The 56,945-nt window shown below is 58.2% G+C and carries 52 protein-coding genes and 4 tRNA genes (1 of these 56 cut by a window edge); 42 read left to right on the top strand and 14 right to left on the bottom strand.

Annotation, left to right across the window (positions count from 1 at the left end):
* The 6 genes from glmU to BN1936_RS02160 all read left to right on the top strand — a co-directional run.
* Positions 1–38 carry the 3' portion of a bifunctional UDP-N-acetylglucosamine diphosphorylase/glucosamine-1-phosphate N-acetyltransferase GlmU gene (gene glmU / locus BN1936_RS02185; RefSeq protein ID WP_049686545.1) on the top strand. It extends 1,318 nt beyond the left edge of the window, so 38 of the gene's 1,356 nt are visible here — the last part of the coding sequence; its start codon lies beyond the left edge, outside the window; its stop codon occupies positions 36–38.
* Positions 39–49: 11 nt separating this feature from the next.
* Entirely contained in the window at positions 50–1,882 is a 1,833-nt protein-coding gene (gene glmS, locus BN1936_RS02180) for a glutamine--fructose-6-phosphate transaminase (isomerizing) (RefSeq protein WP_022444209.1), read from the top strand.
* A 275-nt stretch (positions 1,883–2,157) separates the two neighbouring features.
* Positions 2,158–3,399, top strand: a complete 1,242-nt coding sequence (locus BN1936_RS02175; protein WP_049686544.1) for an efflux RND transporter periplasmic adaptor subunit — start codon at positions 2,158–2,160, stop codon at positions 3,397–3,399.
* An 18-nt stretch (positions 3,400–3,417) separates the two neighbouring features.
* Entirely contained in the window at positions 3,418–6,567 is a 3,150-nt protein-coding gene (locus BN1936_RS02170; RefSeq protein WP_022444211.1) for an efflux RND transporter permease subunit, read from the top strand.
* Positions 6,568–6,570: 3 nt separating this feature from the next.
* Positions 6,571–8,049: an efflux transporter outer membrane subunit gene (locus BN1936_RS02165; protein WP_022444212.1), complete on the top strand. Its 1,479-nt coding sequence runs from the start codon at positions 6,571–6,573 to the stop codon at positions 8,047–8,049.
* Positions 8,046–8,708, top strand: coding sequence for a TetR/AcrR family transcriptional regulator (locus BN1936_RS02160; protein ID WP_049686543.1), 663 nt, complete (start codon positions 8,046–8,048; stop codon positions 8,706–8,708). Before BN1936_RS02165 ends, BN1936_RS02160 begins: the two co-directional genes overlap by 4 nt.
* Before the next feature lie 50 nt (positions 8,709–8,758).
* On the opposite strand, the gene BN1936_RS02155 is transcribed toward BN1936_RS02160, so the two are convergent.
* The 4 genes from BN1936_RS02155 to BN1936_RS02140 form a co-directional block, all read right to left on the bottom strand.
* Positions 8,759–10,237, bottom strand: coding sequence for a Do family serine endopeptidase (locus BN1936_RS02155; protein WP_022444214.1), 1,479 nt, complete (start codon positions 10,235–10,237; stop codon positions 8,759–8,761).
* 150 nt (positions 10,238–10,387) lie between these two features.
* On the bottom strand, positions 10,388–11,695 hold the full coding sequence (locus BN1936_RS02150) for an ATP-binding protein (RefSeq protein ID WP_049686542.1): 1,308 nt from the start codon (positions 11,693–11,695) through the stop codon (positions 10,388–10,390).
* 5 nt (positions 11,696–11,700) lie between these two features.
* Positions 11,701–12,357 carry a response regulator gene (locus tag BN1936_RS02145; protein ID WP_022444216.1) on the bottom strand — a complete coding sequence of 219 codons (657 nt, stop codon included), beginning with the start codon at positions 12,355–12,357 and terminating at the stop codon, positions 11,701–11,703.
* Entirely contained in the window at positions 12,354–12,974 is a 621-nt protein-coding gene (locus tag BN1936_RS02140; RefSeq protein WP_022444217.1) for a hypothetical protein, read from the bottom strand. Before BN1936_RS02140 ends, BN1936_RS02145 begins: the two co-directional genes overlap by 4 nt.
* An 88-nt stretch (positions 12,975–13,062) precedes the next feature.
* Here BN1936_RS02140 and BN1936_RS02135 point away from each other — a divergent pair, with 88 nt between their 5' ends.
* Positions 13,063–13,614 carry a YaeQ family protein gene (locus BN1936_RS02135; protein ID WP_049686540.1) on the top strand — a complete coding sequence of 184 codons (552 nt, stop codon included), beginning with the start codon at positions 13,063–13,065 and terminating at the stop codon, positions 13,612–13,614.
* 230 nt (positions 13,615–13,844) lie between these two features.
* Here BN1936_RS02135 and cydB read toward each other — a convergent pair whose 3' ends face one another.
* From cydB to BN1936_RS02115, 4 genes are all read right to left on the bottom strand, one after another.
* Entirely contained in the window at positions 13,845–14,978 is a 1,134-nt protein-coding gene (gene cydB / locus BN1936_RS02130) for a cytochrome d ubiquinol oxidase subunit II (RefSeq protein WP_049686539.1), read from the bottom strand.
* Positions 14,979–14,990: 12 nt separating this feature from the next.
* Entirely contained in the window at positions 14,991–16,544 is a 1,554-nt protein-coding gene (locus BN1936_RS02125) for a cytochrome ubiquinol oxidase subunit I (protein ID WP_049686538.1), read from the bottom strand.
* On the bottom strand, positions 16,541–16,768 hold the full coding sequence (gene cydP, locus BN1936_RS11875) for a cytochrome oxidase putative small subunit CydP (RefSeq protein WP_049686537.1): 228 nt from the start codon (positions 16,766–16,768) through the stop codon (positions 16,541–16,543). Before cydP ends, BN1936_RS02125 begins: the two co-directional genes overlap by 4 nt.
* Before the next feature lie 200 nt (positions 16,769–16,968).
* Complete coding sequence (locus BN1936_RS02115) at positions 16,969–17,394, bottom strand: DUF1801 domain-containing protein (RefSeq protein ID WP_232422052.1); 426 nt, start codon at positions 17,392–17,394, stop codon at positions 16,969–16,971.
* A gap of 365 nt (positions 17,395–17,759) precedes the next feature.
* On the opposite strand from BN1936_RS02115, the gene BN1936_RS02110 reads away from it, so the two are divergent.
* The 4 genes from BN1936_RS02110 to BN1936_RS02095 are packed head-to-tail and all read left to right on the top strand — an operon-like array spanning position 17,760 to position 22,311.
* Complete coding sequence (locus BN1936_RS02110; protein WP_022444223.1) at positions 17,760–18,329, top strand: 2-oxoacid:acceptor oxidoreductase family protein; 570 nt, start codon at positions 17,760–17,762, stop codon at positions 18,327–18,329.
* A complete protein-coding gene (locus BN1936_RS02105; RefSeq protein WP_022444224.1) occupies positions 18,329–19,591 on the top strand; it encodes a transketolase C-terminal domain-containing protein in 1,263 nt (420 codons plus the stop codon). Before BN1936_RS02110 ends, BN1936_RS02105 begins: the two co-directional genes overlap by 1 nt.
* 16 nt (positions 19,592–19,607) lie before the next feature.
* Positions 19,608–20,678: a thiamine pyrophosphate-dependent enzyme gene (locus BN1936_RS02100; RefSeq protein ID WP_022444225.1), complete on the top strand. Its 1,071-nt coding sequence runs from the start codon at positions 19,608–19,610 to the stop codon at positions 20,676–20,678.
* Positions 20,671–22,311 carry an NAD(P)-binding protein gene (locus BN1936_RS02095; protein ID WP_232422051.1) on the top strand — a complete coding sequence of 547 codons (1,641 nt, stop codon included), beginning with the start codon at positions 20,671–20,673 and terminating at the stop codon, positions 22,309–22,311. Before BN1936_RS02100 ends, BN1936_RS02095 begins: the two co-directional genes overlap by 8 nt.
* 85 nt (positions 22,312–22,396) lie before the next feature.
* Here the strand turns inward: BN1936_RS02095 and BN1936_RS02090 are convergent, their stop codons facing one another.
* A complete protein-coding gene (locus BN1936_RS02090) occupies positions 22,397–23,602 on the bottom strand; it encodes a tetracycline resistance MFS efflux pump (RefSeq protein WP_022444227.1) in 1,206 nt (401 codons plus the stop codon).
* A gap of 174 nt (positions 23,603–23,776) precedes the next feature.
* On the opposite strand from BN1936_RS02090, the gene sstT reads away from it, so the two are divergent.
* Both sstT and recQ read left to right on the top strand, forming a co-directional pair.
* Entirely contained in the window at positions 23,777–25,006 is a 1,230-nt protein-coding gene (gene sstT, locus BN1936_RS02085; RefSeq protein WP_049686536.1) for a serine/threonine transporter SstT, read from the top strand.
* A 119-nt stretch (positions 25,007–25,125) separates the two neighbouring features.
* Entirely contained in the window at positions 25,126–26,967 is a 1,842-nt protein-coding gene (recQ, locus tag BN1936_RS02080; RefSeq protein WP_022444229.1) for a DNA helicase RecQ, read from the top strand.
* 39 nt (positions 26,968–27,006) lie between these two features.
* On the opposite strand, the gene BN1936_RS02075 is transcribed toward recQ, so the two are convergent.
* The 5 genes from BN1936_RS02075 to folE2 all read right to left on the bottom strand — a co-directional run bounded on the left by BN1936_RS02075 (position 27,007) and on the right by folE2 (position 31,751).
* Positions 27,007–27,783, bottom strand: a complete 777-nt coding sequence (locus tag BN1936_RS02075) for an SDR family oxidoreductase (protein WP_022444230.1) — start codon at positions 27,781–27,783, stop codon at positions 27,007–27,009.
* An 18-nt stretch (positions 27,784–27,801) separates the two neighbouring features.
* Positions 27,802–28,446 carry a thiol:disulfide interchange protein DsbA/DsbL gene (locus tag BN1936_RS02070; protein WP_049686535.1) on the bottom strand — a complete coding sequence of 215 codons (645 nt, stop codon included), beginning with the start codon at positions 28,444–28,446 and terminating at the stop codon, positions 27,802–27,804.
* Between the two features lie 20 nt (positions 28,447–28,466).
* Positions 28,467–29,027: an SPOR domain-containing protein gene (locus BN1936_RS02065; RefSeq protein WP_022444232.1), complete on the bottom strand. Its 561-nt coding sequence runs from the start codon at positions 29,025–29,027 to the stop codon at positions 28,467–28,469.
* A 39-nt stretch (positions 29,028–29,066) separates the two neighbouring features.
* A complete protein-coding gene (argS, locus tag BN1936_RS02060) occupies positions 29,067–30,797 on the bottom strand; it encodes an arginine--tRNA ligase (protein ID WP_049686534.1) in 1,731 nt (576 codons plus the stop codon).
* A gap of 141 nt (positions 30,798–30,938) precedes the next feature.
* Complete coding sequence (gene folE2 / locus BN1936_RS02055; RefSeq protein WP_049686533.1) at positions 30,939–31,751, bottom strand: GTP cyclohydrolase FolE2; 813 nt, start codon at positions 31,749–31,751, stop codon at positions 30,939–30,941.
* 282 nt (positions 31,752–32,033) lie between these two features.
* Between folE2 and BN1936_RS02050 the strand changes: the two genes are divergently transcribed.
* The 29 genes from BN1936_RS02050 to rpsQ all read left to right on the top strand — a co-directional run bounded on the left by BN1936_RS02050 (position 32,034) and on the right by rpsQ (position 56,502).
* Entirely contained in the window at positions 32,034–32,423 is a 390-nt protein-coding gene (locus BN1936_RS02050) for a hypothetical protein (RefSeq protein WP_022444235.1), read from the top strand.
* A gap of 94 nt (positions 32,424–32,517) precedes the next feature.
* Positions 32,518–32,603 (top strand) — tRNA-Tyr (locus tag BN1936_RS02045).
* Between the two features lie 61 nt (positions 32,604–32,664).
* Positions 32,665–32,738, top strand: a tRNA-Gly gene (locus tag BN1936_RS02040).
* A gap of 8 nt (positions 32,739–32,746) precedes the next feature.
* A tRNA-Thr gene (locus tag BN1936_RS02035) sits at positions 32,747–32,821 on the top strand.
* Between the two features lie 57 nt (positions 32,822–32,878).
* Positions 32,879–34,072, top strand: coding sequence for an elongation factor Tu (gene tuf / locus BN1936_RS02030; RefSeq protein WP_049686531.1), 1,194 nt, complete (start codon positions 32,879–32,881; stop codon positions 34,070–34,072).
* Between the two features lie 42 nt (positions 34,073–34,114).
* Positions 34,115–34,190 (top strand) — tRNA-Trp (locus BN1936_RS02025).
* 90 nt (positions 34,191–34,280) lie between these two features.
* The gene (gene secE / locus BN1936_RS02020) at positions 34,281–34,667 is read left to right on the top strand and encodes a preprotein translocase subunit SecE (RefSeq protein ID WP_022442729.1); all 387 of its coding nucleotides are present in this window, start codon (positions 34,281–34,283) and stop codon (positions 34,665–34,667) included.
* Between the two features lie 26 nt (positions 34,668–34,693).
* Complete coding sequence (nusG, locus tag BN1936_RS02015) at positions 34,694–35,281, top strand: transcription termination/antitermination protein NusG (RefSeq protein WP_022442728.1); 588 nt, start codon at positions 34,694–34,696, stop codon at positions 35,279–35,281.
* 124 nt (positions 35,282–35,405) lie between these two features.
* Positions 35,406–35,837 (top strand): 50S ribosomal protein L11, encoded by a 432-nt coding sequence (rplK, locus tag BN1936_RS02010; protein WP_022442727.1) that lies wholly within the window; start codon positions 35,406–35,408, stop codon positions 35,835–35,837.
* Positions 35,837–36,535: a 50S ribosomal protein L1 gene (gene rplA, locus BN1936_RS02005; RefSeq protein WP_022442726.1), complete on the top strand. Its 699-nt coding sequence runs from the start codon at positions 35,837–35,839 to the stop codon at positions 36,533–36,535. Before rplK ends, rplA begins: the two co-directional genes overlap by 1 nt.
* Positions 36,536–36,849: 314 nt before the next feature.
* Entirely contained in the window at positions 36,850–37,380 is a 531-nt protein-coding gene (gene rplJ, locus BN1936_RS02000; protein ID WP_049686532.1) for a 50S ribosomal protein L10, read from the top strand.
* 52 nt (positions 37,381–37,432) lie between these two features.
* Positions 37,433–37,807 carry a 50S ribosomal protein L7/L12 gene (gene rplL, locus BN1936_RS01995; protein WP_022442686.1) on the top strand — a complete coding sequence of 125 codons (375 nt, stop codon included), beginning with the start codon at positions 37,433–37,435 and terminating at the stop codon, positions 37,805–37,807.
* 258 nt (positions 37,808–38,065) lie between these two features.
* Positions 38,066–42,223 (top strand): DNA-directed RNA polymerase subunit beta, encoded by a 4,158-nt coding sequence (rpoB, locus tag BN1936_RS01990; RefSeq protein ID WP_022442687.1) that lies wholly within the window; start codon positions 38,066–38,068, stop codon positions 42,221–42,223.
* 14 nt (positions 42,224–42,237) lie between these two features.
* Positions 42,238–46,518, top strand: a complete 4,281-nt coding sequence (rpoC, locus tag BN1936_RS01985; RefSeq protein WP_022442688.1) for a DNA-directed RNA polymerase subunit beta' — start codon at positions 42,238–42,240, stop codon at positions 46,516–46,518.
* Positions 46,519–46,806: 288 nt separating this feature from the next.
* A complete protein-coding gene (gene rpsL / locus BN1936_RS01980; RefSeq protein ID WP_022442689.1) occupies positions 46,807–47,184 on the top strand; it encodes a 30S ribosomal protein S12 in 378 nt (125 codons plus the stop codon).
* A 139-nt stretch (positions 47,185–47,323) separates the two neighbouring features.
* Entirely contained in the window at positions 47,324–47,794 is a 471-nt protein-coding gene (gene rpsG / locus BN1936_RS01975) for a 30S ribosomal protein S7 (RefSeq protein WP_022442690.1), read from the top strand.
* Positions 47,795–47,860: 66 nt separating this feature from the next.
* A complete protein-coding gene (gene fusA, locus BN1936_RS01970) occupies positions 47,861–49,963 on the top strand; it encodes an elongation factor G (RefSeq protein ID WP_022442691.1) in 2,103 nt (700 codons plus the stop codon).
* Positions 49,964–50,019: 56 nt separating this feature from the next.
* Positions 50,020–51,213: an elongation factor Tu gene (gene tuf / locus BN1936_RS01965; protein ID WP_049686531.1), complete on the top strand. Its 1,194-nt coding sequence runs from the start codon at positions 50,020–50,022 to the stop codon at positions 51,211–51,213.
* 118 nt (positions 51,214–51,331) lie between these two features.
* Positions 51,332–51,643, top strand: coding sequence for a 30S ribosomal protein S10 (gene rpsJ / locus BN1936_RS01960; RefSeq protein WP_022442716.1), 312 nt, complete (start codon positions 51,332–51,334; stop codon positions 51,641–51,643).
* A 134-nt stretch (positions 51,644–51,777) separates the two neighbouring features.
* The gene (gene rplC, locus BN1936_RS01955) at positions 51,778–52,422 is read left to right on the top strand and encodes a 50S ribosomal protein L3 (RefSeq protein ID WP_022442717.1); all 645 of its coding nucleotides are present in this window, start codon (positions 51,778–51,780) and stop codon (positions 52,420–52,422) included.
* Positions 52,423–52,433: 11 nt separating this feature from the next.
* Complete coding sequence (gene rplD / locus BN1936_RS01950) at positions 52,434–53,057, top strand: 50S ribosomal protein L4 (protein WP_022442718.1); 624 nt, start codon at positions 52,434–52,436, stop codon at positions 53,055–53,057.
* Positions 53,054–53,353 (top strand): 50S ribosomal protein L23, encoded by a 300-nt coding sequence (gene rplW, locus BN1936_RS01945; RefSeq protein WP_022442719.1) that lies wholly within the window; start codon positions 53,054–53,056, stop codon positions 53,351–53,353. The genes rplD and rplW overlap by 4 nt, the downstream gene beginning before the upstream one ends.
* Positions 53,353–54,180 (top strand): 50S ribosomal protein L2, encoded by an 828-nt coding sequence (rplB, locus tag BN1936_RS01940; RefSeq protein ID WP_022442720.1) that lies wholly within the window; start codon positions 53,353–53,355, stop codon positions 54,178–54,180. The genes rplW and rplB overlap by 1 nt, the downstream gene beginning before the upstream one ends.
* Positions 54,181–54,190: 10 nt before the next feature.
* Positions 54,191–54,463 carry a 30S ribosomal protein S19 gene (rpsS, locus tag BN1936_RS01935; protein ID WP_022442721.1) on the top strand — a complete coding sequence of 91 codons (273 nt, stop codon included), beginning with the start codon at positions 54,191–54,193 and terminating at the stop codon, positions 54,461–54,463.
* Between the two features lie 6 nt (positions 54,464–54,469).
* Entirely contained in the window at positions 54,470–54,814 is a 345-nt protein-coding gene (gene rplV / locus BN1936_RS01930; protein WP_174703611.1) for a 50S ribosomal protein L22, read from the top strand.
* A 9-nt stretch (positions 54,815–54,823) separates the two neighbouring features.
* The gene (gene rpsC, locus BN1936_RS01925) at positions 54,824–55,603 is read left to right on the top strand and encodes a 30S ribosomal protein S3 (protein WP_022442723.1); all 780 of its coding nucleotides are present in this window, start codon (positions 54,824–54,826) and stop codon (positions 55,601–55,603) included.
* 3 nt (positions 55,604–55,606) lie between these two features.
* Entirely contained in the window at positions 55,607–56,023 is a 417-nt protein-coding gene (gene rplP / locus BN1936_RS01920) for a 50S ribosomal protein L16 (RefSeq protein WP_022442724.1), read from the top strand.
* 12 nt (positions 56,024–56,035) lie between these two features.
* Entirely contained in the window at positions 56,036–56,227 is a 192-nt protein-coding gene (gene rpmC / locus BN1936_RS01915; protein WP_022442725.1) for a 50S ribosomal protein L29, read from the top strand.
* Positions 56,227–56,502 carry a 30S ribosomal protein S17 gene (gene rpsQ / locus BN1936_RS01910; protein WP_049686530.1) on the top strand — a complete coding sequence of 92 codons (276 nt, stop codon included), beginning with the start codon at positions 56,227–56,229 and terminating at the stop codon, positions 56,500–56,502. Before rpmC ends, rpsQ begins: the two co-directional genes overlap by 1 nt.
* The last annotated feature ends 443 nt before the right edge of the window (positions 56,503–56,945 follow it).

Here is a 56,945-nt window from a genome sequence, read left to right as displayed (position 1 = left end):
TCACGATTGACGGCTGGCATCGTCCCGTAAAGAAATAAGGAACAAAGATATGTGCGGTATTGTTGCGGCTTCCAGCCGCCGGAATATCACTCCGATCCTGCTTGAAGGTCTGCGGCGGCTTGAGTATCGCGGCTATGACTCCTGCGGCATCGCGGTGATTGAGTCCGACGGCGCGATTCACCGGGCCCGTACGGTTCAGCGCGTCGCGAGCCTGATCCGTCAGGCTGATGAGGAAAAGCTTTCAGGCGGTGTCGGTATTGCCCACACCCGGTGGGCGACGCATGGAGCGCCTGAGGTCCGGAACGCCCATCCGATGATTTCGCACGACACGATCGCGCTTGTTCATAACGGCATTATTGAAAACTATGCCGAACTGAAGGCGGAGCTTGTGTCTGAGGGCTACGAGTTCACGAGCCAGACGGATACCGAGGTGATCGCGCATCTCGTCTATCGCTACTTTGAAGGCAATCTGCTCGACGCCGTGGCGAAGGCTGTGTCGCGTCTCCGCGGCAGTTTCGGTCTGGCGGTCTGCTGCACGAAGCAGCCTGACGTGGTGGTCGGTGCCCGACGCGGTTCTCCGCTCGTCATGGGGCTTGGAGATAAGGAAAACTTCCTCGCGTCTGACGTGCTCGCGCTCGCAGGCGTGACGGAACGGTTTATTTTCCTTGAGGAAGGCGATATTGCCGAAATCACGCCTGACTCCTCCCGGATTTTCCGCGCGACGGAAGACGGCCGCGCGGTTCCGGTTGACCGTGAGGTGAAGATCGTCTCGGCTCACGATAACGACGTGGCGCTTGGACCGTACCGTCACTATATGCAGAAGGAAATCTTCGAGCAGCCGCGCGCGATCGCTGACACCCTGGAAGGGGTGGCAGGCATCACGCCTTCGATTTTCGGAGCCAACGCGGAGTCGGTGTTCCGGAAGGTGCAGAGGATTCTGATTCTGGGCTGCGGCACAAGTTTCTACGCGGGACTCACCGCGAAATACTGGCTTGAAGCGATTGCCGGTATTCCGTGCGAAGTGGAGATCGCGAGCGAATACCGCTACCGTGTGTCAGTCCCCCATGAGGATCAGCTGGTGGTCTGTATTTCCCAGTCGGGGGAAACGTCAGATACGCTTTCCGCGCTGGAACACGCGAAGTCGCTCGGCATGCATATGACGCTCGCGATCTGCAACGTCGCGACGTCCGCTCTGGTCCATAACACCGAGCTCCACTACATCACGCGCGCCGGCGCTGAGATCGGCGTGGCTTCCACGAAGGCCTTCACGACGCAGCTTGCCGCGCTTTACCTGATGACGCTCGTCTTCGCGAAGATGCGCGGCCGCCTGACCCCGGAGGACGAGGTGACGCGCCTCGCGAGCCTCCGCCATGTGCCGGCAGCCATTCAGTCAGTGCTCGCGCTTGAGCCACAGATCATGGGGTTCGCTGATATCTTTGCTTCCAAGCAGAACGCGCTTTTCCTGGGCCGCGGGATTCACTACCCGGTGGCGCTTGAGGGCGCACTGAAGCTGAAGGAGATCAGCTATATCCATGCTGAGGCCTATCCGGCCGGAGAACTGAAGCACGGTCCCCTCGCGCTCGTGGACTCCTCAATGCCGGTTGTCACGGTGGCGCCGAATGACCGACTGCTTGAAAAGCTGAAGGCCAATATGGCCGAAGTGAGCGCCCGCGGGGGAGAGCTCTACGTCTTTGCGGATGCGGGCTCCTCGATCGATCCGAGCGACCGCATGCATGTGATCCGTCTCCCTGAGAATTACGGTGATCTCTCGCCGCTTCTCTACGTGGTCGCGCTCCAGCTCCTTGCCTACCACACTGCAATTGTGAGAGGCACAGACGTTGATAAGCCGAGAAACCTTGCGAAATCAGTGACTGTGGAATAACCCCGGCTGGATTTCAGACTGAATTGCCGTGTCCCGAAAAAAGGGGACACGGCTTTTTTGTTTTTAAGGGTTATTACTTACGCTTACAGTCTCAGTCAGAATTTAAACCTGCTTACAATGCTCAAAGTTATAACTGAGCGTTCGTTCAGTTTTTCTCGGCGCGCGGGGGCACTGTACCCTCTGAGATGCTCCCGGTAAGAAAACTGAGTTATTAAACGCTTGAATTCATTTAATAAACACTACTATAAAGAGTCAAAGTCGTGGGGATCATGCAAATGAAGGTACGACAGATATCCAAATTTACAGCCCTTGCCCTTTCCGTCATCGCCGCAGTGTCGATGACCGCTGGCTGCAGCAAGCAGTCCGCAGGGCCGGGAGCTGGGGCCGCCGCCGCGGCCGCGCACGCGGTGCCGGTTAATGTCGTGACAGTTGAACCGCATCCGGTGCAGGTTCAGGAACAGATTTCAGGCCGTACGGTGTCCTACCGGATCGCCGAGGTCCGTCCTCAGGTAAACGGCGTGCTGCAGAAGCGGCTGTTTACCGAAGGGCAGATGGTGAAGGCCGGTCAGCCGCTTTATCAGATTGACGCGTCGACCTATAACGCGAATGTGCAGAGCGCCAAGGCGTCTCTCGCCCAGGCTGAGGCTGCGCTTGCGCTCGCCCGCGCCAACGCGGCCCGTTCCGCAACCCTGGTGAAGGAAAACGCGGTGTCGAAGCAGGCGGACGATACGGCTCAGGCTCAGGTCCGCACCGATGAAGCTGCCGTGAAGGCTGCCCGCGCGGTCCTCACCAACGCCCAGATCAATGTTCAGTACACGTACGTCCGGGCTCCGATTTCCGGCCGCGTGTCGATTTCCGAAGTGACACCTGGCGCCCTGATGACGGCGTATCAGGCGCAGCGCATGACGGTGATTCATCAGCTCGACCCGATCTACGTGGATGTTCAGAGGACGAGCGCCGAGCTCCTGAAGCTGCGTGAGGAACTCGCTTCCGGCCGTCTGAAGAAGCTGTCTGACGGTTCCACGCCGGTGAAGATCATGCTTGAAGACGGCACGGTGTACCCGATCACGGGCAAGCTGACGTTCCAGGGCGTGTCGGTCGGCACGGATACCGGTACGGTTACGCTCCGCGCTGAATTCCCGAATCCGAAGGGCACGCTCCTTCCGGGCATGTATGTCCGCGCGGTCCTCCCGAGCGGCGATATTCCCCAGGCCATCACGCTGAACCAGCACGCGGTGATGCGCGATATGCGCGGCGATCCGTATGTCTTCGTCGTGAATAAGGACAACAAGGTTGAGCAGCGCGCGATCAAGACGAGCGCCGCAATCGGCGATCAGTGGCTCGTGAATTCCGGCCTCAATCCGGGCGACCGCGTGATCGTTGAAGGTATCGGCAAGGTCCGCCCCGGCGCGCTCGTCGCTCCGTCTGAAGGCTCTGCCGCTGCTTCCGCTCCCGCCGCCTCAGCTCCGGCTTCAGCTCCTGCCTCTTCCGCAGCCGCTCAGACCGCCTCGCATTAATCGACGGGGGAAATAGAAATGTCTCGTTTCTTTATTGACCGGCCGATTTTTGCATGGGTCATCGCGCTCGTGCTGATGCTGGCCGGCGCGCTGTCTATCTTCACCATGCCGGTGTCGCAGTATCCGCAGATCGCGCCGCCTCAGGTGACGGTGGTCGCGAACTACCCGGGCGCTTCGGCTGAAACGCTGCAGAACACCGTTACTCAGGTGATTGAGCAGCAGATGGTCGGCCTCGACGGTCTGATCTACATGAGCAATGAGTCGAACGGCACCGGCCGTATGTCGATGACGCTCACGTTTGCTCCGGGCACGAACGCTGATATCGCTCAGGTTCAGGTGAATAACAAGCTCTCCATGGCTGAAGCCATGCTGCCGGAAGCGGTGACCCGCCTCGGCATCCAGGTGCAGAAGTCCACGGCGAGCTTCCTCATGGTGGTGGGCTTCACCTCCGATGACGGCAGCCTGAATGAAGGCGACCTCGGTGACTATCTGGTGAATACCATTCAGGATCCGATCTCCCGTATTACGGGTGTCGGTCAGACGACGGTGTTCGGCGCCTCTTACGCCATGCGTGTCTGGCTTGATCCGCATAAGCTCTACGCCTACGGCCTCACGGCAACTGACGTGGTGTCCGCGATTCAGGCTCAGAACGCGCAGGTGACAGCCGGCCAGCTGGGCGGCCTGCCGCAGCCGAAGGATAAGCCCGTGGAGCTGAACGCGACCATTACGGCGCAGTCTCTCCTGAAGACCGTTCCTGAGTTTGAACGTGTCATCGTGAAGACGGCTTCTGACGGTACCGTTATTCGTCTGAGCGACGTGGCCCGCATTGAACTGGGCCGCCAGTCTTACGACGTGGTGGGTTCCTTCAACGGCGTGCCGTCCTCCGGTATCGCAATCTATCTGTCGGCCGGCGCGAACGCTATTCAGACGGCTGACGCTGTGAAGGCGAAGATCGCTGAACTGAGCCACTACTTCCCGCCGCACATGAAGGTGATCTATCCGTATGAGACGACGCCGTTCGTGAAGGCCGCCATGAAGGAAGTGGTGAAGACGCTGATCGAGGCAATCATCCTCGTGATCGTCGTGATGTTCCTCTTCCTGCAGAACTGGCGCGCGACGCTCATTCCGACGGTGGCCGTGCCGGTGGTGCTGCTCGGTACATTTGCCATTCTGAAGGCGACAGGCTTTACGCTCAACATGCTGACGATGTTCGGCCTCGTGCTGGCAATCGGCCTGTTGGTGGACGACGCCATCGTGGTGGTGGAGAACGTCGAGCGTGTGATGCGTGAAGACGGGACCGATGCCAGAACGGCAACGATCAAGTCAATGTCTCAGATTACCGGTGCGCTGGTCGGTGTGGCCATGGTGCTGTCCGCCGTGTTCATCCCGATGGCGTTCTTCGGCGGTTCGACGGGCGTGATTTACCGTCAGTTCTCAATCACGATTGTGTCAGCCATGCTGCTCTCAGTGATGGTGGCATTGAGTCTGACGCCAGCGCTCTGCGCTTCGATTCTGAAACCGATCGATAACAATCACCTGCATAAGGGCGGCTTCTTCGGCGCCTTTAACCGCGGGTTCGAGCGCGTGTCGACTTGGGTTCGTGATCTGGTGCTCTGGACGCATCACCACATCGCTCTGACGTTTGTCGGCTACGCCGTCATCTGGGCCTGCGTGATCTTCGGCTTCATGAAGTTGCCGGGATCCTTCGTTCCGGATGAGGACCAGGGATCTCTGATGTTCACGGTGCAGACGCCCGCGAGCAGCACGCAGGCGCATGTGAGAAAGGCTGAGGAGGCGATCCGCAATTACTTCCTCCAGAAGCGTAAGGATGTGACGGTATCTGTCTTCAACGTGGCAGGCTTCTCGCTTGCCGGCGGCGGCCAGAACATGGGCTTTGGCTTCGTCAAGCTGAAGGACTGGGCTGACCGTACGGCTCCGGGTACCGATCCTCAGACTGTCGCGCTGAAGGCGAATATCGCGCTCTCGCAGTACAAGGATGCGCAGATCATCTTCTTCGCCCCGCCGGCTATTCCGGAACTCGGTATCGCTGACGGCTTTGATATGTATCTCGAAGACCGCGGCGGTCAGGGCCATCAGAAGCTGATGCAGGTCCGTAACCAGTTCCTCGGCATGGCGAACCAGGATCCGAGACTGCGTCTCGTCCGTCCGAACGGCATGGAAGATACGCCTCAGTACAAGCTGGATATGGACCGGGAGAAGCTTCAGTCCTACGGTATTTCGCTGGATGCGGCGAACTCGGTGCTGAGCACTGTCTGGGGCGGTTCCTACGTGAACCTCTTCATTGACCGTGAGCGTGTGAAGCGCGTTTACGTGCAGGGCGATCCGGACTACCGCATGGCGGCCGCTGATCTGTCGCAGTGGTACGTGAGAAACAGCTCCGGAAGCCTCGTGCCGTTCTCGGCGTTCTCGATCGGCAGCTGGACCTCGGGTTCCCCGCGTCTGGAGCGCTTCAACGCGAATCCGGCTGTGAATATTCAGGGTAACGCGGCTGTAGGCGTTTCCTCCGGTACGGCCATGAAGGCGGTTGAAGAAATCGCGAGCAAACTTCCGAGCGGGTTCTCGATCGAATGGAACGGTGTTTCCTATCAGGAAAAAATGGCGAGCCAGGCGGCTGCTCCGCTTTACGCACTGTCTCTGCTCGTCGTGTTCCTCTGCCTTGCCGCACTGTATGAATCCTGGACGATTCCGATCTCCATCATTCTCGTGGTGCCGACAGGCGTACTGGGCGCACTCGCGATGACGGCGCTCCTTGGAGGTCACAACGACGTGTACTTCCAGGTGGGCATGCTGACAACAATCGGCCTGGTGTCTAAGAACGCCATTCTGATTGTGGAATTCGCGAAGATGCTTTACGACGCGGGTGAAGACCTGATAACAGCGTCGCTCGACGCCGTGAAGCTGCGCTTCCGCCCGATTGTGATGACGTCACTCGCCTTCGGCCTCGGCGTTGTGCCGCTCGTGCTCGCGCACGGTGCCGGCGCCGGTGCTCAGAACGCAATCGGTATGGCTGTGCTCGGCGGCATTATTACGGGCACGATCCTCTGCGTGGGCTTCGTTCCGATGTTCTACGTGGTGGTGAATCGTCTCTTCCGCACCCGCCGCCGTCAGCTGCCGGAAGATGTTAAAGCGAATGTTCAGGAGAAGTAATTCATGTCTGAAAAAGTTTTTGCTCCGCGCCTCGCGCGCCGGACGTTTTTAGCGGCCAGCGCGGCCTCTGCCGCGCTCATGCTGACAGGCTGCCTGAACCTTGCTCCGCGCTACGAGAAGCCGGCCGCCCCGACTGAAACCAGTCAGGACTGGGCGGTCTCACCCCGGGATGCCGGGGTGAAGGAAGGGGAGCTCGTCACCTGGGATAAGTTCTTCCTCGATGAACGGCTCCGCAAGGTGATTGAACTCGCGCTCGCGAATAATCGCGATCTGCGTCAGTCGATGCTCGAAGTGGAACGCCTGAGGGCGCTCTACCGGGTGTCGCGCGCTGAGCTCTTCCCGACGGTTGGCGCTCAGGCGGATGCGACGCACTCGCGTTCTTCGATCGATGCGCTCCAGCCCGGCTACCCGCGGCACTCGCACGTCTACGCGGCGAACCTCGCGATGTCTTCCTATGAGATTGATTTTTTCGGGAAGATCCGCAATATGAATGAGCAGGCTCTGCAGGCGTTCTTCGCTGGCGAAGACGCCCGCCGCAGTGCTCAGAACACGCTGATCGCCGAAGTGGCGACCGAGTGGCTCTCGATCGGCGCGGACCAGGCCAATCTTGACCTTGCCCGCCGCACGCTTGAAAGCCAGACGGCCTCTTACAGCCTCGTGGAAAAGAGCTACAACGCCGGTGCCTCAAACCGCCTCGAACTGAACCAGGCGAAGGAAACGGTCGCAACGGCGAAGATCGCCGTTCAGACGGCGATCGCGAGCCTCGAACAGGATCAGAACGCGCTGCGTCTCCTCGTGGGAGCCGAAGTGCCTGCCGATCTCCTCCCGAAGAAGATCGAGCTCGGCGCGACGCTGCCCGCCACAATGCCGGCCGGACTCCCCTCGCAGGTGTTGCTGCGCCGTCCGGACATTTCGTCCGCTGAACGCAGCCTCCGCTCCGCGAACGCCAATATCGGTGTTGCCCGTGCCGCGTTCTTCCCGAGCATTACGCTCACGAGCTCGATCGGCACGCTCTCCACCGATATGTCGAACCTCTTCAAGGGCGGCCGCGGCACGTGGTCCTTTGCCCCGGCGATTTCGCTCCCGATCTTTACGGGCGGCGCGAATGAAGCGAATCTTGAAGCGGCGAAGATCTATCAGAAAGAACAGGTCGCGGCTTACGAGAAGGCTATTCAGACGGCGTTCCGCGAGGTGAATGACGCGCTTTCCACGGAAAGCACGATCACGAAGCGCGTGGAAGCGCAGGATGAAATGGTGAAGGCCGCTGAATCTGCCTACGAGGTGGCGGATCTCCGCTATAAGCACGGCGTGGATAACTTCCTCGCGGTGCTCGACTCGCAGCGCACGATGTTCTCCGCGCAGCAGGCTCAGATTTCCACCCGCCTCGCCCGCGCTGTCAGCATCGTGACGCTCTACAAGGTGCTGGGCGGCGGTCAGGAAGTGGCTTCTCAGCCTGAACAGGGAGGCAAGAAGCCGTTATGAGCACATATTCCGGAAGATCGAGAGTCTGCCCCAAGGCAGCACAGCGGCGGGAAGAAATTCTCGACGCTGCCATCCGCTGCTTCCGGGAGAAGGGCTTCCACGCCGCGAGCATGAGCTCCATCGCGAAGGCGTTTGGAATGAGCGCGGGCCACATCTACAACCACTTCGACAGCAAGGAAGACATTATCGAAGCGATTGTGAACCGGTGGCTTGATAATTACATTCACACTATCCAGATCCAGATCCGGTGGAATCCGGATCCGGATATCCATCGCGAAGAGGTTCAGGAGAGCATCGGTCAGCAGATCGAGGATCGCCTGACCTGCGGAGACCGCGCTCTGAGGTTCGAAATTGCGGCTGAAAGCTTCCGCAATAAGAAGATCGCGGAGTGCATCCGGAGAGCGGACCGCGTGGGGCGTAAGCACCTGATGGAGCAGGCGGTGGCCTGCTACCGTGAGCACGGTGTTGAGCCGCCGGCTGATCTGGAAAAGCGGCTTGTGGTGGTTGGGGCCTTCCTCGACGGACTCGTGTTTTATACCGGCATGGATCCGGAGTTTGAGCCGAAGACCGTACTTCCGATCCTTACGGATATCCTGCTTCATCTTGAGAAGAGTGACGGGAAACCGTCAGACAAGGGAAAAGCGGAAAAAGAAGCATAAAAAAAGCGCCAGTTGAATCTGAACTGGCGCTTTTCATTTACCGGTACGGATCAGTCTTCAGACGAATCCAGGTTCACCGGAACGTAGATCTGATCACCGCCTCTCTGCACGAGGATGGCGATCTGCTTCTTGCCTTCAATCGCCTTCGAAAGATCGGAGACGGTCTTCACGGGCTGCCCGTTCACAGCGACGATCACGTCACCGCTCGCGATGCCGGCGGACGCCGCGGCACCTGTGGCATTGCCGACGAGGAGGCCTGAGGTGCCGGCCTTCTTCGCTTCCTTCGCGGTCAGCGGGCGGACAGAGACACCGAGCTTACCGGCCTTCGCTTCGGCCTTCGGCGTATCGGATTCTTCGCCAGCCTTCAGCGTGTTCGTCTTGCCGTCAGCCACACCCACGGTCACCGGAACCGTGATTTCCTTCTTGTTGCGGATAACGGTGAGCTTCACCGTGGAGCCCGGCTTCGCGAACGAAATCTGGCGCGGAATATCGCTGTAGTTCTTCACGTGCGTGCCATCGACACCCACAATGATGTCGCCCGACTGGAGGCCAGCCTTTGCGGCCGGGCTGTCCTTATCGGTTCTCGAAACAAGAGCGCCCTTCGTGTCTTCAGGCAGTCCGAAGCCCTTCGCGAGCTCAGGCGTGAGCGACTGGATCATGACACCAATGCGGCCGCGGGTCACCTTGCCGTTCTTCAGAATTTGGTCCTTCACCTGGGTCGCGATATTGATCGGGATCGCGAAGGAGAGGCCCATCGAGCCGCCGGAGGTCGAGAAGATCTGAGAGTTGATGCCGATCACTTCGCCGTTCATGTTGAAGAGCGGGCCGCCGGAGTTGCCGGGGTTGATGGCCACGTCGGTCTGAATGAACGGAACGAGGTTTTCGTCCGGCAGGTTGCGGGACTTGGCGGACACAATGCCGGCGGTCACCGAGTTTGTAAGACCGAACGGGCTGCCGATAGCGGCCACCCACTCGCCGACCTTCACGTTGTCGCTGTTGCCGAGGCGGACATAGGGCAGATCCTTCGCATTGATCTTCACCACCGCGATATCGGTCTGCGTGTCGAGGCCGAGAACCTTGCCGCGGAACTCACGGTCATCGGTGAGACGCACCGTGATTTCGTCAGCGCCGTTCACAACGTGGGCGTTCGTCAGAATGAGGCCGTCGGAGCTGATGATGAAGCCGGAACCCGTGCCGCGCTCCTCCGGAACGGTGCGTTCACCGTTGCCGCCGAAGATCGGGAAACCGAAGCGCTTCAGAATTTCCGCCTGATCAGGGGGCAGATTGCCGAACGGGCTGTCCACCTTTTCCTTATGGGCCTTCTTCACCATCGAGATGTTGACGACCGCTTTGCCGTAGTGATCCACGAGAACGGTGAAGTCAGGCAGCTTCGACTGATTGACAATCGGAGCGGCCGGAGCGTCCTGAACCGGAGTGCTCTTGGCATAAGCCGTGTAGACACCGCCGGCAAGCGCTGTTGCAATTGCCGCCGCCACCAGGGCCGGCTTGATAAATTTGGAAGAAATCACCTGAAAATCTCCTGATTGGTTGCCTGGGCGACTCGAACAGACCGCTTCGAACCGCTTCTGAATGTATAGAAGAAAGATAGTGGAAAAAAAGGGAACTGCGCTTTTCAGGTTGTGAACCGATTCCTGAATTTGTAACAAAGCCAATCGGTTTTAACTGTCTGAGGGGAAACTGATTTCCATGGTTGTCCCCCGCCCGTCAAGGCCGTCCTTTATATCGATATGTCCATGATGTATTTCCGCAATTCGCTGCACGATGGCAAGCCCGAGGCCGTTTCCGGATACATGTGTGCCAAGCGCCCGGTAGAAGCGCTCAAAGACGCGGGCACGGTCTTTCTCCGGGATTCCCGGGCCGTTATCGGACACCCGGACGAGGATCCGGGAGCCGTCCTGAAGCGCTGTGAGCTCGATCCGGCCCCCTTCCTGCGTGTACTTGATCGCGTTATCCGTGAGGTTTGTCACCATCATGAGAAGGGCATCCTTCATGCCGCGGATCGTGAGGTCAGAAGGGGCAGCAGTGATCGTGATCGATTTTTCGCCCGCGATCGGTTCGAGGTCATGCTGCACGGTGGAGAGGAGCTCTCCGATGGAGATCCGCTCAAACGGACGCCGCGCGGAATCCGGGTCGAGCCTTGCGATCGTGAGGAGCTGCTCAATCAGGTGCGTGGCGCGGGAAATGCCTTCATCAAGCCGCGAGAGGTTCTTCGCGAGCGCCTCGGGGGTTTTTGCGCGCTTTGCGAGCTGCGCCTGAAGCTTGATCGCGGTGAGCGGCGTGCGGAGTTCATGCGCGGCGTCTGAAGCGAAGCGGCGCTGTGACTCAAGACTCGCGGAAAGGCGCGCCATGAGGCTGTTAATGGCGTTCACGAGCCCCCGGAGCTCAGCGGGTAGCCCTTCGGTGCTGATCGGTTTCAGGGACTCGGGTGAGCGGCTCGCGACGCTTCGCGCGGTGCGGTCGAGCGGCGCGAGACCCTGCCCCACAATCAGCCACACAATGATCGCGGTGAGCGGCAGAAGAATGAGAAGCGGCTGCAGGATCTCAAGCGACGCGGATGCGGCAAGGCTCACGCGGACCGACTCAGGCTGTCCGACTTCAATGATTTCGGAACCGGCGGTCGTTGTGAAGACGCGCCACGCGGCCCCCTCATATTGAATGTCCGAGAACCCCTCCCGCTCGAGAATCGGGAAGGGAGAAGTCTTCGCGGAGAGAAAAAGCGAGTTGCTGCCTGATTCATAGACCTGGACGAGAATCCGGTGCTCCGGATTGCTTCCGACGAGGGTGAGGCTCGAGGGCGGAATGTTGCCGCGCTTGGCTAGCGCGGTCGCCATCTGTTTCAGCTCCGAGTCAAGGAACTGATCAAACTGCGACTGCGCGGTGTAGAACGACGCCCAGGCGGCGACGATACCGGCCAGAAGCTCCGTGAAGATCAGGGTGAAGAGCAGCTTTCGGCGGATGGACCCCATGCTCTTCAGGTCTCCAGAATGTAGCCCATGCCGCGCACCGTCTTGATGGCGTCCTCGGAAAGCTTCTTGCGGAGGTGATGGATATGCACCTCAATCGCGTTCGAACCCACGGTAGAGTCCCAGTTGTAGAGCTTGCTTTCCAGCTGGGCGCGCGACAGCACAAGCCCCTTCCGCTCCGCGAGCGCTTCTAGAAGGGCGTACTCCTTCGCGGAGAGAATGACAGGTTTCCCGTCGAAGGTCACTTCGCGGGTGGAGGGATTGATCGTGAGGCGGCCCCGCGTGATCAGGGGATCCGCCCGGCCGGCAGAGCGCCTGAGCAGCGCGCGGATGCGGGCTGAGAGCTCCTCCAGGTCAAAGGGCTTGATCAGATAGTCATCCGCCCCCGAATCAAGCCCGGCGATGCGGTCATCCACGGTGTCACGCGCGGTTGTGATCAGAACCGGAATATGGCTTTCCTTGGAGCGGATTTCCTTCAGCACCTCGAGTCCATCGCGGCCCGGAAGGCCGAGATCCAGAATGACGAGAGCAAAGGGCGTCGTATGCAGTGCGAGCAGCGCGGAATCGCCATCCTGCAGCCAGTCGACGGCATAACCGTCTCCCTGAAGCCACTCGGAGACGCTTTCGCCGATCATCGGGTCATCTTCAACAAGGAGGATTCTCATTTTCTTTTACTCTGCCTCAGCGCGGTGATCTTATCCATTTCGTATAACAGGATAAAACGAATAAGAGGAAAAATCATAATCATCAGAAGGAGAAAGCCGGGGAGACGGTTCCAGATGGCGGAACGGCTGCCGGCGACGGCTTCCGTTGCGGCTCCCATAATGCCGCCGATCGCGAGAATGGCGGAGGCCCAGAGAAGAGACCCGACGGCGGCGAAAATCAGGAACCGGACCGAGGTGAGTGTCGGGGACTGGGCCGCGAGAAGCGGAAACCGGGCTTTCTTCTGCGGGAGGAACCGGTAGAAGAGCACCGCGGGAAGCGTTTCCCGATAGAGCGGGAGCCGCCTCTCAAGCAGTGTCTGTGATACGAAAAAGCGGGCCACAGGGGAGTCCGAGCGGTTCCTGAACGCGAAGTAGAAGATCACGTCCGCGGCGAAGGCCGCAAGAAACGCCGCGGTGAGGGACTGCGGCGCCTGAAGGATGCCGATCCAGCAGAGAAATCCGGCAAGCGCCACGACGGTTTCGCTTCCAAGAAGCGTCAGCGCGGCGAGAAACCAGACTCCCCAGCGGGCGACCAGCACCGGAAAATCCGGATAGGACATCAGATCGAAAGAAGGCATGGACGGATCACAAAAAAACAGGATACGGAAGCAAATACCCATGAATCAACGTGGTAAGCTCTCCCCCGCTTATTCTGGATGAATTTTTATGGCTCTGGGTGCTTCTATTTACAAAGCGGAACTGGATATCTCAAATCTGGACCGCAACTATTACGCGAACCGCATTCTGACGGTGGCCCGTCATCCCTCGGAAACCGAGGGACGGATGATGCTGCGGCTGCTTTGCTACTGCCTCTGGGACAGTGACACGATCCGCTTCGCTGACGGCCTCTCCAAGGAAGGGGAGCCGGCGCTCGCGGATACGGATGACACAGGCTGGATCAGTCTCTGGGTTGAGCTCGGAGTGCCCACCGTGAAGCAGCTGAGGAAAGCCGCGAGCCGAAGCTCCCACGTGGCTGTCATGGCTTACGGCGAAGATCGGATCAAAGCCTGGTGGGAATCCTGCCGCGGAGACCTGGAAAAGATCGGGAAGCTTTCTATTTACAGTTTGACAGACGCGGAATTTGAGGCACTCGCCGCGCTTGCCCGGCGCCATATGCGGCTCGCCGTCACGGTCCAGGACCGAGTGGTCTGGGTGGCAGACGCCCAAGGCAGCAATATCGAGATTCATCCGGCTGTGATGAGGGAAGCGACAGAGTAAGCGCATCCCTTGCTCCGCATTCCGGCAAAAAGAAAGGCACCCATGGCGGGTGCCTTTCTTATTTATCGATCAGCTGAGACCTCAGTCCTTCTTAATGAAGTCCTTCGCTACGGAAACGACGATGGAGAGGCAGATTGCCAGCCCCAGAATTGCCATCCAGTAAAAGTAGCTCATGTTATGTCCTTTTCAGTAGGGAGGCGGCTGAAGCGTTCCAGCGCCTCCCGGATTCATCAGTAGAGGCTGTGAGAGTTTTCCGAGACGTACTCGTGGGTCACCTTGCCTCTCATCACGTGATAGGCCCAGCTCGTGTAGATCACAACGAGCGGGAGGAAGATCAGCGTGACGAAGAACATGATTTCAAGCGTGAGCTGGGAGCTCGTGCAGTCCCAGAGCGTAAGGCTGGAGACTGGGTCGAGCGAGGACGGCATCACGAACGGGAACATGGTGACAAAAGGCGTCAGCACGATACCGAGGAGCGCCACCGAAGAGGCAACGATCGCAGAACCCCACTTGCCGGCCTTGCCGAAGACGAGGCTCAGGAGCGAACCGAGCAGGCCAAGGGCAGGGAGCAGGTAGAAGTAGGGGTGAGCGGAGAGGTTGTCGAACCAGCTGCCGCCGATCGCCACAGACTTCGCGAGCGGGTTCGGGAAGCCAGCCGGATCCAGACCCGTGGCCGTGTAGCCCGGAATCGCCATCGCAAGCCAGATGCCGGCGAGAGCGAAGAGGACAAACGTCGCGGCCGAGCTCAGGGTGGACACGCGGGCGGAACGCGCCTGCAGGTCACCTTCAGTCTTCAGGACGAGGTAGTTGGCGCCGTGCATGATCACCATCGCGATGCTGACAACGCCGCAGAGCAGAGCGAACGGGTTGAGCAGCGCGAAGAACGAGCCTTCATAGTAGACACGCATCGTGGTGTCGATCCGGAAGGGCACGCCCTGCAGCAGGTTGCCGAAAGCAACGCCGCAGATGATCGGCGGAACGGCAGAGCCGAGGAAGAGGAGCGTATCCCAGAGGGTGCGCCACTTGGTGCTGTCAACCTTGCTGCGGTAGTCAAAGGCCACCGGGCGGAAGATCAGCATGAACAGCACGATGAGCAGCGCCCAGTAGAAGCCCGAGAACGCGGTCGCGTAGGCGATCGGCCAGGCCGCGAACATGGCGCCGGCACCGGTAAGAAGCCACACTTCGTTGCCGTCCCAATGCGGGGCGACGGCGTTGATCATGATGCGGCGTTCCTCGTTGGTCTTACCGAGGAAGGGGAGGAGGGTCCCCGCGCCCATGTCCTGGCCATCCATAATGGCGAAGCCAGTAAGCAGGACGGCGATGAAGAGCCACCAGATCAATTTCAGGATTTCATAGTCAATCATGGCATTCTCCGGTTATCTGTGGTTTTCAAAGAAGTAGCGACCGGTGCCGAGCGAAGAGGGCCCGAGACCTGCGAACTTCTTCATCAGCCAGACTTCCACCACGATCAGGCAGGAGTACAGCACGATGAAACCGGCGAGGGAGCCGAACACGGATCCGGCGGTAAGCGACGAAACCGAGAGATCGACAGGAAGCATGCCGTAGATGGACCAGGGCTGGCGGCCGACTTCGGTCACCACCCAGCCGAGTTCATTCGCGATCCAGGGCAGCGGCATACCGATCACAGCAGCCGTCAGATAGCAGGACTTCTTGTCCACAGAACCCTTGACCGAGTAAATGAGACCCGCCAGGAAGAGCACGATCATCAGCAGACCGCTGACCACCATGCCGCGGAAGCTCCAGAAGATCAGACCGACAGACGGAATGGTGTGAGCCGCAGCTTCCTGAATCACTTCAGGCGTGGCATTGGCAACATCATTCGTGTACTTGCGCAGCAGGAGGCCATAGCCGAGGTACGGCTGGACTTCCTTGAACTTCGCGAGGAGCGCAGGATCCTTCGGGGAGGCGCGGAGGGCTTCGAGAGCCACGACGGCTTCCTTGCCGCGGGTGATGCGGTCAACGTTGCGTTCAACCAGCTGATTGATGCCGGGAACCGGAGTGGAGAGAGAACGCGTACCGATCAGGCCGAGAATCCACGGGATCCTCACTTCAGCGTGATTCGTGCGGGCCTCAGAGTCCGGAATGGCGAAAACCGTAATCGGAGCCGGGGTGGATTCCGTGTTCCAGATCGCTTCCATGGCGGCGAGCTTCTCAGGCTGGTCGCGGGTCGCGAGGTAGGCGGATTCGTCGCCCTGATGGATCGTGAAGAGCGAGGTCACGAGACCGAACGCGCAGGCGATCATGATGGACTTCTTGGCGAATTCAACGTCTCTCTTGCGGAGCAGGTACCAGGCGGAAATAGCCATCACGAAGACAGCGCCCGTCATGTAGCCGGCGCTCACCGTGTGGGTAAACGTGGCCTGAGCCCATTCGCTCGAGATGATGGTCCAGAAGCTGTCCATCTCCATACGCATCGTTTCAACGTTGAAGACGGAGCCCTTCGGGAACTGCATCCAGCCGTTGGCGATCAGAATCCACATGGCGGAAATATTGGTACCGAGAGCCATGAGGAACGTGCAGACCCAGTGCCCCAGGCGGCTCAGCCGCTTCCAGCCGAAGAAGAAGAGGCCGGCGAAAGTGGATTCCATGAAGAACGCCACCAGAGCCTCAATCGCGAGCGGAGCGCCGAAAATATCGCCCACGTAGTGCGAGTAGTAGGCCCAGTTCGTGCCGAACTGGAATTCCATGGTGATACCGGTAGCAATGCCCATGGCGAAGTTAATCGCGAAGAGCTTGCCCCAGAATCGGGTCATGTCTTTATAGATTTCTTTCCCCGTGACCACATAGCAGCCTTCCATGGCCACGAGGATCATGGAAAGTCCGAGAGTGAGCGGGACGAAGAGGTAGTGGTAAAGAGCCGTGACAGCGAATTGCAATCGCGACAGGTCTACAAGTTCAGGTGTAATCATGGTATGTCTCTGTGAAGGCTGGACTCAGGAGCCGAGATCTGAGAATCCGAAATCGGCCGGTCCAGGATGGCGTTCCCCACGGCAGTCGCGGACGTATCAGGTCTGTGACTGGGTGAGAAGAAAACCAGCCAAAGAAGAAAAATACAGAGAACCTTTACCCCTATCACGAGCCAGAGGTGAAGGGTCAGATGCTTTTCCTGGTCTTTCCGTGTGCCTTTTTTCATGGGTATTTTTTGTGAAGGGCGAACTAGAGAAAATAATAGCCTAAGGTTGAAACTTAGTAAATTATGAAAGTAGTTGTTTCACCTTAAATAGCACTTAAAAGTAACTATCTTCGCTCAAAGAAGGCGAATCAGGCAAAAAAATCCCCTGAGGATTCCTCAGGGGATTTTATACGGGAAAACCCGTTTTCTGTGTACTCTTTTTACTCTTTCTGCTCGGTTTCGGCAGGGGCGACCGGGATATGAATGATCGGGGGAGGCACCGCGGCGGCCTCAGCCTTGATCTGCCAGATCTTCAGAAGCTCATCCTGGCCGGGGACCGGCTGGTTCTCGCGGAGGCGCTCCTGGCGCGAAACGACAGACTCACGGATCACCTTCTCGACGACATCAAGCGGCAGCCGGTTGAGGTTGTCGAAGAAGATCGAGCAGGTGTCGGTGTTGACACCGGGGATCTTGCCCTCGTAGTTCTCGAGCACCTTCGGTTCAGCGATATACAGCGTCATGCTGGTCTCGCCAGGCTCCAGAGCAAACAGCGGATTCATCTCATATTCATAGAACGCCAGACCATAGCGCATGCTCTCATGCACGCCGCGCGCGTTGCGGCGGATAAGACTGCAAACGCGGGCCATAGCGACGCGCCGATCGGGAGGCAGGGTTTGCAGAAAACCGCCTACCGTCGTTGCTGTTGGAACCATTCAGACACCCCCAGAAAATAGACCGAATTTCAATAGCGATAGGGATGAATTTTAACAAATTATCAGTTTCCCTTCATGCTATTAAGGTGATTTCGGCAGGAAATAGAAGAGAACGTAACGAAGAAGCGGGAGCCTGACCATGTAGTCTCTATGAGGTCTAAATGATATTGATTCTCAAGTAGAAATTGTTCTATCGAAGTATGGCAATCAAAGGTCTTTTTCTTTAGCATTACAGGCGATAATGAAATGGTATACCAATATATGCCGTAAATCCGTCATACAGCGGAGGTCGCACATTTATGTTTCAGATTCGTTTGCACGGCCGCGGAGGGCAGGGTGTCGTTACTGCCGCGGAAATGCTGTCGCTGGCAGCGTTCATGGAAGGACACTTCGCCCAGGCCTTCCCGAGTTTCGGTTCCGAGCGCACGGGCGCGCCGGTGACCGCTTTTGCCCGGTTCAGTGATCATGAGATTCGGCTTCATGAGCCGATTGAAGAACCGGATGTCGTGCTGGTGCAGGACAGAACGCTGATTGACTCTGTGGATGTGTTCAGCGGTCTGAATCCCGAAGGCTATGTTCTCGTGAACAGCGCCTCGTCTCCGGAAGAGATCGGGCTTGGCGAGCTCGTGAAGCGGCTCCCCGCGGGGCACGTGAAGACGGTGCCCGCGACGGACCTCGCGCTGAAGTTCATCGGTCGCCCGCTGCCGGGCGCCGCCATGCTGGCGGGCTTCGCCGCGATGACGGGCATGCTGAAGCTGGAAAGCATCAACTCGGCCTACGGTCAGAAATACTCCGGTAAGGTCGCTCAGGCGAACGCGGATGTCGCGCGCGGGGCCTGGGACTTTATCAAGAATGGAGGAGAAGAATAATGCTGAAGCAGCTGGAAGGTTCACAGGGCGTCGCGCAGGCTGTGGCCCTGTGCCGCCCCAATATCGTCTGCGCTTATCCGATTTCCCCCCAGACCCATATCGTTGAGGCGCTCGGCTGCCTGGTGCGCGCGGGAAAGATTGAGGACTGCGAGTATCTCAATGTGGAGAGTGAATTCGGCGCGATGAGCGTCGCGATCGGCGCGAGCGCCGCGGGGGCCCGCGCCTACACGGCGACGGCTTCCCAGGGCCTGCTCTTCATGGCTGAGGCGATTTATAACGCCTCGGGCCTCGGTCTCCCGATCGTGATGACGGTCGCGAACCGCGCGATCGGCGCCCCGATCAACATCTGGAATGATCAGTCGGACTCTCTCTCTCAGCGCGACAGCGGCTGGCTGCAGCTGTTCGCTGAAGACAATCAGGAAGCGGTCGATCTTCATATTCAGGCTTTCCGTATCGCCGAAGAGCTGTCGCTCCCCGTGATGGTCTGCATGGACGGTTTCGTTCTGACGCATGCGCTCGAACGCATGGATATTCCGTCCCAGGAGCAGGTGGATCAGTTCCTCCCGCCCTATGAGCCGCGTCAGGTGCTCGATCCTGAGGATCCGGTGTCGATCGGCGCCATGGTGGGACCGGAAGCGTTTACCGAAGTCCGTTACCTCGCGCAGCATCGTTTCAATACGGCGCTTGAAGTCCTGCCCCGCGTGCAGGAAGAGTTTGCGAAGATTTTCGGCCGCCGCTCCGGCGGTCTCCTCTCCACGTACCGTACCGAAGACACGGATATCCGCGTGATTGGCATGGGTTCCTGCATCGGCACGATCAAGGATTCCGTGGATGAGCTCCGGGATGAAGGCCTCAACGTGGGCGTTGTCAGCCTGAAGAGCTTCCGTCCGTTCCCGTATGACGCTGTGAGGGAAGCGCTGAAGGGTGCGTCCCGCGTGGTCGTGATTGACCGCACGGTGACCCCGGGCAGCCGCGGTGTTCTCGGCATGGAAGTGGAATCCGCGCTCCGCGGCACAGGCACCGCCGTGAATACGGTGATTGCCGGCCTGGGCGGCCGCGCGATTACGCGTCACAGCATCAAGGCGACGCTGAAGGACGCGGCAGCCGGGAAGCTGCCGGACATCTTCTTCATGGATCTCGACCGTGAGCTCGTTGAAAACCAGCTCGCGCGTGAGGCGAAGACCCGCCGTTCCGGTCCTGCAGCAGAAGAGATGCTGAAGGATGTTGGTCGCAGGAGCGCAGCCCAGGCTGCGTCCAAGTAGGCTTTAGGAGGCCAGTATGGAAGAGTCAAGAATCCATTTTTATCAGACCGGCACCTTTACGGTTGGTAATCGGCTTCTGGATGAGAAGCTGAAGACACTGCAGAGCTCGACCAAGCGCTTCAATTCGCTGGAATCGGGACACCGCGCCTGTCAGGGCTGCGGCGAGGCGCTCGGCGCCCGCTACGCGCTCGACACGGCGATGGAAGAAACCGATGGCCGGATCGCCGTGACGAACGCCACCGGGTGTCTGGAAGTCTTTTCAACACCGTATCCGGAAAGCGCATGGAGAATGCCGTGGCTGCATTCGCTCTTCGGCAACGCGGCGGCTGTTGCGACCGGCATGGCTGCGGCCTATCGGGTCCGCGCGAAGAAGGACGGTAAGCCTCCGGTCCGTGTGATCGCCCAGGGCGGCGACGGCGGCACAACCGATATCGGCATGGGCTGCCTCTCCGGCATGTTCGACCGCAATGACGATGTGCTCTACATCTGCTACGACAACGAGGCGTACATGAATACGGGCGTGCAGCGCAGCTCCGCCACGCCTCCGACCGCTCGCACCGCAACGACGATGCCGCAGCCCGGCTACGAAGGCAACAATTTCGGTCAGGGCAAGAGCGTGCCGCTGATCGCCATGGCGCACGGTATTCCGTATGTCGCGACGGCCACGGTGGCGGACCTGCATGACCTTGAGCGCAAGGTGCGCAAGGCGATGTCGATGCACGGCGCCCGCTATATCCAGATTCTCGTTCCGTGCCCGCTCGGCTGGGGCTTCGCTTCCGATAAGACCGTTGAAGTGGCGCGTCTCGCCGCTGAAACTGGCATCTTCCCGGTGTTCGAGGCTGAGAACGGAGAAATCACGGGATCCTATAAGATTCGCCGTCCCACGCCGGTTGAGGCGTATCTGAAGCTGCAGAAGCGCTTCGCCCATCTGCTTGGCAAGAAGGGAGATCCCGAAACGGTGGCCCGTCTGCAGCGCATGGCGAACCGCAATATCGAAAAGTTTGGTCTGACCGAAGAGGCCGAGGAGCATCCTGAGGGACTGTTCCGCAGCCTGGTGAGCCCGAAGGGGGATGCAGAAAGTGTCTGAAAAAATCAATGATGAAACGCCGTTTGCGATTACGCTGAAGCCGCTCACATCGCTCGAGAACCATACGGGCGCGTGGCGTACGCTGAAGCCGGCCTATAACTTTCACGAACCGCCCTGCAGCGCGACGTGTCCCGCCGGGGAACGCTGCCGCGACTGGCTGTTCCTCGCGGAGGATGGCGGCTACGAGGCCGCGTGGCGGAAGATCATGGAAGATAATCCCTTCCCCGCCGTGATGGGCCGTGTCTGCTATCACACGTGCGAAACCGCCTGCAACCGCGGTCAGCTCGATGAATCGGTCGGCATCAACTCGGTTGAACGCTTCCTCGGTGACGAGGCTCTCGAGAAGGGCTGGGCGTCGCCTGTGCCGGCTCAGCCGAGCGGAAAGAAGGTGCTCGTGGTCGGCGCGGGTCCTGCCGGACTCTCCGCCGCCTACCATCTGACTCGCCTCGGGCACCAGGTGACGGTGGTGGATTCGGCTCCTGAGGCCGGCGGCATGATGCGTTACGGCATTCCGAAGTATCGTCTGCCGCGCGACATTCTTGATAAGGAAATCGACCGCATCGTGAAGCTTGGCGTGAAGCTTGAGCTGTCGCACGAAGTGCAGGATCTCGAGGCCGAAATGAAGGCCGGCGGCTATGACGCCGTGTTCCTCGGTGTCGGTGCGAAGCTTGCCCGCCGAGCCTATATCCCGGCCGGTGACTCGGCTCACATCCTGGATGCGGTCTCCGTTCTCCGCTCGATGGAAGGTGAAGAGAAGCCGATGCTTGGGCGCCGCGTTGTGGTCTACGGCGGCGGCAACACCGCGGTCGACGTGGCCCGTACCGTGAAGCGTCTCGGCGCGGAGCCTCTGATGGTCTACCGCCGTACCCGCCAGAAGGCTCCGGCTCACAGCTTCGAAATTGAGGAAGCTATCGAGGAAGGCGTCACGATGAAGTGGCTCTCCACCATTGCGGACGCCGAGGGCGGCGAAATCCGTATTGAGAAGATGGAGCTTGATGAGAACGGTTCCCCGAAGCCGACCGGCGAATTTGAAACGATCACCGCGGATTCCGTGGTGCTCGCGCTCGGTCAGCAGACGGACCTCTCCTTCATTGAGGGCCTCCCTGACGTGAAGACGAAGGACGGCAGCATCGAGGTCGACGACACGCTGATGACCGGCAAGGCCGGAGTCTTCGCGGGCGGCGACGCGATTGAAGGCGCCCGCAACGTGACGGTCGCGATCGGACACGGCAAGAAGGCCGCCCGCGCGATCAATGCCTGGCTGCGCGGCGAGAAGTACGCCGAACCCTATCGCGGGAAGCCTGCCGAATTCGGCAATCTGAACACGTGGTACTTCTCGGACGCTCCGAAGACGGTCCGCCCGATGCTCGACATGGTCCGCCGTCAGACGACCTTTGAGGAAGTGCTGAAGGGGCTCACCGAAGAGAACGCGCTGTACGAAGCCCGCCGCTGCATGAGCTGCGGCAACTGCTTCGAGTGCGATAACTGCTACGGTGTCTGCCCGGATAACGTGATTGAGAAGCTCGGCCCGGGCCGAGGCTACAAGATCGATTACGAGTTCTGCAAGGGCTGCGGTATCTGCGCGAATGAGTGTCCGTGCGGCGCGATCGATATGAAGAAAGAAGAGATCTGAGTCCGGATCTTCTGATATCGGTATAGCGAAGAGGCAGGTTCCTGACGGAACCTGCCTCTTTTGCTTGATGGAAGCCGAACGCGGGTCAGCGGAACTGACGCCGGGCGAGAAGTGCGATCACGACACTCAGCAAAAGGAGAGAGGCCGCGAGATAGTACGGGATGCCAGGCGGAATCAGCTCATCCGTTCCCTTTGCCGTGTAGACAAGAAGCGGTGTGGAGATCACCGGGGCGATGACGCCGGAGAATGAGTTAAGGGAACTGATGGCACCCATCGCGGAGCCCTGCATGGTGGGAGAGACCTGGCGTGAAACCGCGCTCTGAATAATTGGGGAGGCAATGCCAAGGAGCGAAAACGTCCAGGCGAGAATCGCGGCGACGATGCCCCAGGTGGTGAAACCGATCCCCGCGAGCGCGAGGCACCCGATCGAAAGCGCGGCGATCACGAGGTGTTTCTCAGACTGAACGCGGATCAGGGCGGGGAGGAGCCACCCTTGAGTGAACGCGATGCAGAGACCAAGTACGAACATCGAGAGACCGATATTCAGCGGCGTCCATCCGTACCGGAACTCTGTGTAGAGCGCCCAGGTGCACTGCATGAGTGACTGCGAGAGATAGATGAGACCGATGATCAGCACCATCGGAATGATGGGCTTTACCTTCAGAAGCGCGATGATCCCGATGAAGGGATTAAAATGGCGGAAAGTCCAGGGACGCATATCCGGCGTCGTGAGGCTTTCCGGCAGCACGAAGAAGCCGTAGATGAAGTTCAGGCAGCAGATGGCGCCCGCGAAGGCAAAAGGAATCCGCGGATCTATCTGCCCGAGGATGCCGCCGAGCGCCGGGCCGATCACGAAGGCGAGGCCGTAGACCGCGCCGATCTTCCCGAAAGCGGCGGAGCGTTGCTGCTTCGGCGTGATGTCAGCAATGTAGGCCTGGGCGACGACAAGATTCGCGGACAGCATGCCGCCCGCGATGCGGGACGCGAGCACGAGCGGGAGCGACGACGTGAAGGCCGGCACGAACTGCATGATGGAAAGACCGAAGATGCCGGTGAGCAGCACGGGTTTCCGCCCGAAGCGGTCTGAGAGCGCCCCGAGGATCGGCGAGGAGAGGAACTGCATGATGCCGTAGCTCACCATGATCGCGCCGTACCAGTAGGTCTGCAGATCACAGGTGCCTGCCAGATCTCCGATCAGCCGGGGCAGTACAGGAATGATCAGCCCGAAGCCCAGGGCATCCATAAAGATGCAGGCAAGGACAAAGCGGGTGGCGGGTTTAAGACTGCTCATGCGGTGGTGCCGGAAACGGTAGGTACAGAAATTTGAACATTATCCCTCAGATAGGGGATCGGAGGATGATCACAAAATACAGAGTTAAATAAAGCAGGTATGCTAATGAATACGCCCTGCAAAAAATTGTTGCAAAATGGCGTATCCCCCCTGGTCCTAAGAAAAAAAGTCAATATGCGGAAATTCTCACGAATCCTCGTGCCGTTCCTGGAGGGGTCTCTTGTCAAGGAGATCCTGTTTGCACTAGTGATCGGCATTATCGTTGCCCTGGTAGCGCCAGGCATCGCCGTGCCCCTTGGATTCCTCGGCACGTTCTTCATCTCGGCCTTGAAGGCCGTGGCTCCCGTGCTGGTCTTCTTCCTGGTCGCCGCTTCTATCGCGAACCAGAGCGTTGACACCCGGATGTCCATGAAGCCGATCATCGTGCTGTATGCCATCGGTACGCTCGCGTCTTCCATCGTTGCCGTTGTGGCGTCTTTCCTCTGGCCGACCACGATTCACCTCGTGGCTGCCGCTGAGGCGACTGCCCCGGGCGGTATTGCCGAAGTGCTGAAGAACCTCGTTCTCAACATCGTCGATAACCCCGTGAAGGCCCTCGCGAACGCGAACTACATCGGCATTCTCTCCTGGGCTATTGCTCTCGGCTTCATTCTCCGCAACGCGAACGACACCACCCGCGAAATCATTCAGGACTTCTCGGAAGCTGTGACTACGGTCGTCCGTCTCGTGATCCGTATCGCTCCGTTCGGTATTTTCGGTCTGGTCGCGAACACGGTCGCTACGGTCGGTCTCAGCGCTTTCGTGGGCTACGGCAAGCTGCTTCTCCTCCTTGTGGGCAGCATGTTCTTCATCGCCCTCGTGGTCTTCCCGATCATGGTCTGGTTCTGCATCCGCAGGAATCCGTATCCGCTCGTGATTCAGTGCCTGCGCGTGTCCGGTGTCTGCGCTTTCTTCACCCGTTCGTCTGCCGCGAACATTCCGGTGAACCTCGACCTCTGCCGCAATCTGAAGCTTGACGAAGGTACCTACGCGATTTCGATCCCGCTCGGCGCCACGATCAACATGGGCGGCGCTGCCATCACGATCACGATTCTGACGCTTGCTGCCGCGAATTCGCTGGGTGTTCAGGTTGACTTCTGGACCGCCATCCTGCTCTGCTTCGTATCCGCAATCTGTGCCGGCGGCGCCTCCGGTGTTCCGGGCGGCTCCCTGATGCTGATCCCGCTCGCCTGCGGTCTCTTCGGTATTGATAACTCGACCGCCATGCAGGTGGTGGCTGTGGGCTTCATCATCGGCGTGATCCAGGACTCCTGCGAAACGGCTCTGAACTCTTCGAGCGACGTGATGTTTACGGCGGCGGCCTGCATCCGTCAGGAACGTCTCGATGCCGAAAAGGCCAAGTAAGCCTGAAAATTCGGCTGTTTAAGCAGTTCTGAAAACCCTTCCTCCTGATAGAAACGGGAGGAAGGTTTTATATTATCTGCCTGCTCCATCCTCACACTTTCCCCTCCTTCCAGGAATTCATGCGGCGTTTCCATTCAGCAAAAGAAGCACTGACCCAGGTATTCGGCTATGCCGATTTTCGCCCGCATCAGGAGGAAATCATCGAAGCCGTGATTGAAGGGCGGGACGCGCTGGTGCTGATGCCGACAGGCGGCGGGAAGAGCCTCTGCTACCAGATCCCCGCGCTCGTCCGTGAGGGAACCGCGGTGATCGTGTCGCCTCTCATCGCGCTCATGCAGGATCAGATCACCGCGATTCAGGACCGGGGGCTCGAGGCGGCCTGTCTCAGTTCCGCTAATTCTCTTGAAGAAAACCGGGAGATTGAGAGTCAGTTCCTCTCGGGGACACTCGACTTTCTTTACGTCACCCCTGAGCGGCTTGTGAACGAGTGGACGATCTCGATGCTGCAGAGGGCGAGAGTATCGCTTTTCGCGGTTGATGAAGCGCACTGCGTTGTGACCTGGGGTCACGATTTCCGCCCGGAATACGGCGCGCTCGGCCTTTTGAAAGAGCGTTTCCCGTCCGTTCCCCGGATAGCGCTGACCGCGACGGCTGATGCCTCGGCGCAGCAGGAAATCTCGGAACGTCTTCTGATCGATCCTAAGATCTTCATCACGAGCTTTGACCGCCCGAATATCCACTATCGGGTGACATTCGGCGCAGGGGAAGTGAAGCGTAAGCTTCTCGCCTTCATCACGCAGCGTCATCCGGGGCAGACCGGCATCATCTACTGCATTTCGCGCCGTCAGGTGGATACGATCGCTGACTATCTCCGCGGTAAGGGAATCCCCGCGCTGCCTTATCACGCGGGGCTTGACGCCTCACTCCGGGAAGAGAACCAGAGGGAGTTCATATCGGGCTGCGGGATCGTCATGGTGGCGACTGTGGCGTTCGGCATGGGGATTGATAAGCCGGATGTCCGGTTTGTTGTCCATATCGGGCTTCCGAAGAGCATTGAGGCGTACTTCCAGGAAACAGGTCGCGCGGGCCGCGACGGAAAGCCGTCAGAAGCCTGGCTTATCTGGGGGTGGCGTGACGTGATGATCCAGCAGCAGTTTATCGAGAGCGGGGACGGCAGCCCGGAATTCAAGCAGCAGTCGCTTGAAAAGCTGGATGCCATGGTGGGGTACGCCGAAACCGGTGAGTGCCGAAGGCATTATCTCCTTGCCTGTCTTGGTGAGGAGTCTTCGACCCACTGCGGCTGCTGCGATAACTGCGACAGGCCGCCTGAGATGGCGGACCGGACGGTGGACGCTCAGAAATTCGTGAGCTGCGTGATACGGTGTGAAAGAGCCTCCGGGTGCTGCTTCGGCATGACGCATGTCATCAATGTGCTCCGGGGAGAAAGAACAAGCCTTGTCGCGGGGTACGGACACGAAAAACTCTCTACCTGGGGGATCGGAAAGGATCTGAGTGAGGAGGAGTGGCGGGAACTTGCCCGTGTTCTCATCGCGAAACGGATTCTGAACGCTGACTGGAAGAGCGAGGGGGTGCTGCGCCCGGGACGCGCGCGAGCGCTTCTGAAGGGAGAGGAAACGATTCTCGTGCGGGTCAGCGCGCCGTCACGCCCCGAGCTGAAGCAGGGGCGCGTGAGAAAGCCGATCGAGGTCCGGAAGGACTATCGGCCGCTTGCGGACGCGCTCCGTGCCTGGCGCCGTGAAACCGCGGAGGCACAGGGGATTCCGGCCTATCGCATCATGACTGACGTGAGCCTCTCTGAAGTCGCCTCGATCCACCCGCAGTCGTTTGAGGCCCTCAGCCACGTGAACGGCATCGGCCCGAAGAAGCTTGACGCCTACGGGACCGAGATTATCCATATCGTGCGGGACTTCATGCGAAAGAAAAAAGGCACCGAAGTCTGACTTCGATGCCTTATGCGGGTGAGATCCTGAGCTTCTGGATCAGACTCCGAGTTCCTTCGCGCGGGGCTTCTGCTTACGTCCCTTCAGAATACGGTCGAACAGGCAGTTCGGCGCGATCTTCATCAGTTTCGCGAGCAGTCCCATCTGCCACGGAATCACCGTGTAAGTCTTATGCGCGTCAATCGCGCGGACAGCGCGCCTCGCGAACTCATCCGGCTCAAGGATGAAAGGCATCGGGTAGGGGTTCTTCGACGTGAGCGGGGTTTTGACGAACCCCGGGCAGACAGTCAGAACCTTAACGCCGTGCTTCATCATTTCGATGCGGAGGCTTTCGCAGTAGTTGATAACGGCAGCCTTGCTGGAGCAGTAGGCTTCCGACCCCGGAAGGCCGCGGATGCCGGCAACAGAACCAATGCCGACCAGCGTTCCGGCATGTCTCTCGATCATCGCCGGAAGGAAGCCGTGGAAGGTGTTCGCCATGCCGATAACGTTGATCCGATAGACCCGGTCCATAACGGCCAGATCTTCGTAGTACTGCGTCTTCACGCCGATCGAAACTCCGGCGTTCGCAATCACGACGTCGGCGGGGCCCACTTCCTTCTCGAAGCGGTGAGCTGTTTCAATGATGCCGTCCCGATCGGTCACGTCGGCGACATAGCCCTTGTGACCGGTGCCGGGGAGCGAGGCGATCAGACGGTCGAGCGCATCCTGATGATGGGCCACAAGACCGAGAGTAGCGCCCTTCGCGGCGTAAACCCTGGCGAGGCCGGAACCAATGCCGCCGGTCGCGCCAGTGATGAAAACGTTAAGTGACATGCAGAACTCCGAAACCAGTTAGAGGCGAGCCTTTCTCGCGCGCTGGGCGAGGGTCTCAACGACGACCAGATCGCTCTCGCGGGTCGGCGTCATATGCGGGCCCGTGACGTACTTGCCGTCGATACCGATCATCGGCGTCGCGTCAATGCCGTAGGACTGCCAGAGACGGGAAGCGGCGCGGGTCTTGTTGGCAACGCCGAAAGAATTGTAAGCGCTGTTCCACTGCTTGGCGTTCACGCCGGCCTTCACCATGAAGTCCGCGATATCGGCAGCCGGATTTTCGTACTTATGCGTCTGGTAAATGACGGACTCAAAGAACTTCATATGAAGCTTCGGCAGCAGGCCGAGAGACTCGAGCGCGTAGTAGGTCTTCACAAACGGATCCAGGCGGGAGTCCCAGGCAACCGGATTCATCTTGAAGTCGATCCAGGAGGGGAGCTTCTTCGACCAGGGCTCGATGATCGGATCAAAGCGGAAGCAGTGCGGGCAGGTATAGGAGAAGAAGTACACGACTTCAATCTTCTTATCCTTCATCGGCACAACGGGACGAACCATCGTGTATTCCTTGCCTTCCACCGGTGCGGTAGGAGTAGCAAACGCAGACAGCGGAAGCGAGGCAAGCGAGGCGGCCGAGAAAGTCAGAAGGTTTCTGCGTGAAATCATTTGAGAACGTTTCCTAAAAATCAGTGAATGATCTGGCCAGGAATGTCATTGGCGCGGAGCGTGCTCTGTGCCTTGCGGGCATCCCCTTCAGAGTGGAAGGGTCCAATACGGACGCGATAGCGTCCATCATTGCCGTGAGAAACGCTGGAATCAAGTCCGGAGAACGCAATTTTGGCTCTAATTGTTTCAGCCTCGTCAGGCGTCTTATAGGCGCCGACGAGAACGAAAAAGTCAGGCGTCTGGGGCTGAACCGTCGTGGGAGCGGCCGCGTTGTTGTCCGCAAGCTGCTTATCGGCGGCCTGATCATCCTGAGCCGGACGGCTCGGGGCAGGGGCCTTGGCGGCAGCCGCGGGGGACGAAGCCTGAGCGGAAGCGGGCTTGGGAGTCGTTCCGGGAGCGTAAAGCTTCTCATTCGGATCGGAGGACCGGCCCTTAAGCGCGTCCTGAACATATTCCGTCGACGAGGACTGAACCTTGCTCATGAACGGAACCGGAGACTCCGTTACGAACAGGGCGCCGCCAGCGGCGACAAGAAGGGCGACGACAGCGCCGCAGAGAAAGCCGGTTAAAAACTGCTTCATGAACAACTCCTTTTTCCAGAAAAGGGAATTTTCAAAAAGTTACATCCTCTTCGGGGCACTGACCCCGAGGAGAGCAAGACCGTTGCCGAGCACCTGGCGCACAGCGGCGAGCAGCGCGAGACGGCTGTTGCGGGTGGCCTCGTCCTCAACCAGCACGTGCTCTTCGTTATAGAAGGCGTGGAAGCTCGCGGCGAGATCGCGCAGGTAGAAGCAGAGCGTATGGGGCGTCAGGGCTTCAGAGGCGGCGGTCAGCGTTGCGGAGTAATCCGCAAGATGATTCATCAGGCTGATTTCCTTTTCGGAAGTCAGCTGTGAGAGATCCATGGCAAGCATCTCTTCCGTGCTCGGAATCTTAAAGCCCTTTTCAGAGGCCTGGCGGAAGACCGAGCAGATGCGCGCATGAGCGTACTGCAGATAGTAGACCGGGTTCTCGTCGCTCTTCGACACAGCGAGGTTCACGTCGAAAACGAATTCAGCGTCAGCCTTACGGGAGACGAGGAAGTAACGGGCGGCATCACGGCCGACCCAGTCAACCAGGTCGCGCAGCGTGATGTAGGAGCCGGAGCGCTTGCTCATCTTCACTTCCTGGCCATCCTTCATCACGAGGAGCATCTTGTGCAGGAGCCACTCGGGGAAGACCTTCGGCACATCGAGACCGAGAACCTTCGCCGCGGCCTGAATACCGGCGCGGAGGCGGGCTCGGGTACCGTGGTGATCAGAACCCTGGATGTTGATGGCGCGCGAGAAGCCGCGGCGGAACTTCGTGAGGTGATAGGCGACATCCGGCACGAAGTACGTGTAGAAGCCGTCCTGCTTCTTCATCACGCGGTCCTTGTCGTCGATCAGGCCGCCGAGGTCTTCCTTCGTGAAGTCCGTCGTACGGAGCCAGAGCGCGTTGTCCTTCTCATAGGTGTGGCCGGAGCGGATCATCGCGTTCACGGCTTCCTCAACATAGCCGTCCGAGTAGAGCGAGCTTTCGAGATAGTAGTTATCGAAGGAAACGCCGAGAGCCCTGAGGTCCTCGTCCTGTTCGTTGCGCAGATAAGCAACGGCGTACTTGCGGACGAGAGCGCTGTTATTCAGATCGCCGTCCGGAGTGATCGTTTCACCGGAGCTCGTCACGGGACGCTTCGCGATGTAGTCCTTCGCGATATCGGTGATGTATTCGCCGTGGTAGCCGTTTTCCGGGAAAGTGATCTGCTCGCCGAGGAGCTCCTTGCCGCGGAGCGTAACGGAGACGGTCAGATTGTTGATCTGAGCGCCGGCGTCGTTGTAGTAGTACTCACGCGTGACCGCCCAGCCCTGGGTGGCGAGAATCTTCGAGAGCACGTCGCCGAGGGCACCCTGGCGGGCGTGGCCGAGATGCAGCGGGCCGGTCGGATTGGCGGAAACGTATTCCACAATGACGGACTGGCCGGCCTTCGACTGATTGGTGCCGAAAGCTTCACCCTGACGGAGAACAGTCTTCACGATTTCCTGCTGAGCCGACTTGGCAAGGCGCAGATTGATGAAGCCCGGACCCGCGATTTCCGCAGAGGAGAGCAGCGTGCTGAATTCAGGATCCGCCTTCATGACGGACACGAGCTGCTCGGCGATCTGGCGGGGAGCCTTGTGAAGAATCTTGGCGGACTGCAGCGCGACCGTACAGGCAACGTCGCCGTGTTCGGCGAGTTTCGGGCGCTCCAGCGTAACGGGAAGGGAGCCTGCGCCGATAGCGGTAAGGGCGCGGGTGAAGAGGCCAATCAGGGCCTGTTTTTGTTGATCGAGCATTTTTGCAGGAAAACGGACTGTTCTAAGTAATCCCTCTATTTTCGCAGAGTGCGGAGAGGGCGGGTAAAACGTGCGGGGTTTTTCGCGGGATCCGGCCCCCCGTTCGGGCGGGCCGGAAATCCGTGTGCGCGAGTCTCAGCGTCAGACTGCGGAGGTGCGCCGGTCGTGGCTGATCAGCGCATAGGCGGAATGATTGTGGATGGATTCGAAGTTTTCCACCTGGAGTTCGTAGGAGACGATGCGGGCGTCCTTATTGAGGTCGGTCGCGACGTCGCGGATGATATCCTCAACGAACTTGGCGTGATCGTAGGCGTATTCCGTGACGAACTTCTCGTCCTCGCGCTTCAGAAGAGACCAGAGCTCGCAGGAGCCGTTCTTTTCAGAGTAGCGGATCAGCTCCTCAAACGGAATGGCTTCCGAGCAGAGAGCGTCAATCGTGATGTGGGAGCGCTGATTGTGTGCACCGTAGCGGGAGATTTCCTTGCTGCAGGGGCAGAGGCTCGTCACCGGCGTGAGGACGCGTTCGCGGACCGTGGTCTCACCGTTCTCGCACGTCACCGTAAAACCGGCTTCGTAGCTCATCAGGCTCGACTGCTTGGAGATCGGAGCTGATTTGCGCACGAAGAAGGGGAAGTCAAACTCAATCTGACCGGAGACGGCGTCAAGCGTCTTCAGCATCCGGACCATCAGATCTTCGAGAACGGGCTTGCAGAGCGGCTCGCGGGTCTCGTCAAGCAGACGGAAGAAGCGGGACATATGGGTGCCTTTCTGCCCGGCGGGGAGAGACACGTACATATTGACTGTAGCAACCGTGTGGAGCGGGCCGTCGACCGAGGCGACGACAACGGGCACGCGAACCGACTTGACGCCAACACGCTGAATCGGAATGTGACGGCCGTCAGCGCTCGACTGGACGTCGGGCAGCGCGCAATTAAGAGAATTATCTGCGTTCATAAATAGATGTTCTGCCAATGAAGAGTAAGGAGGGCAGATGCGGGCTTGAAGACTCCATCGTTTCTGTTTCGATTTGTAGTCCTGATCGGCTTGGCTGAGGGGAGTTAATGCCGTCGGAAGTCGATCCCGCCGAAGCTCTCAAAGGTTTCTTGAGTACTCTCGTTGTGCGAAAGATTAGACATTGTAACCAAAACAAGGGAAAAAACAGAGACAGCCTCTTTATTTCTTAAAGAAATGTCGCAGAATAAATGAAATGGCAAAGATTCAGAAAGGAAAGAAAGAATGAGCGGTCGCTTTTATTACTATGGCGGTGGCGGGAACTCTCCGTACGGCTGGGTAGCCTGGGTGATCGGTCTGGCGGTTTTCGTCGGACTGGGCATTCTGTTGCTTCCGATCGTTGGAGCCATCGTTCTGATCCTCGCCGCGGTGGCTGTCGCAGGCTTCCTCTTCCGCGTGGTGGCTGGGCTCCTGTCGCCGGGAAACCGTGAGGGAAGTGATATTCCCGAAAGCGGGAATATGCCAGGGAGCGAAGAAGCCTTCCAATCCCGTGAGCCGAATCCCGCGGCTCCCGAACCAATTGCCTGTGATCCGACCCTTGAGGTGAAGGACGCCGTGGTCATTGAAGAGATCGACAGGGAAAATCGCAGCGATAACAACAGGAAAAACTCCTGATTAGGGAAAACGATTATTTATCAGAAAGAAGAAATTTAACTCTGACGCTTGACTTTTTGTTCTGTTATTCGCATAATCCTATTCTCGCTTCCCCGGAGGGGTGCCTGAGTGGCTAAAAGGGGCAGACTGTAAATCTGTTGGCTTACGCCTACGATGGTTCGAATCCATCCCCCTCCACCAATTTTTCGGTAAGGGAAGAATCCAGTTTGTATGGGCGGGAGGTAAACCTCGCGTCTGTTGGGCGGGTGTAGCTCAATGGTAGAGCAGAAGCCTTCCAAGCTTACGACGAGGGTTCGATTCCCTTCACCCGCTCCAAGATTTATGCCCGTGTGGCTCAGTGGTAGAGCACTCCCTTGGTAAGGGAGAGGTCATGCGTCCGATCCGCATCACGGGCACCATTTTTCTATTGGCTGATGTTCATCAGCCGCATCTACCAAGTCCGGGAGCTGTTCACCATGGCAGAAAAAGAGAAGTATGTACGTAGCAAGCCCCACGTGAACGTGGGCACGATTGGTCACGTTGACCACGGCAAGACCACCCTGACGGCCGCTCTGACGACCGTCCTTGCCCAGAAGTTCGGCGGCGCGGCTCTCGCCTATGATCAGATTGACGCGGCTCCTGAAGAAAAGTCCCGTGGTATTACGATTAACTCCGCTCACGTTGAGTACGAGACCGAAAAGCGTCACTACGCTCACGTTGACTGCCCGGGGCACGCTGACTATGTGAAGAACATGATCACGGGTGCCGCTCAGATGGACGGTGCCATCCTGGTGGTGGCTGCTTCCGACGGCCCGATGCCCCAGACCCGTGAGCACATCCTGCTCGCCCGTCAGGTCGGCGTGCCGAACATCATCGTTTACCTGAACAAGTGCGACCTGGTTGACGATCCCGAACTGCTCGAACTCGTCGAGATGGAAGTTCGCGAACTGCTGACCGAGTACAAGTTCCCGGGCGACGACATCCCCGTCATCCGCGGTTCCGCCAAGCTCGCCCTCGAAGGCGATCAGTCCGAGTACGGCGTTCCGTCCGTCCTCAAGCTGGCCGACACGATGGATTCCTACTTCCCGGAACCCGTCCGTGAACTCGACAAGCCGTTCCTGATGCCGATCGAAGACGTGTTCTCCATCTCTGGCCGCGGCACCGTGGTGACCGGCCGTGTGGAACGCGGCATCATCCACGTCGGCGATGAAATCGAAATCGTCGGTATCAAGCCGACCCAGAAGACGACCTGCACGGGCGTTGAAATGTTCCGCAAGCTCCTCGACGAAGGCGAGGCTGGCGACAACATCGGCTGCCTGCTGCGTGGTACGAAGCGTGAAGACGTCGAGCGCGGCCAGGTTGTGGCCAAGCCCGGCACGATCACCCCGCACACCAAGTTCGCTGCTCAGGTGTACGTTCTGAAGAAGGAAGAAGGCGGCCGTCATACCCCGTTCTTCAAGGGCTATCGTCCGCAGTTCTACTTCCGTACGACGGACGTGACTGGCACGATCGAGCTGCCGGAAGGCACTGAAATGGTGATGCCTGGCGACAACACCACGATGACCGTGACGCTGATCGCCCCGATCGCTATGGAAGAAGGTCTGCGCTTCGCTATTCGTGAAGGTGGTCACACGGTTGGTGCCGGTGTGGTTGCCAAGATCATCGAGTAATTTGCTAGAATTGCAGACCTCTATCGAGGGGTCTGCAGTTGCAGGGGTATAGCTCAATCGGCAGAGCGACGGTCTCCAAAACCGTAGGTTGAGGGTTCGATTCCTTCTGCCCCTGCCATCAGTTACACAAAGCCAAGCCGCGATCAATTGAGTGACCGCGGCTTAGTTGTTTATCGGGGAAACGCCCCGTTGGGTTAGAGAACCAATAATGAGCAAACCAAAAGAGCAGGTTGAGGAGCCCAGTAAGGGGCGCGATCTCGTCCTCGTCACGATTGCCATCATAGTGGCGGTTGCAGGCGTTCTTGCCTTCACTTTCCTCAGTGATCAGCCTCTGGGCGTGCGTCTCGCCTGCCTGGCCGCCGGTCTTGTGGTTGGCTGCGCCATTGCCTGGTTCAGCCCATCGGGTAAGCGGTTCATTGCCTATGGACGCGCTTCTTACGATGAGCTGCGCCTTGTTGTCTGGCCGACTCGCCGCGAAACCCTGACGAGCACCGGGCTTGTGATGGGATTTGTCGTAATCATTGCATTGTTCCTTTTCGTGATTGACAAGATCATCGAATGGGGACTCTATGATGTTCTTCTGAAGCTTATCTAAACAGCAGCAGGGGGACGGAGATCGAAATGACGGAAGAAGCCAAGCCTAATACCGAAGCGGGTAACGCTGAAGAAAATGCATCTGCCGGAAACATGAAGTGGTACACCATTCATGTTTATTCCAGCATGGAGAAGAGCGCTTACAACGCACTGGTTGACCGGATCTCGCATTCGGAATACAAGGACCTGTTCGGTGAAGTGCTTCTCCCGACTGAGAAGGTTGAGGATATCCGCAACGGTCGTAAAGTGACGACCGAGCGCCGTCTCTATCCGGGATACATCTTCATCCAGATGATCATGAATGATGATACGTGGCATCTGGTCAAGAACACTCCCCGTGTTATGGAATTCCTGGGCGGCAATCGCCCGACCCGCATTCCGGAATCCGATATTGCCCGCATCAAGGGCACGGTCGCGGAAGGCGTGGAGAAGCCGAAGCCCAAGGTGCTCTTCGAGCTCGGCGAAACGGTCCGTGTGAAGGAAGGCGCTTTTGCCGACTTCAATGGCCGTGTTGATGAAGTGAACTACGACAAGAGCCGTCTGAAGGTTCTCGTGTCGATCTTCGGCCGCCAGACTCCGGTTGATCTGGCTTTTGACGAAGTAGAAAAAGTTTAATTTATATCAAATAGATGCTCCTTTGAATAGTGGACTTAAAATGTGGGTTCGCTATAATAAAGGGCTTATTTGATTTCACTGTGGGGAGCCCGACTGTCGGGCGACTGAACCCAAGAGGATAACTATGGCAAAGAAAATCATCGGCTTTATCAAGCTGCAAGTGCCAGCCGGTAAGGCTAATCCTGCGCCGCCTATCGGCCCGGCTCTCGGCCAGCGTGGCCTGAACATCATGGAATTCTGCAAGGCCTTCAATGCCCGCACGCAGTCCATGGAAAAGGGTCTTCCGATTCCGGTCGTGATCACCGCCTTCGCGGATAAGTCCTTCACGTTCATCATGAAGACTCCTCCGGCGACGATCCTGATCAAGAAGGCTGCCAAGATTGAGAAGGGTTCTGCTCGCCCGCACACCAACAAGGTCGGCAAGATTACCCGCGCTCAGGCTGAAGAAATCGCCAAGGCCAAGGAGCCTGATCTGACTGCTGCTGATCTCGACGCGGCTGTTCGCACCATCGCCGGCTCCGCCCGCTCGATGGGTATCACGGTGGAGGGTCTGTAATGGCTAAGAAACTGTCCAAGCGCGTTGCTGCCAACCGTGCGAAAGTTGAACTCGGCAAGCTTTACGATGTGAAGGAAGCTATCGACCTGGTCAAGGGCTGCGCCTCTGCCAAGTTTGATGAGTCCTTCGACGTTGCCGTTCAGCTCGGTATCGATCCGAAGAAGTCTGACCAGACCGTCCGTGGCGCCTGCGTGCTGCCGGAAGGCACTGGCAAGGTTGTTCGTGTTGCTGTGTTCACCCAGGGTGCCCGCGCTGAAGAAGCGAAGGCCGCCGGTGCTGACATCGTCGGTTTCGATGACCTCGCCGACAAGGTGAAGGCTGGCTTCATGGACTTCGACGTTGTGATCGCCTCCCCGGACGCGATGCGCGTTGTCGGCCGCCTCGGCCAGGTCCTCGGCCCGCGTGGCCTGATGCCGAACCCGAAGGTTGGCACCGTGACCCCGAACGTCGCCGAAGCTGTCAAGAACGCCAAGGCTGGTCAGGTTCAGTTCCGTGCTGACAAGGCCGGTATCATTCACGCCTCCATCGGTCGTGCTTCTTTCGAGACCCCGCGCCTCGAAGCCAACCTCAAGGCTCTTATTGAAGCCCTGAACAAGGCTAAGCCTGCCGCCGCCAAGGGCGTGTACCTGAAGAAGGTTGCTCTCTCCTCCACCATGGGCATCGGTGCCCGCGTGGATCTGAGCACGCTTTCCAACTAATAAGTTTCATCATGGCGCTCCCCGAAAGTGGGGCGCTGTGCTGGGGCCGCGAGGCCCCAAGGGCTTTGGTGGCCGTGCCACAGCGCACGGCCAATGTCAAAGACCGCTGGAAGCGAGAGCTTTAAAAGTCTTAAGAGCGCCGACCCGAACGGGCAGCGCAATAAGATATCCAACGTAGACGGCAAAACCGAAGAGAGTGAATTACGTTGTACCGCAGGCCCATGTCGGCGGCTGCTCGTTCCCCTCTCTCTCGAGGTGAGCCGGTCATAAAAGAACCGGTGCTAGTTACTAGCACCTCTGAGTGGAGCCAGACCATGGGTCTTAATCGTCAAGATAAAGCGGCTGTGATCGAGGAAGTGAAGGCACTTGCTGCCGAAAGCACTTCCCTGATTTTCGCCGACTACCGTGGACTGAGCGTTGAAGCAATCACCGCCCTGCGCAAGGAAGCTCGCCAGAACGGTGTGAAGTTGCGTGTTGCCAAGAATACCCTGGTGAGCCGTGCCGTCGCCGAGACTCCGTTTGCCTGCGCTGCCGATAGCTTTACCGGCCCGCTGGTTTACGGCTTCTCTGCCGATCCGGTTGCCCTCGCCAAGGTGCTCTTCAACTTTGCTAAGAAGAACGAAGCGTTCGCCATCAAGGGCGGCGTCATGGATGGTAAGGCTCTTGACCTTGCCGCCATCGAGGCCCTCTCCACGATGCCGAGCCGCGACGAACTGATTGCTAAGTTGATGGCCACGATGAACGAGCCGATCGCTAAGTTCGTGCGTACCCTCAACGAAGTTCCGGCGCGTCTTGTGCGCACCGTCGCTGCAGTTCGAGATTCGAAGGAACAGGCTGCTGCCTAATCCTGTAGTTTTTTAAATTTAACCATACACAACGTATACGGAGTCATTTCAAATGGCACTCTCTAACGAAGAAATCCTCGAGGCGATCGCCTCCAAGTCCGTCCTTGAGATCTCTGAGCTGATCAAGCTGATGGAAGACAAGTTCGGCGTTTCCGCCGCCGCCCCGGTTGCTGTCGCCGCTGCTGCTGGCGCTGCCGCCCCGGCTGCTGAAGCCAAGTCCGAGTTCGACGTCGTTCTGTCCGACGTTGGCGCGAACAAGATCAAGGTGATCAAGGTCGTCCGTGAAATCACGGGCCTGGGCCTGAAGGAAGCCAAGGATCTGGTCGAAGCCGCCCCGAAGGCTGTTAAGACCGCCGTTGCCAAGGCTGAAGCCGAAGAGCTGAAGAAGAAGCTCGAAGAGACCGGTGCTAAGGTCGACCTCAAGTAATTCTTTTTTGAATGCTTGAATTATCCGGTTCGGAGTTCCTCCGAACCGGATAAAATCGCTAGTGTCGATTTTGAAAAGAATTTGCCCTTGCGAATTTCTTTCAAAGTCTTCCCTAAATGAGTGAGAGTTGGGTCCTAACTAAAGTCTAGGATTGTGCCGCTGGGATAATCTGTTGTATCCAAGCGGCTTTTGCCGTCTCTTGCTTTTTCTTCTCTGGAGCAGGGTTTTCTTCCCTGACTCGCGTCGAACGGAGTGTCCATGTCGTACTCGTTCACTGAAAAGAAGCGCATCCGGAAAAGCTTCGCCAATCGTCCGAGCGTCCTCGCAGTGCCCCCCCTGTTGGATATTCAGTTGCGGTCTTATGCAGATTTCCTGCAGGCTGATGTTAAGCCGAATGCCCGCAAAGATATCGGTCTTCAGGCCGCCTTTACCTCTATCTTCCCGGTTTCCAGCCACAATGGGCTGGCCCGCCTTCGTTTTGTTAGTTATGACCTGGCTAAGCCAGAGTTTGATGTTGCAGAGTGTCAGCTCCGTGGTCTGAGCTACTCCTGCCGCCTTCGTGCCAAGATCCAGCTCGAGATCTATGACCGTGACGCCCCGACGACTGTAAAAGAAGTTCGGGAGAATGAAGTCTACATGGGCGAGATCCCTCTCATGACTGAGAAGGGCTCTTTCATCATCAACGGCTCTGAGCGAGTTATCGTCTCCCAGCTGCACCGCTCCCCTGGTATTTTCTTTGAAAATGACAAGGGCAAGACTCACTCCTCCGGCAAGCTGCTGTTCTCTGCCCGAGTGATTCCTTACCGCGGCTCCTGGCTCGACTTCGAGTTCGATGCGAAGGATATTCTCTTCTTCCGTATTGACCGCCGCCGCAAGATGCCCGGCACGATTCTGCTGAAGGCTCTGGGTATGACCCCAATGCAGATTCTCGCCCGCTTCTTCGAGTTCGATCACTTCACGCTGTCCGCGGAAGGTGCTCGTCTGTCGCTCATTCCTGAGCGCCTGAAGGGTGACTCTCTCGGCTTCAACATCGTCGACAAGGACGGCAAGATCATCGTCCCGGGCGACAAGCGCGTGAATGCCCGTCACGTTCGCCTGATCAATCAGGCCGGCATCAAGGAAATCCCCGTTCCGGACGATTACCTGATTGACCGTGTGCTCGCGAAGGACATCTATGATGAGGAAACCGGTGAGCAGATCGCTGCCGCCAACGCCCTGATCGACGAGAAGCTGCTTGAGAAGCTGCGTGCCGCCAACATCACGGATATCGAGACGCTCTACACGAACGAACTCGACCACGGCGCTTACATTTCCGAGACTCTGCGTCTTGATGAAACGGCCGATAAGCTCGCCGCCCGCATCGCGATCTACCGCATGATGCGCCCGGGTGAACCGCCGACCGAAGAAGCTGTCGAATCCCTGTTTGAACGCCTGTTCTTCTCGACCGATACGTACGATCTGTCCCGTGTCGGCCGCATGAAGATCAATGCCCGCTTCGGCAAGTCCGATATGACCGGCGCTGCCACGCTGACCGCGGAAGACATCGTTGACACGATGATGCTGCTCGTCGCGCTGCGCAACGGCCAGGACGATGTCGTCATGACTGACGATAACGGCGTCCAGCGTACCGTTCCGGTGAATGGCGTTGATGATATTGACCACCTCGGCAACCGCCGCGTCCGCTGCGTCGGCGAACTGGCTGAAAACCAGTTCCGTGCCGGCCTCGCCCGCGTTGAGCGCGCCGTGCGTGAACGCCTCGGCCAGGCTGAGAGCGACAATCTCACACCGCAGGACCTGATCAACAGCAAGCCGATTTCTGCCTCGATCCGCGAGTTCTTTGGCTCCAGCCAGCTCTCGCAGTTCATGGACCAGACGAACCCGCTGTCCGAAATCACGCATAAGCGCCGTATTTCGGCCCTTGGCCCGGGCGGTCTGACCCGTGAGCGCGCCGGCTTCGAAGTGCGAGACGTGCATCCGACGCACTACGGCCGTGTCTGCCCGATTGAGACCCCTGAAGGTCCGAACATCGGTCTGATCAACTCGCTCGCTATTTACGCCCGCCTGAACGACTACGGCTTCCTTGAGACGCCGTATCGCCGCGTGGTTGACGGTGTCGCGACCAGCACGATTGACTACCTTTCCGCTATTGAGGAAGGCAAGTACATCATCGCCCAGGCGAACGCTGATCTGGATGAAAACAACCGCCTCACGCAGGAACTCGTGTCTTGCCACGAGAAGGGTGAATTCGTTCTGGCCCGTCCGGCTGACATTCAGTACATGGACGTTGCCCCGTCGCAGATCGTGTCTGTGGCCGCTTCCATGATTCCGTTCCTGGAGCATGACGACGCGAACCGAGCCCTGATGGGCGCGAATATGCAGCGTCAGGCCGTGCCCTGCCTCCGTCCGGAGTATCCGTTCGTCGGCACCGGCATGGAACGCACTGTTGCTGAGGACTCCAAGACGGCTGTCCAGGCCCGCCGCGGCGGTATCGTCGACTATGTTGACGCTAACCGTGTCGTTATTCGTGTGAACGACGAGGAAAGCGTTGCCGGTGAAGTGGGTGTTGATATTTACAACCTGCAGAAGTTCACCCGCTCCAACCAGTCCACGACGATCAATCAGCGTCCGATCGTGATGATCGGCGACCATGTGGCGAAGGGTGACGTGCTGGCTGACGGCGCTTCGACCGATCAGGGCGAACTCGCTCTCGGCCAGAACATGCTGATCGCCTTCATGCCGTGGAACGGCTACAACTACGAAGACTCGGTGCTGATCTCCGAGAAGGTCGTGGCTGATGACCGCTACACCTCGATCCACATCGAGGAACTCTCTGTCGTTGCCCGTGATACGAAGCTCGGCGCGGAAGAAATCACGCGCGATATTTCGAATCTGCCTGAGCAGCAGCTGAACCGTCTCGACGACGCCGGCATTGTGTTTATCGGTGCTGAAGTTGAGGCCGGCGACGTGCTGGTCGGCAAGGTGACGCCGAAGGGCGAAACCCAGCTCACGCCGGAAGAGAAGCTGCTGCGCGTGATCTTCGGTGAGAAGGCCTCCGACGTGAAGGATACGTCGCTGCGCGTTCCGTCCGGCATGTCCGGCACCGTGATTGACGTTCAGGTCTTCACCCGTGAAGGCGTGGAACGCGATTCCCGCGCGAAGTCGATTATTGAAGACGAACTGAAGCGCTACCAGCGAGATCTGGACGACGAACGCCGTATTGTTGAGACTGACGCCTGCGCCCGTCTCCGCCGTCAGATCACCGGCAAGAAGGTTCTCACGGCCCCGAACGGCCTGGGTGCCGGCTCGGTTCTGACCACCGAATACCTCGAAGGCCTGAACTACCAGCAGCTCTTCTCCATCGTGATGGAGACTGAGGATGATCAGAAGCTGATCGACCTCACGAAGAAGGCTCTGGAGAACAAGGTGAAGGAATTCGCCGAAGCCTACAACCTGAAGAAGGACAAGCTCACCCGCGGCGACGAACTGCCCCCGGGCGTGCTGAAGATGGTGAAGGTTTACATCGCCGAACGCCGCCGCCTGCAGCCTGGCGACAAGATGGCAGGCCGTCACGGTAACAAGGGTGTGGTCTCCAAGGTGAACCCGGTTGAGGATATGCCGTACATGGCTGACGGCCGTCCGATGGACATCGTGCTGAACCCGCTCGGCGTGCCGTCCCGTATGAACATCGGCCAGGTGCTGGAAGTCCATCTCGGATGGGCGGCCAAGGGCCTCGGCTGGCGTCTGCAGGAACTGCTCGACAGCGAACGCGGCAAGCAGGTGAAGGAAATCCGCGCCTTCCTGGAGAAGGTCTACAACATGACCGGCAAGAAGGAAGACATCGCGAGCCTCACCGATGACGAAGTGATCGCCATGGTGAACCGTATCAAGCACGGCATTCCGTTCGCGACGCCGGTGTTCGACGGTGCAAGCGAAGAGCAGATCAAGCAGATGCTGGAGATGGCATTCCCGGATTCCGAAGTGAAGCGCCTCCAGCTCACGCCGAACCGTGAACAGGCCACGCTGTACGACGGCCGCACGGGTGACGCGTTTACCTGCCCGGTGACGGTTGGCTACATGCACTACCTGAAGCTGCATCACCTGGTTGACGACAAGATGCACGCCCGCTCCACCGGTCCGTACTCCCTCGTGACCCAGCAGCCGCTCGGCGGTAAGGCTCAGTTCGGCGGACAGCGTTTCGGCGAAATGGAAGTCTGGGCTCTTGAAGCTTACGGCGCAGCCTACACGCTGCAGGAAATGCTGACGGTGAAGTCCGACGACGTTAACGGCCGTACGAAGATGTACGAAAACATTGTCAAGGGCGATCTGTCGATTGATGCCGGTATTCCGGAATCCTTCAATGTTCTGGTGCGCGAAATCCGCTCGCTCGGCATCGACATTGACTACGAGAAAAATTAAGGACGGTTTTCGAGATGAATAACGCCTTTCTCAATCTGTTTCAGCAGGTGCAGCAGGACAATCACTTTGATGCCCTGCGCATTTCGATCGCTTCGCCGGAAAAGATCCGTGAGTGGTCTTACGGCGAAGTGAAGAAGCCGGAAACGATCAATTACCGCACCTTTAAGCCGGAGCGTGATGGTCTTTTCTGCTGCCGTATTTTCGGGCCGATCAAGGACTACGAGTGCCTTTGCGGTAAGTACAAGCGCATGAAGCATCGCGGCGTCGTCTGCGAGAAGTGCGGCGTCGAAGTGACGCTGTCCAAGGTGCGCCGCGAACGCATGGGCCACATCGAGCTCGCGAGCCCGGTGGCTCACATCTGGTTCCTGAAGAGCCTGCCGTCCCGCATGGGCATGGTGCTCGATATCCCGCTGCGCGATATCGAACGCGTGCTGTACTTCGAAGCCTATATCGTTGTTGATCCGGGCATGACCCCGCTGAAGCGCGGCCAGCTCCTCACCGAAGACGATTACGCCGCGAAGACCGAAGAGTTCGGTGACGAATTCAAGGCCATGATGGGTGCCGAGGCAATCCGTGAGCTGCTGAAGTCTATCGATATTCCGAAGGAAATCGAGACGCTGCGCACGGAGCTGAAGGAAACCAATTCCGACGCGAAGATCAAGAAGTACGCGAAGCGCCTGAAGGTCCTCGAAGGCTTCCATCGTTCCGGAATTCATCCGGAATGGATGATTCTCGAGGTGTTGCCGGTGCTGCCGCCGGATCTGCGTCCGCTCGTGCCGCTCGACGGCGGCCGTTTTGCGACCTCCGATCTGAACGATCTGTACCGCCGCGTGATCAACCGTAACAACCGTCTGAAGCGTCTGCTCGAGCTGAAGGCCCCGGACATCATCGTGCGCAACGAAAAGCGCATGCTGCAGGAAGCTGTCGACTCTCTGATCGACAACGGCCGCCGCGGCAAGGCGATGACCGGTCCGAACAAGCGCCCGCTCAAGTCTCTCGCTGACATGATCAAGGGTAAGTCCGGCCGCTTCCGTCAGAACCTGCTCGGTAAGCGTGTGGACTACTCCGGCCGTTCCGTGATTACGGTGGGTCCGGAACTGAAGATGCACCAGTGCGGTGTGCCGAAGCCGATGGCTCTCGAGCTCTTCAAGCCCTTCATCTACAACAAGCTTGAGATGCGTGGTCTCGCGAACACGATCAAGGCTGCGAAGAAGATGGTCGAGACCCAGGATCCGGTGATCTGGGACATTCTCGAAGAGGTGATTTACGAGCACCCCGTGATGCTGAACCGTGCGCCTACGCTGCACCGTCTCGGCATTCAGGCGTTCGAACCCCGTCTGATCAGCGGCAAGGCTCTCCAGCTCCCGCCGCTCGTCTGCGCTCCGTTCAACGCCGACTTCGACGGCGACCAGATGGCTATTCACGTGCCGCTCTCTCTGGAAGCTCAGACCGAAGCCCGTACGCTGATGCTGTCGACGAACAACGTCCTCTTCCCGGCTAACGGTGATCCGGCGAACGTTCCGTCTCAGGATATGGTGCTGGGTCTCTACTGGAGCACCCGCGCCCGCGTCAACGCGCCTGGCGAAGGCATGTTCTTCGAGGACGTGGATGAAGTCCGCCGCGCTCTCTCCGCCGGCATCGTGACGCTGCAGACCCGCTGCACGGTCCGCGTGAAGGAGTACGACCTGAACCGCGAAACCGGTGAGACGAACGAACGCACGATCCGTGTCGAAACGACTGCGGGCCGCGCTCTGCTGTCCGAAATCCTGCCGAAGGGCATGAAGTTCTCCGACATCAACAAGACGCTGAAGAAGAAGGAAATCGCCCGTCTGATTTCTACCTGCTTCCGTGTCTGCGGTCTCCGCGCGACGGTGGACTTTGTTGACGCTCTGAAGAACCGCGGCTACTACCTCTCCACGCAGGCCGGTATTTCGATCTGCGTTGACGATATGAAGGTTCCGGCCGAGAAGCAGAAGCTCGTTGATGACGCTGAGAAGGAAGTGGAAGAGATCCAGTCCCAGTACACCTCCGGTCTCGTGACGCAGGGCGAACGCTATAACAAGGTGGTGGACATCTGGGGCCGTACCGCTGATGAAGTCGGTAAGGTCATGATGAAGGATCTGTCTGTCGAGCCGGTTATCGACCGCCATGGCAACAAGACCACCCAGGAATCGTTCAACGCCGTGTACATGGCTGCTGACTCCGGTGCCCGAGGCTCTCCTGCCCAGATCCGTCAGCTGGCCGGTATGCGAGGCCTGATGGCGAAGCCGGACGGCTCCATTATTGAAACGCCTATTACGGCTAACTTCCGTGAAGGCCTGAACGTTCTGCAGTACTTCGTGTCGACCCACGGTGCCCGTAAGGGTCTGGCCGATACGGCTCTGAAGACGGCTAACTCCGGCTACCTCACCCGCCGACTGGTGGATGTGACGCAGGACCTCGTCGTTACGGAGCAGGACTGCGGCACGAAGAATGGCGTGAAGATGCGCGCTCTCGTCGAATCCGGCGATGTGGTGCAGGCTCTGCGCGACCGTATCTTCGGCCGAGTGGCTGCGGAGGACATCAACAATCCGGAAACGGATGAGCTGATCGCTGCCGCTGGCACGCTGATTGATGAGAACATCTGCGACAAGATCGATGCCGCCGGCATTGATGAAGTGATGGTCCGCACGCCTCTTACGTGTGAAACCCGTCACGGCATCTGCGCCAAGTGCTATGGCCGCGATCTCGGCCGCGGCACTCTGGTGAACGAAGGCGAAGCGGTCGGCGTGATCGCTGCTCAGTCCATCGGTGAACCGGGCACGCAGCTGACGATGCGTACGTTCCATATCGGCGGTGCGGCGAGCCGTGCTGCTGTGGCTTCGAGCGTTGAAGCGAAGGCCTCCGGTAAGGTGAACTTCACCTCCGCGATGCGCTACGTCACGTCGAACAAGGGCGAACTCGTGGTGATTTCCCGTTCCGGCGAAATCGTCGTGACGGATGCCACGACGGGCCGCGAACGTGAACGTCATAAGATCCAGTACGGTGCCACGCTGTCCGTGCATGAAGGCCAGCTGGTGAAGGCCGGCGAGCAGATGGCGACCTGGGATCCGATGACGCGTCCGATTATTTCGGAATACGCCGGTAAGATCCGCTTTGAAAACGTGATCGACAACGTCACGGTGATGAGCCAGACCGATGAAGTGACCGGTCTGTCCACGCAGGTTGTTATCGACTCCAAGCGCTCCACCTCGAGCCACGGTTCGAAGAAGGGCGGCTCCACCGGCACGCTGCGTCCGTTGGTCCACCTGATCGACGCGAACGGTAATGAGGTGAAGATTCCGGGTACGGACCACGCTGTGACGATTCAGCTGCCGGTTGGCGCTCTGGTCACGGTTCAGGACGGTCAGGAAATCGGTCAGGGCGAAGTGCTTGCCCGTATTCCGGTTGAATCCCAGAAGACCCGAGATATTACGGGCGGTCTGCCGCGAGTTGCCGAGCTCTTCGAAGCTCGCTCTCCGAAGGACGCCGGTATGCTGGCTGAAGTGACCGGTACGGTGACCTTCGGTAAGGAAACGAAGGGCAAGCAGCGTCTGATGATCACGGATAACGAAGGTGTTGATCACGAATTCCTGATCCCGAAGGACAAGACCGTGCTGGTGCATGACGGCCAGGTGGTCCAGAAGGGTGAAGAAATCGTTGACGGACCGGCCGATCCGCATGATATTCTGCGTCTGCTCGGTATTGAGGCTCTGGCCCGCTACATCGTCGACGAAGTTCAGGACGTGTACCGTCTGCAGGGTGTGAAGATCAACGATAAGCACATCGAAGTGATCGTCCGCCAGATGCTGCGCCGCGTGATCGTTGCTGATCCGGGCGACACGGGCTTCATCCAGGGTGAGCAGGTCGAACGCGCTGAACTCCTCGACGCGAACGACGAAGCGATCAGCCAGAACAAGCGTCCGGCGACCTACGAGAACCTGCTCCTTGGTATTACGAAGGCCTCGCTCTCGACCGACTCCTTCATTTCGGCCGCTTCCTTCCAGGAAACGACGCGAGTGCTCACCGAAGCCGCCATTATGGGCAAGGTTGACCACCTGCGCGGCCTGAAGGAAAACGTGATCGTCGGCCGTCTGATTCCGGCCGGTACCGGCCTTGCCTATCACAAGGCTGTGAAGGCGAGAGAAGCTGCCGAGGCTGCTGAAGCCAAGGCGCTCGCCGAAGCGACCGTTGCTGAACAGGTGGCTGTCGCGACCGAACAGGCTGCTCAGAGCGCTTCCGCTCAGAAGCCTGAATCTCCGGCCTCTGACAACTAAGACGCGTATTTAAGCCTCTGGCTTATGAAGGCCGCCGCAGAATCCTGCGGCGGCCTTTTTCATAGGGGATCGCCCGTAAGGGGTATATATTTCAAGCGCTTAAACGAAAAAATTTTTGTTCAGAACTTGACAATTCCACACTTAAAGGCGATACTCACATGTCTTTTCTCGACCACAAGGGGAGGAGTGTTTCTCCAAACCGCGTGAAGAGGAAAGATTTTTGCATTGTTAAACCTATAAAAGTTTTTGATTTTCAAAGCTTTTAAGTTTTTTTGACGGACGTTTTTAATGCCAACTATTAATCAGCTTGTGCGCAAACCTCGCACTCTTACGCATGATAAGAGCAAGAGCCCTGCGCTGAAGAACAGCCCGCAGAAGCGCGGCGTTTGCACCCGTGTTTACACGACCACCCCGAAGAAGCCGAACTCCGCTCTGCGTAAGGTTGCGAAGGTTCGCCTGACCAACGGCTTCGAAGTCATTTCCTACATCGGCGGCGAAGGCCACAACCTTCAGGAACACTCCGTGGTTCTGATCCGTGGCGGCCGTGTGAAGGATCTGCCGGGTGTGCGTTACCACATCGTTCGCGGCTCTCTGGATACCCAGGGCGTGAAGGATCGTAAGCAGTCCCGCTCCAAGTACGGTGCGAAGCGCCCGAAGGCTGCTTAATCAGCTTTCGATGCTAAACGGCATGAGGAGAATGGTCTCCAGGTGCCGAGTAAGTCGCAGCCTGCATCATGTGGCTACTGGAAATCGAGGCCTGCCAGAAAAGGCCCAAAATGACTGAAGATATTTAACGAGAGGAATTATGCCCCGTCGTCGTGAAGTACCAAAACGCGAAGTTTTGCCGGATCCTAAGTTCGGTAGCGTTGAAATTACCAAGTTTGTTAACGTGATCATGCTGGACGGCAAGAAGGCCGTCGCAGAGCGCATCGTTTACGGCGCCCTGAAGCAGATCGGAGAGAAGTCCGGTAAGGACCCCCTGGAAGTTTTCACCACTGCACTCAATAACGTCCGTCCGTTGGTTGAAGTGAAGAGCCGCCGAGTCGGCGGTGCCAACTACCAGGTTCCGGTTGAGATCCGTCCGGTCCGTCGTATGGCTCTGGCCATGCGCTGGCTCCGTGAAGCTGCCAAGAGCCGCTCTGAAAAGTCCATGCCGCTCCGCCTCGCCGGCGAGCTGCTTGACGCTTCCGAAGGTCGCGGCGGTGCCGTGAAGAAGCGTGACGAAGTCCATCGTATGGCTGAAGCCAACAAGGCCTTCTCTCATTTCCGCTTCTAATCCATTTAAGTTCTGGGCAGAAAGACGAAATCCCCGCTTTCTGTCCAGAAAAGGACAAATCAAACTATGCGTACCACTCCGATTGAGCGCTATCGCAACATTGGCATCTCTGCCCACATTGACGCGGGCAAGACGACCACGACCGAGCGCATTCTGTATTACACCGGCGTAAACCACAAGATCGGCGAAGTGCATGATGGCGCGGCGACGATGGACTGGATGGAGCAGGAACAGGAACGTGGCATCACGATTACCTCCGCCTGCACCACCTGCTACTGGCACGGCATGAAGATGCAGTACCCGGACGCCTACCGTTTCAACATCATCGACACCCCTGGGCACGTGGACTTCACTGTTGAAGTGGAACGTTCCCTGCGCGTGCTCGACGGCGCCGTCATGGTTTATGACTCCGTCGGCGGCGTTCAGCCCCAGTCCGAAACCGTTTGGCGTCAGGCCGAGCGTTATCACGTGCCGCGTATCGCGTTCGTGAACAAGATGGACCGCGTCGGCGCGAACTTCTTCCGCGTTTACGATCAGATCAAGAACCGTCTGCACGGCAACCCCGTGCCGGTCGTGATTCCGGTTGGTGCTGAAGACAACTTCCGCGGCGTTGTTGACCTTCTCGAAATGAAGGCCATCATCTGGGACGAAGCCAGCCAGGGCATGAAGTTCGACTACGAAGACATCCCCGCTGATCTCGTTGACTCCGCCAACGAATGGCGCGAGAAGATGATCGAGTCTGCCGCTGAAGCTTCTGACGAGCTGATGGACAAGTACCTCGAGAACGGCACGCTCTCGAACGAAGAAGTCGTTCAGGGTCTGCGCGTTCTGACGATCGCGAACAAGGTTCAGCCGATGCTTTGCGGCTCCGCCTTCAAGAACAAGGGCGTGCAGCGCATGCTCGACGCCGTCGTTGAGTTCCTCCCGTCCCCGATCGACATTCCGCCGGTCCAGGGCTTCGACCTCGATGACAAGCCGGTTCTCCGCCACACTGACGACAACGACTTCTCCAGCGCTCTGGTCTTCAAGATCATGACGGACCCGTTCGTTGGTCAGATCTCCTTCATCCGCGTGTATTCCGGCATTATGGTTTCCGGCGAAACCGTGCTGAACTCCACGAAGGACAAGAAGGAACGTCTCGGCCGTCTGCTGCAGATGCACGCCAACCAGCGTCACGAAATCAAGCAGGTTGAGGCAGGCGATATTGCTGCTGCCGTCGGCCTGAAGACCGTGACCACGGGCGACACGCTGTGCGACCCCGAGCACCCGGTGATCCTTGAAAAGATGGAATTCCCGGATCCGGTTATTTCTGAGGCTGTTGAGCCGAAGACCAAGGCCGACCAGGAAAAGATGGCTCTCGCCCTCAGCCGCCTGGCTCAGGAAGATCCGTCCTTCCGCGTGCACACCGATGAAGAATCCGGCCAGACCATTATTTCCGGTATGGGCGAGCTCCACCTCGACGTGCTGGTTGACCGTATGCGTCGTGAATTCAACGTCGAAGCCACCGTTGGCAAGCCCCAGGTTGCTTACCGTGAAACGATCCGCTCCGTGGTTGAAAAGGCCGAATGCAAGTTCGTCAAGCAGACGGGCGGCCGCGGCCAGTACGGTCACGTTGTGCTGAAGCTGGAGCCGCAGCCTGCCGGCAAGGGCTTCGAATTCGTTGACGCCATTAAGGGCGGCGTGGTTCCGCGTGAGTACATCCCCGCGGTCCAGAAGGGTATTGAAGATGCCCTGAAGGCTGGCGTGCTGGCCGGCTACCCGGTGGTTGACGTCAAGGCTACGCTGTATTTCGGTTCTTACCACGAAGTTGACTCGAACGAAAACGCGTTCAAGATCGCCGGCTCGATGGCGTTCAAGGACGGTATGCGTGAAGGCAACCCGGTTCTGCTCGAGCCGATCATGAAGGTTGAAGTCGAAACGCCTGAAGAGTACATGGGCGACGTCGTCGGTGACCTTTCTTCCCGCCGCGGCAAGATCGACGGCATGGATGATCAGCAGGGCGGCGGCAAGGCCATCCGCGCGATGGTTCCGCTGGCTGAAATGTTCGGCTACGCGACCCGTCTGCGTTCTCTCACGAAGGGCCGTGCAACCTATGTCATGGAATTCGACCACTACGAGGAAACCCCGCGTAACGTGGCTGAAGCTGTGATTGCTGAAAAAGCTAAGTAACCTTGCGTAACTGATAAAATAAACAATCAGTTCCGCGAATCCAACAAGGATAGAAAATGGCAGAAAAAGAGAAGTATGTACGTAGCAAGCCCCACGTGAACGTGGGCACGATTGGTCACGTTGACCACGGCAAGACCACCCTGACGGCCGCTCTGACGACCGTCCTCGCCCAGAAGTTCGGCGGCGCGGCTCTCGCCTATGATCAGATTGACGCGGCTCCTGAAGAAAAGTCCCGTGGTATTACGATTAACTCCGCTCACGTTGAGTACGAGACCGAAAAGCGTCACTACGCTCACGTTGACTGCCCGGGGCACGCTGACTATGTGAAGAACATGATCACGGGTGCCGCTCAGATGGACGGTGCCATCCTGGTGGTGGCTGCTTCCGACGGCCCGATGCCCCAGACCCGTGAGCACATCCTGCTCGCCCGTCAGGTCGGCGTGCCGAACATCATCGTTTACCTGAACAAGTGCGACCTGGTTGACGATCCCGAACTGCTCGAACTCGTCGAGATGGAAGTTCGCGAACTGCTGACCGAGTACAAGTTCCCGGGCGACGACATCCCCGTCATCCGCGGTTCCGCCAAGCTCGCCCTCGAAGGCGATCAGTCCGAGTACGGCGTTCCGTCCGTCCTCAAGCTGGCCGACACGATGGATTCCTACTTCCCGGAACCCGTCCGTGAACTCGACAAGCCGTTCCTGATGCCGATCGAAGACGTGTTCTCCATCTCTGGCCGCGGCACCGTGGTGACCGGCCGTGTGGAACGCGGCATCATCCACGTCGGCGATGAAATCGAAATCGTCGGTATCAAGCCGACCCAGAAGACGACCTGCACGGGCGTTGAAATGTTCCGCAAGCTCCTCGACGAAGGCGAGGCTGGCGACAACATCGGCTGCCTGCTGCGTGGTACGAAGCGTGAAGACGTCGAGCGCGGCCAGGTTGTGGCCAAGCCCGGCACGATCACCCCGCACACCAAGTTCGCTGCTCAGGTGTACGTTCTGAAGAAGGAAGAAGGCGGCCGTCATACCCCGTTCTTCAAGGGCTATCGTCCGCAGTTCTACTTCCGTACGACGGACGTGACTGGCACGATCGAGCTGCCGGAAGGCACTGAAATGGTGATGCCTGGCGACAACACCACGATGACCGTGACGCTGATCGCCCCGATCGCTATGGAAGAAGGTCTGCGCTTCGCTATTCGTGAAGGTGGTCACACGGTTGGTGCCGGTGTGGTTGCCAAGATCATCGAGTAATACTTTTACGAAAGAATCAGTTAGCTGATCTAAATCAGTTGACATGATGCACAGGATCGGGATATACTCCCGATCCTGTTGTTCTTTTTATGTTCTTTTTTGCAGGATATACTAGAAAATGCAGTCCCAGCGCATCCGTATTCGCCTGAAGGCCTACGATTACAAACTTATCGACCAGTCCGCTCAGGAAATCGTTGATACCGCCAAACGTACTGGCGCCGTCGTTCGCGGCCCGGTTCCCCTTCCCACCCGCTTCCAGCGTTTCGATATTCTCCGTTCGCCGCACGTCAACAAGACGAGCCGTGATCAGTTCGAGATCCGTACGCACCAGCGTCTGATGGACATCATTGATCCGACGGATAAGACCGTTGATGCCCTGATGAAGCTTGATCTTCCCGCGGGCGTGGATGTCAAGATCAAGGTTGAGTAATCAGCTTTGAACCAACCCGGTTGCAGGAAATTCTGTATCGGGTTAAAATCGCACCTCTTTTTTGCCGCCAAGGCTCTATTGGTGGTGTTTTTTAGTAACGGTCCCGGCCAATCGTAGCCGGGGTGGAGAAAATAATGAGTGATAAGCTTGGCCTTGTTGGTCGCAAGGTCGGCATGACGCGCATTTTCACGGAGGAAGGTGTTTCCGTTCCCGTGACGGTGCTCGATGTGTCGAACAACCGAGTCACAGCTGTTAAGACGGAAGCTACCGATGGTTACAACGCGATCCAGGTTGCGTTTGGTACCCGCCGTCCCAGCCGCGTGACGAAGGCTCTTGCGGGCCAGTTCGCCAAAGCCGGCGTCGAAGCCGGTTCTTCTCTTAAAGAATTTCACGTTGATGCTGATAAGGTCGCCGAGTTCAAGGCTGGCCAGACTCTGAGCGTCGAAATCTTCACGGTCGGTGAAAAGGTCGATGTGACCGCTCACACGATTGGTAAGGGCTTCGCCGGCGTCATCAAGCGTCACCACTTCAAGTCCGGTCGCGCTACGCACGGTAACTCGGTTACGACGAATTCTCCCGGTTCTACCGGTAATCGTCAGGACCCGGGCCGCGTGTTCCCCGGCAAGCGTATGGCTGGTCATCTCGGCGATGTGCAGCGCACCACCCAGAATCTGGTTGTGGCCCGCGTTGATGCCGCCCGTGGCCTGCTTCTCGTCCGCGGCGCAGTGCCTGGTGCCAAGAATGGCCAGGTCATTGTTCGTCCCGCTGTCAAGGCTTAAGGAGCGACCGAATGGAACTGAATGTTATTAATGAACAGGGCCAGGAAACCGCGAAGGTTGCGGCTTCTGACGCCGTGTTTGGTCGTGAGTACAACGAAGCCCTGATTCATCAGATCGTCGTCGCTTACATGGCCAATGCCCGCCAGGGCACCCGCGCTCAGCTGACTCGTGCTGAAGTGCATCATTCCACCAAGAAGCCGTTCAAGCAGAAGGGCACCGGCCGCGCTCGCGCTGGTATGACCTCTTCTCCGCTGTGGCGTAAGGGTGGCCGTGCGTTCCCGAATCTGCCTGAAGAAAACTTCAGCCAGAAGATCAACAAGAAGATGTACCGCGCCGCGATCGCCTCGATTCTTTCGAAGCTCGTTGCTGACGGCCGCCTCGTCGTGGTTGATTCTCTCGATGTGGATACCCCGAAGACCAAGGCGTTTGCTGCCAAGGCCAAGGCTCTGGGTGTTGCCGATTCTGCACTGTTTATTGCCAACGATGTCAGCGACAATCTTTACCTTGCTTCCCGCAATCTGAAGAACGTTTCTGTCGTCACGCCGCGTTACGCTGATCCGCTGTCCCTGATTCACTACAAGAAGGTTGTGGTTGAAAAGGCTGCGGTCGCTAAGCTCGAGGAGATGCTGGGATGAGCCAGGAACGTCTTAACAGGGTGCTGGTTGGCCCGATCGTCTCTGAAAAGAGCACGATGCTCGCCGACAAGAATAACCAGATCGCCTTCCGCGTTGTGAAAGACGCGACCAAGAAGGAAGTGAAGGACGCTGTCGAACTGCTGTTCAAGGTGCAGGTCGAATCCGTCCAGGTCATCAACCTGAAGGGCAAGCAGAAGCGCTTTGGCCGCTTTGAGGGTCGTCGTTCCGACGTCCGCAAGGCTTATGTGTGCCTCAAGCCTGGTCAGGACATTAACTTCGCGCAGGAGGTGAAGTAATGGCTCTCGTCAGCATGAAGCCGACGTCCGCTGGACGTCGCCACATGGTCAAGGTCGTTCACCCGGAACTCCATAAGGGCAAGCCGTTTGCTGCTCTGACCGAAAAGAAGAACCGCATTGACGGCCGTGACAACTACGGTCACATCACCACTCGTCATAAGGGTGGCGGCCACAAGCGTGCTTATCGTATCGTTGACTTCGTTCGTAACAAGGACGGCATTCCCGCCCGCGTCGAGCGTATTGAATACGATCCGAACCGTACCGCTCATATCGCTCTCGTGCTGTTCGCTGACGGCGAACGCCGCTACATCATCGCCCCGAAGGGCCTGAAGGCTGGCGACAAGCTGGTGAACGGTTCCGAAGCTGAGATCAAGGTTGGCAACTGCCTGCCGCTCCGCAATATTCCGGTTGGTACGACGATTTGCTGCGTCGAACTCTTCCCGGGTAAAGGCGCTCAGCTTGCTCGTGCTGCTGGTTCCTACGCTCAGCTGATCGCCCGTGAAGGCGAGTACGCTCAGGTGCGTCTGCGTTCCGGTGAAGTCCGCCGCATCGGCATTGAATGCCGCGCGACGATCGGCACGGTTTCCAACGACGACCACAACCTGCGTGAACTCGGCAAGGCCGGTGCGAAGCGTTGGCGTGGTATCCGCCCGACGGTCCGTGGTGTTGCGATGAACCCGGTTGACCATCCGCACGGCGGTGGTGAAGGCAAGACCGGTACCGGTCGCGCGCCTGTGACTCCTTGGGGTCAGCTTACCCGTGGCTATCGCACTCGTAACAACAAGCGCACGGACAACATGATTGTCCAGCGTCGTTATCGGAAATAAGGGGGCGTAAATGTCTCGTTCGCTGAAAAAGGGACCGTTTGTAGACGCTTCCCTGATGAAAAAGGTTACCAAGGCCCAGGAGAGCCGCGATAAGCGCCCGCTCAAGACTTGGTCCCGTCGTTCTACCATCGTTCCGGAAATGATTGGTCTGACGATCGCCGTTCATAACGGCCGTCAGCACGTTCCGGTGTACATCAATGAGAACATGGTTGGTCATAAGCTGGGCGAATTTGCTATGACTCGTACCTTCCATGGTCACACTGCCGCTGCAGATAAGAAGTAAGGGGAAATGATGGAAACTACTGCTATTGTTCGCGGTGTGCGCCTGTCGGCCCAGCGTGGCCGTCTGGTTGCAGACCTCGTCCGCGGGAAGCCCGTGGATAAGGCTCTGAACATCCTGAACTTCACCCAGAAGAAAGCTGCAGTCATCATCAAGAAGGCTCTGGAATCTGCCATTGCCAACGCCGAGCACAATTTTGGTGCCGACATCGATGAGCTGTATGTCTCCAAGATTTACGTCGAGAAGGCTTCGACGCTGCGTCGTTTCCAGGCGCGCGCCAAGGGCCGCGGTTGCCGTATCGGCAAGCAGACCGCTCACGTCTTCGTGACGGTCAGTGACGCGAAAGCTAAGTAAAGGTGAATTATGGGTCAGAAAATTAATCCCAACGGCTTCCGTCTTCCGGTGACGCGCAACTGGACGTCTCGCTGGTATGCGGTTGGCCGCAACTTCTCCCGCACGCTGGGTGAAGATCTGAAGGTTCGCAGCTTCCTGGAAAAGAAGCTGAAGAACGCCTCTGTTGGCCGTATCCTCATTGAGCGTCCGGCTAACAACGCCCGCATCACGATCTACACGGCCCGTCCGGGCATTGTGATCGGCAAGCAGGGTGCTGATATCGAGGTCCTGAAGGCTGAAGTTCAGAAGATGATGGGCGTGCCTGTTCACGTCGACATCGAAGAAATCCGCCGTCCTGATCTGTGCGCCAAGCTCGTTGCTGAGTCCATCACCCAGCAGCTCGAGAAGCGCATTATGTTCCGCCGCGCCATGAAGCGCGCTATGCAGAACGCGATGCGTCTCGGTGCCAAGGGCATCAAGATCATGTCCTCTGGTCGTCTGAATGGCGCTGAAATCGCCCGTACCGAATGGTACCGCGAAGGCCGTGTGCCGCTTCAGACCCTTCGTGCCAACATTGACTACGGCTTCGCCGAAGCCCACACCACCTACGGTGTGGTGGGTGTCAAGGTTTGGATCTACAAGGGTGACGATTTTGGTGTCGATGCCGCGATGGAACCGGCTCCTGAACGCGAAGGCCGTCGTGGCCGTCGCAACAACGGCGATCGTCCGTCCCGTACGGGTGCTCGCCGCGGCTCTGCGCGTCGTAACAATGAGGCTGAAGCTGCGGCTCCGGCCAAAGACGGAGAATAAGCAATGCTGCAACCCAACCGCACTAAGTACCGCAAGGACCAGAAGGGCCGTAATCCCGGCCTGGCCACGCGCGGCGCGAATGTTGCATTCGGCGACTTCGGCCTGAAGGCGCTCGAACGCGGTCGCATCACGGCCCGTCAGATTGAGGCGGCCCGTCGTGCGATTACCCGCCACATTAAGCGTGGTGGTCGTGTATGGATCCGCATCTTCCCGGACAAGCCCATTTCCACCAAGCCCGCTGAAGTTCGTATGGGCAACGGTAAGGGCAATCCTGAATACTGGGTCGCCCAGATTCAGCCGGGTCGTGTGCTCTATGAAATGGACGGCGTGGATGAGTCCGTGGCTCGTGAAGCCTTTGCTCTGGCTGCTGCCAAGCTGCCGGTGAAGACCACGTTCGTTGTTCGCCAGATCGGCATGTAAGGAGAGACGGCAATGGACGTTAAAGAACTCAAAGAGCTCGACGTAGCTGGACTTAAGAAAGAGCTGAACGAACAGGGCGAAGCCCTTTTCAAGCTCCGCCTGCAGAAGGCCACGCAGCAGCTTCATAACACCAACCAGATTCGCAATACGCGTCATGAAATCGCGCGTATCAAGACGATTCTCGCTCAGAAGGTGGCTAAATAATGACCGAAGAAAAAGTTGAAAAGACTCTCGGCCACACCCTCACGGGCGTGGTGGTGAGCGACAAGATGGACAAAACGATCACCGTCCTGGTTGAGCGTCGTGTTAAGCATCCGCTGTATGGCAAGTATGTCACGAAGACCAACAAGGTCCACGTGCATGACGAAGCCAATTCCGCAGCGGAAGGCGATACGGTTGAAATCGCGGCTACCCGCCCGATTTCCAAGACGGTTCACTGGAACCTCGTCCGCATCGTGCACAAGGCTGTTAAGATCTAATACCTGCCTCGGCAGATATTGAATCTGAAAGCGCCGGTCAGAAGAAATTCTGCCGGCGCTTTTACTTTGCCTGGAGGGCCCCGGGAAAAGAGGAAAGGAGCGTGGAAAATTCTTTTCAGCTCAAAAAAGTAAGCTTTCCTCGTTGCAACACTCGGGAAGATCAACTATACTGCTCAATTCTTGCAGTCCCGAAATCAGTCTGAGGGATGTTTCACTCTTCTGAAGCCTCTCAAAAGGCTGCGAAAGACTGCAGAAACCGAGGTAGCAGCCGTCTTCCTAACTGGTTGACCCTGTTATCAAATCGGTCCCGATGAAACTGGCGGCCTCGAGTTGCAAACATTGAAAATTTAGGGCATAATCCTAAACTCTACTTTTCAAGAATGCTTTTTGAAAAGTCAGCTCACAGTTGGGATGGCCGATGTTTCCTACATTGAACTGTTCCA

The sequence above is a fragment of the Dakarella massiliensis genome (genome assembly GCF_001182045.1).
Taxonomy (GTDB): domain Bacteria; phylum Pseudomonadota; class Gammaproteobacteria; order Burkholderiales; family Burkholderiaceae_F; genus Mesosutterella; species Mesosutterella massiliensis.
Note: the sequence above shows the minus strand (reverse complement) of the source record. Positions and strands in the feature narration are given on the sequence as shown.

Bases quoted from the DNA above. Each gene is read 5' to 3' on its own strand.
- glmS (WP_022444209.1), top strand. From the start codon at position 50: ATGTGCGGTATTGTTGCGGCTTCCAGCCGCCGGAATATCACTCCGATC.
- BN1936_RS02175 (WP_049686544.1), top strand. From the start codon at position 2,158: ATGAAGGTACGACAGATATCCAAATTTACAGCCCTTGCCCTTTCCGTC.
- BN1936_RS02170 (WP_022444211.1), top strand. From the start codon at position 3,418: ATGTCTCGTTTCTTTATTGACCGGCCGATTTTTGCATGGGTCATCGCG.
- BN1936_RS02165 (WP_022444212.1), top strand. From the start codon at position 6,571: ATGTCTGAAAAAGTTTTTGCTCCGCGCCTCGCGCGCCGGACGTTTTTA.
- BN1936_RS02160 (WP_049686543.1), top strand. From the start codon at position 8,046: ATGAGCACATATTCCGGAAGATCGAGAGTCTGCCCCAAGGCAGCACAG.
- BN1936_RS02150 (WP_049686542.1), bottom strand. From the start codon at position 11,695: ATGGGGTCCATCCGCCGAAAGCTGCTCTTCACCCTGATCTTCACGGAG.
- BN1936_RS02145 (WP_022444216.1), bottom strand. From the start codon at position 12,357: ATGAGAATCCTCCTTGTTGAAGATGACCCGATGATCGGCGAAAGCGTC.
- BN1936_RS02140 (WP_022444217.1), bottom strand. From the start codon at position 12,974: ATGCCTTCTTTCGATCTGATGTCCTATCCGGATTTTCCGGTGCTGGTC.
- BN1936_RS02135 (WP_049686540.1), top strand. From the start codon at position 13,063: ATGGCTCTGGGTGCTTCTATTTACAAAGCGGAACTGGATATCTCAAAT.
- cydB (WP_049686539.1), bottom strand. From the start codon at position 14,978: ATGATTGACTATGAAATCCTGAAATTGATCTGGTGGCTCTTCATCGCC.
- BN1936_RS02125 (WP_049686538.1), bottom strand. From the start codon at position 16,544: ATGATTACACCTGAACTTGTAGACCTGTCGCGATTGCAATTCGCTGTC.
- cydP (WP_049686537.1), bottom strand. From the start codon at position 16,768: ATGAAAAAAGGCACACGGAAAGACCAGGAAAAGCATCTGACCCTTCAC.
- BN1936_RS02115 (WP_232422052.1), bottom strand. From the start codon at position 17,394: ATGGCCCGCGTTTGCAGTCTTATCCGCCGCAACGCGCGCGGCGTGCAT.
- BN1936_RS02110 (WP_022444223.1), top strand. From the start codon at position 17,760: ATGTTTCAGATTCGTTTGCACGGCCGCGGAGGGCAGGGTGTCGTTACT.
- BN1936_RS02105 (WP_022444224.1), top strand. From the start codon at position 18,329: ATGCTGAAGCAGCTGGAAGGTTCACAGGGCGTCGCGCAGGCTGTGGCC.
- BN1936_RS02100 (WP_022444225.1), top strand. From the start codon at position 19,608: ATGGAAGAGTCAAGAATCCATTTTTATCAGACCGGCACCTTTACGGTT.
- BN1936_RS02090 (WP_022444227.1), bottom strand. From the start codon at position 23,602: ATGAGCAGTCTTAAACCCGCCACCCGCTTTGTCCTTGCCTGCATCTTT.
- sstT (WP_049686536.1), top strand. From the start codon at position 23,777: ATGCGGAAATTCTCACGAATCCTCGTGCCGTTCCTGGAGGGGTCTCTT.
- recQ (WP_022444229.1), top strand. From the start codon at position 25,126: ATGCGGCGTTTCCATTCAGCAAAAGAAGCACTGACCCAGGTATTCGGC.
- BN1936_RS02075 (WP_022444230.1), bottom strand. From the start codon at position 27,783: ATGTCACTTAACGTTTTCATCACTGGCGCGACCGGCGGCATTGGTTCC.
- BN1936_RS02070 (WP_049686535.1), bottom strand. From the start codon at position 28,446: ATGATTTCACGCAGAAACCTTCTGACTTTCTCGGCCGCCTCGCTTGCC.
- BN1936_RS02065 (WP_022444232.1), bottom strand. From the start codon at position 29,027: ATGAAGCAGTTTTTAACCGGCTTTCTCTGCGGCGCTGTCGTCGCCCTT.
- argS (WP_049686534.1), bottom strand. From the start codon at position 30,797: ATGCTCGATCAACAAAAACAGGCCCTGATTGGCCTCTTCACCCGCGCC.
- folE2 (WP_049686533.1), bottom strand. From the start codon at position 31,751: ATGAACGCAGATAATTCTCTTAATTGCGCGCTGCCCGACGTCCAGTCG.
- BN1936_RS02050 (WP_022444235.1), top strand. From the start codon at position 32,034: ATGAGCGGTCGCTTTTATTACTATGGCGGTGGCGGGAACTCTCCGTAC.
- tuf (WP_049686531.1), top strand. From the start codon at position 32,879: ATGGCAGAAAAAGAGAAGTATGTACGTAGCAAGCCCCACGTGAACGTG.
- secE (WP_022442729.1), top strand. From the start codon at position 34,281: ATGAGCAAACCAAAAGAGCAGGTTGAGGAGCCCAGTAAGGGGCGCGAT.
- nusG (WP_022442728.1), top strand. From the start codon at position 34,694: ATGACGGAAGAAGCCAAGCCTAATACCGAAGCGGGTAACGCTGAAGAA.
- rplK (WP_022442727.1), top strand. From the start codon at position 35,406: ATGGCAAAGAAAATCATCGGCTTTATCAAGCTGCAAGTGCCAGCCGGT.
- rplA (WP_022442726.1), top strand. From the start codon at position 35,837: ATGGCTAAGAAACTGTCCAAGCGCGTTGCTGCCAACCGTGCGAAAGTT.
- rplJ (WP_049686532.1), top strand. From the start codon at position 36,850: ATGGGTCTTAATCGTCAAGATAAAGCGGCTGTGATCGAGGAAGTGAAG.
- rplL (WP_022442686.1), top strand. From the start codon at position 37,433: ATGGCACTCTCTAACGAAGAAATCCTCGAGGCGATCGCCTCCAAGTCC.
- rpoB (WP_022442687.1), top strand. From the start codon at position 38,066: ATGTCGTACTCGTTCACTGAAAAGAAGCGCATCCGGAAAAGCTTCGCC.
- rpoC (WP_022442688.1), top strand. From the start codon at position 42,238: ATGAATAACGCCTTTCTCAATCTGTTTCAGCAGGTGCAGCAGGACAAT.
- rpsL (WP_022442689.1), top strand. From the start codon at position 46,807: ATGCCAACTATTAATCAGCTTGTGCGCAAACCTCGCACTCTTACGCAT.
- rpsG (WP_022442690.1), top strand. From the start codon at position 47,324: ATGCCCCGTCGTCGTGAAGTACCAAAACGCGAAGTTTTGCCGGATCCT.
- fusA (WP_022442691.1), top strand. From the start codon at position 47,861: ATGCGTACCACTCCGATTGAGCGCTATCGCAACATTGGCATCTCTGCC.
- tuf (WP_049686531.1), top strand. From the start codon at position 50,020: ATGGCAGAAAAAGAGAAGTATGTACGTAGCAAGCCCCACGTGAACGTG.
- rpsJ (WP_022442716.1), top strand. From the start codon at position 51,332: ATGCAGTCCCAGCGCATCCGTATTCGCCTGAAGGCCTACGATTACAAA.
- rplC (WP_022442717.1), top strand. From the start codon at position 51,778: ATGAGTGATAAGCTTGGCCTTGTTGGTCGCAAGGTCGGCATGACGCGC.
- rplD (WP_022442718.1), top strand. From the start codon at position 52,434: ATGGAACTGAATGTTATTAATGAACAGGGCCAGGAAACCGCGAAGGTT.
- rplW (WP_022442719.1), top strand. From the start codon at position 53,054: ATGAGCCAGGAACGTCTTAACAGGGTGCTGGTTGGCCCGATCGTCTCT.
- rplB (WP_022442720.1), top strand. From the start codon at position 53,353: ATGGCTCTCGTCAGCATGAAGCCGACGTCCGCTGGACGTCGCCACATG.
- rpsS (WP_022442721.1), top strand. From the start codon at position 54,191: ATGTCTCGTTCGCTGAAAAAGGGACCGTTTGTAGACGCTTCCCTGATG.
- rplV (WP_174703611.1), top strand. From the start codon at position 54,470: ATGATGGAAACTACTGCTATTGTTCGCGGTGTGCGCCTGTCGGCCCAG.
- rpsC (WP_022442723.1), top strand. From the start codon at position 54,824: ATGGGTCAGAAAATTAATCCCAACGGCTTCCGTCTTCCGGTGACGCGC.
- rplP (WP_022442724.1), top strand. From the start codon at position 55,607: ATGCTGCAACCCAACCGCACTAAGTACCGCAAGGACCAGAAGGGCCGT.
- rpmC (WP_022442725.1), top strand. From the start codon at position 56,036: ATGGACGTTAAAGAACTCAAAGAGCTCGACGTAGCTGGACTTAAGAAA.
- rpsQ (WP_049686530.1), top strand. From the start codon at position 56,227: ATGACCGAAGAAAAAGTTGAAAAGACTCTCGGCCACACCCTCACGGGC.